Raw genomic sequence first — 56585 nt, 5'->3', positions numbered from 1 at the left:
TGGCCCTGCTGGCCATGGCGATCAAAAACCTGGGCCACAGCGCCCAGTCGTTCACCGGAAGCCAGGCAGGTGTCATCACCGACTCGGTCCACAACAAAGCCCGGATCATCGACGTCACGCCGGGCCGTATCCGGGACTCGCTGAACGAGGGCAACATCGCCATCGTCGCGGGCTTCCAGGGCGTCAGCCAGGACACCAAGGACATCACCACGCTGGGGCGCGGTGGCTCCGACACCACGGCCGTCGCGCTCGCTGCGGCGCTCGACGCCGAGGTGTGCGAGATCTACACCGACGTCGACGGCGTGTTCACCGCCGACCCGCGTGTGGTGAAGAAGGCCCGGAAGATCGACTGGATCTCCTTCGAGGACATGCTCGAGCTGGCCGCGTCCGGGTCCAAGGTGCTGCTCCACCGCTGTGTGGAGTACGCCCGCCGCTACAACATCCCGATCCACGTCCGGTCCAGCTTCAGCGGGCTTCAGGGCACGTGGGTCAGCAGTGAACCGATTGGGGACAAGCAGGTGGAGCAGGCCATCATCTCCGGTGTCGCGCACGACACCTCCGAGGCCAAGATCACGGTCGTCGGCGTGCCCGACAAGCCGGGCGAGGCGGCCTCCATCTTCCGCACGATCGCCGATGCCGAGATCAACATCGACATGGTCGTGCAGAACGTGTCTGCCGCGGCCACGGGCCTGACGGACATCTCCTTCACGCTGCCGAAGACCGAGGGCCGCAAGGCCATCGACGCCCTGGAGAAGAACCGCTCCGGCATCGGCTTCGACTCGCTGCGCTACGACGACCAGATCGGCAAGATCTCCCTGGTCGGCGCCGGTATGAAGACCAACCCGGGCGTCACCGCGGACTTCTTCACCGCGCTGTCCGACGCCGGCGTGAACATCGAGCTGATCTCGACCTCCGAGATCCGTATCTCGGTCGTCACCCGCGCCGACGACGTGCCGGAGGCCGTCCGCGCGGTGCACACCGCCTTCGGGCTCGACTCCGACAGCGACGAGGCCGTCGTCTACGGAGGCACCGGGCGATGACCGCCCGCGTCCGCACAGGCGTACGCCGATGAAGGACCGTCCGACGCTCGCGGTCGTGGGTGCGACCGGAGTCGTCGGCACGGTTCTGCTCCAGATCCTGTCCCAGCGCAAGGACGTCTGGGGCGAGATCCGCCTCATCGCCTCGCCGCGTTCGGCCGGCCGCAAGGTGGCCGTGCGCGGCGAGGAGACCGAGGTGCTCGCGCTGAGCGAGGAGGCCCTCGACGGGGTCGACATCGCGCTGTTCGACGTGCCCGACGAGATCGCCGCGCAGTGGGTGCCGATCGCCGCGGCCAAGGGCGCCGTCGTGATCGACAACTCCGCCGTGTTCCGGCTCGACGGCGACGTCCCGCTCGTCGTGCCCGAGGTCAACCCGCACGCCGTACGGCTGCGGCCGCGCGGGATCGTCGCCAACCCCAACTGCACCACCCTGTCGATGATCGTCGCCCTGGGCGCGCTGCACGCCGAGTTCGGGCTGCGCGAACTGGTGGTGTCGTCGTACCAGGCCGTGAGCGGTGCGGGACGGGCCGGCGTGGAGACGCTGCGGCGGCAGCTGTCCCTGGTCGCCGGTACGGAGCTGGGCACCGGCCCCGGCGACGTACGGCGGGCCGTCGGCGACGACACCGGGCCGTTCCCGGAGCCGGTCGCGCTGAACGTGGTCCCGTGGGCCGGGTCGCTGCGCGAGGACGGCTGGTCCTCGGAGGAGATGCAGGTGCGGGACGAGTCCCGCAAGATCCTCGGCCTGTCGTCGCTCCCGGTCGCCGTGACCTGTGTCCGCGTCCCCGTCGTCACCACGCACTCCCTCACCGTCCACGCGCGTTTCCAGGACGAGGTCACCGTCGAGCACGCCCGGGAGATCCTGGCGACCGCGCCGGGCGTGGTCCTGGTCGACAACCCGGCCGCGGGCGAGTTCCCGACGCCGGCCGACGCCGTGGGCACCGACCCGACCTGGGTCGGCCGGGTCCGCCGGGCGCTGGACGACCCGACGGCGCTGGAACTGTTCGTGTGCGGGGACAACCTGCGCAAGGGGGCCGCGCTGAACGTCGCGCAGCTCGCCGAGCTGGTGGCGGCCGAGCGGGGCTGAGCCGTACCCCCCGCTCCCCTGGTCGGAAAATCCGGTCGTTCTGTCAGTGGTCCTTTGTAGGATCTGTGGAAATTGTGTGATCAGGACGATGGTCCGGACCACTTGAATCGTGCCACCAGGCGTTCGAAGATTTTTCTCCCCGCCTCCGCAACCGCGCGGACGGCGGGGAGCGTCTTTGCGATCGCCCTTTTCCGGGCTGCGGGAGGCGCGTGGGTCAGGGCCTGGGGGCGGCCCGTGCCGGGCGGGACGCCCGGTCGCAAACGGACATAGGGGAAGAGCGGGGCTGATGACGGCACACGACTCAGTGTCGGGCGGCGCAAATCCGGCGCCGGGCGCGTACAACCCTCGCGGGGGGAAACGGGTCCAACTGGCGTGGCAGAGGTACTCGACTTTCCTGCGGCTGCGCGCGGCACGGCCCTTCGGCCCCGTCCGCCGGCCCTTCGACCGCGCATGGCCGGCCCGTCCCGTGGCATGCCGGTGATCGCGCCCATGCCCGCAGCGCGGCCCGCCCGCCTCCCCGGTCAGCGTGACGGCGCCGACCAGAGCGAGGCGGTGGCGGCGGGTACGACCGTCGACCACCTCACCGAGACCTACCGGGCGCACTACCGCTCCCTGCTCGGTCTCGCCGCTCTCCTCCTCGACGACACGGCCTCCTGCGAGGACGTCGTCCAGGAGGCGTTCATCCGCGTCCACTCCGCGCGCAAGCGCGTCCGTGACCCGGAGAAGACCCTCGCCTATCTGCGCCAGACCGTGGTCAACCTGTCCCGGTCCGCGCTGCGCCGCCGCATACTCGGCCTGAAGCTGCTGTCCAAGCCGATGCCGGACATGGCCAGCGCCGAGGAGGGGGCGTACGACCAGCTGGAGCGGGACGCCCTCATCCAGGCGATGAAGGGCCTGCAGCGCCGTCAGCGCGAGGTGCTGGTCCTGCGCTACTTCGCGGACATGACGGAGGCCCAGGTCGCCGAGACGCTCGGCATCTCGCTGGGCTCGGTGAAGGCCTACGGCTCGCGCGGCATCGCGGCCCTGCGCGGGGCGATGGGGGCACGGGCATGACCAAGCAAGCAGAGGGCGGCGACTCCCACGAACGCCATGAGCCGTACGCCTGGCACGAGCCGGGTTCGCCACGCGAGCAACACCCGAAGCCATCGCACGCTGGGAACGGAACTGTGAACCACGGCCCCGACGACCAGAGCCCAGAGGGGCTCGACTCGGACGAGCTGGCCCTGCGCCGGATGCTGCACCAGGCGGTCGAGGAGATCGAACCGCGCGAGGGCGGCCTCGACCTCCTGCGCCGTGCGGTCCCGGCCCGCCGGGCCCGTAAGCGGCAGGCCGCCGTGGGCATGGCGGCGGCGGCCCTGTTCGTGGGCACCGCCATCCCCGCCCTGGTGCACGTCTCGCAGGCGACCGGCACCGACGCCGACCCCTCCATCGCCGCCAACAGCTCCCAGGCCCAGGGCGGCACCGGGCAGGGCAAGGACCCGAGCGGCGGGCAGACCTCCGGCACCGGGGCCACCGGCCCCGCCCGTGACAAGGCCGAACCGGGCACGAAGGACCCAGGCAAGGGCAAGGCCGGCCCGGGCAGCGCCGCCGCCCCCGCCGGCACCGGGCCCTCCGCGTCCAGCCCGGCGAGCGTCCCGGAGTGCACCTCCGCGCAGCTCGGCGACGCCGCCGCCACGGCCGAGGCGCCCGACTCCGCGGGCATCGTCTACGGCACCTTCCGCATCACGAACGTCTCGGACGCCAAGTGCGCCGTCGTCGGCTCCGGCACGGTCGGCTTCACGGCGCAGGGGGCGGCCGAGGCGGCGAAGATCTCGGTCGTCGAGCACACCGCGGGCGACGCGGCGGCCTCGCTGCCCGACCCGTCGCTGTACGTGTCGCGCCTGGTCCTCGCGCCCGGCTCGGCCTACGACGTGAAGTTCGCCTGGGTGCCCTCGTCGACCTGTCCCACGGGCGGCGGCGGCACGAGCGGCGGCACGACGGGGGGCGGCGGTGCGGACGGCGGCTCCGGCAACCCGTCACCGGACCCGTCGCCCAGCCAGGACGCGGCCGCGGACCCGGGCACGTCCACCGGCGGGGAGACCGGCACCACCACCCAGCTGGTCACCGACGGCGGCACGGCCGACGGCAGCGTGGTCGTCACGCACACCGCGCAAGCCGGCTCGCCGTCGGCTTCGGTGACGGTGACGGGCGCGTGTGCGGGGACGGTCTACCGGACGGGGCTGCTGGCGGAGTCGTAGTCCGCGTCCCCGGTCGCGCCGGGGCCGGCGTCGGCTTCGGTGTCGGGGAGCAGGCCCAGGCTGGCGTCCTTCTGGAACTCCACCTCGCGGCGCAGCAGCCGGAACCACATGAAGACGACGAAGCCGGCGAAGACGAACCACTCGCCGGTGTAGCCGAGGTTCTGGAACGCCTTGAGGTCGAGGCCGGTGTCCGAGGGCGCGCTCGCGGGCACCGCCTTCATCCCGGCGTCGCCCTTGGCGAGGGTGACCCACGCGGGGTAGACGTCGTACGGCACCAGGTTGACCAGCGTCGCGGAGCTGATCGCGGCGGTCTGCCCGGCCGGGAGGCCGCCCTTGGCGCTGACGCCGTTGTCGCCGGGCGTCTCCGGAGCCTGGAGCGCGCCGGTGACGGTGACCCGCCCGGCCGGCGGGGCCGGGGCCTTCGCCGGGTCCGCGTTGCCGGGCAGCCAGCCGCGTACGACGGGCAGGGCCTCGCCGCCGTCGACGCGGAGCAGGGTCAGGACGTAGAAGCCGTGGCGGCCGTCCAGCTCCCGGTCGGGTACCAGCAGCTGACGGTCGTAGTGGCCGGTGGCGGTGGCCTGCCTGCCGGAGGTCGCCTTGTCCACCGGCAGCAGCTCGGCCAGCGGGCGCGGGGCCTCGGTGTGCGCGGCGGTGGCGGTGGCCTCGGCGTCGCGGTGCTCGTCGACGCGGGCCTCGAAGCGGCTCAGCTGCCAGGAGCCCATGAAGATGCAGAAGGGGATGGCCAACAGCACGAAGACGTTGATCCCCCACCAGCGGGGCGTCAGCAGAAACCGGTACACGCCTTCAACGGTACGGGTGCGCTGCGCCGGCTTGGGCGCGGGGGGCGGGTGGGGCGGGTGCGGGTTTTCGGGTGCGGGTCCGTCGTGGCCGGTCGCGCAGTTCCCCGCGCCCCTTCAGGCGGGTGCAGGCACCGGGTGCCTCAATCCGCGGGCATGCGTGCCTTCCCGAAGCTCTTCGAGCAGGGGGGAACCCCCAGGCGGCGCGGGCGGCAACCGGCCGGCGCCGGGCGAGCGCCGGGCTGGCGCACCCATCCCCGGCCGGCCACAGTGCCGGTGCAGGCAAAGGCCGGGCGCGCAGCCCGTCCGCAGTGCGGCGCAGGTTGTCCACAGGCTGAGGAGGGGCACGGCCAAACCGCCGGAGGACCAGGCACTATGGGCCCATGACTGAGAGCAACGGGTCCGTCTCGCAGGGACGGCAGCAGAGCCAGGAAATGCCGGACTGGGAGAAGCGCTTCCGCGCGCCCCGTGTGTCCCTGCCGGACTGGGCCGAGGACGCCCCGGACCGGTCGCTGTTCGTGTCGAACGCGACCGGGACGTACGAGCTGTACGCCTGGGACCGGGCGAGCGGCGAGCAGCGCCAGGTGACCGACCGGCCCAACGGCACCACGGACGGCGTGCTCTCCCCCGACGGCCGGTGGATCTGGTGGTTCGACGACAAGGACGGCGACGAGTTCGGCGTCTGGCGCCGCCAGCCCTTCACCGGCGGCGCGGACGAGCCGGGCGCCCCCGGCCTCGGCCCCTCTTACCCGGCGGGTCTCGCCCTGGGCAGAGACGGGCGTACGGCGGTGGTGGGCCGCTCCACCGACGAGGACGGTACGACGATCCATCTGGCGCGCGAGGGCCAGGAGCCGGTGGAGATCTACCGGCACCGGGAGTCGGCCGGCGTCGGCGACCTCTCGCACGACGGCACGCTGATCGCCCTGGAGCACACCGAGCACGGCGACGCCATGCACTCCGCGCTGCGCGTGGTCCGCCCCGACGGCACCACCGTCGCCGAACTGGACGACACCAAGGGCGGCACGGTCGAGCTGGGCCTGGAGGTCCTGGGATTCGCTCCCGTCGACGGCGACACCCGGCTGCTGATCGGGCACCAGCGCCGCGGCCGCTGGGAGCCGCTGGTGTGGGACGTGGCGACCGGCGAGGAGAGCGACCTGGCGCTCGAGCTGCCCGGTGATGTGAGCGCCGAGTGGTATCCGGACGGCAGCGCCCTGCTCATCGCGCACAGCTTCGAGGCGCGCAGCGAGCTGTTCCGCTACGACCTCGCGGCGCGCGAGCTGACGAGGATCCCGACCCCGCCGGGCACGGTGTCGGGGGCGACCGCCCGCCCGGACGGCGCGGTGGAGTACCTGTGGTCGTCGTCCGCCGAACCGTCCGCGGTGCGCTCGACGGTCGGCGGTGTGGTCCTGGACCCGCCCGGCCTGAAGTCCCCCGGCTCGGTGCCGGTGGAGGACGTGTGGGTGAAGGGGCCCGGTGGCCGTATCCACGCCCTGGTGCAGAAGCCGGCCGGGGTCAGCGGGCCGCTGCCCACCGTCTTCGACATCCACGGCGGTCCCACCTGGCACGACAGCGACTCCTTCGCCGCGGGCCCGGCCGCCTGGGTCGACCACGGGTACGCGGTCGTGCGGGTCAACTACCGCGGCTCCACCGGGTACGGCCGGGCGTGGACCGACGCCCTCAAGCACCGGGTCGGCCTGATCGAGCTGGAGGACATCGCCGCGGTGCGCGCCTGGGCCGTCGAGTCGGGCCTGGCGGATCCCCAGCGGCTGGTCCTCACCGGCGGTTCCTGGGGCGGTTACCTCACCCTGCTGGGGCTGGGCGTGCAGCCGGACCTGTGGACGCTGGGCATCGCCGCGGTGCCCGTCGCCGACTACGTCACCGCCTACCACGACGAGATGGAGGCGCTGAAGGCGATGGACCGCACCCTGCTCGGCGGCACCCCCGAGGAGGTCCCGGAGCGCTTCGAGGCGTCCTCGCCGATCACCTATGTCGACCAGGTCAAGGCCCCGGTCTACATCTCGGCCGGGGTGAACGACCCGCGCTGCCCGATCCGCCAGATCGAGAACTACGTCAAGCGGCTGCAGGCCCGCGAGGCCGTCCACGAGGTGTACCGCTACGACGCCGGGCACGGCTCGCTGGTCGTGGACGAGCGGATCAAGCAGGTTCGGCTGGAGCTGGACTTCGCGGAGCGGTACCTGCCGAAGCGGTAGGGGTCGTCCCTGCCGGTGCTCCGGTGGAACCAGCCGCCGGGTGGGGCAGTCTGTCCCCTCGTGGGAACGGTTCCGAGTCAGAGCGCCCCGGCCGACGCGGCCGCGCACATGGTGGTGTGCGGGGACGACGCGCTCGCGCACCGGCTGGCCGCCGAGCTGCGCGGTGTGTACGGAGAGCAGGTCACGCTCGTCGTGCCGTCCGCGCAGCGCACCGTCCGGCCGCCGGTCGTCGGCCGGGCCCGGGCGGTGTCGGCGGCGCTGCTGGACCGGGTGGTCGGCGCCGCCGTCAGCCTCGGCGCCGCGGGCGGTGCCAACGGCGGTGCCAACGGCGGTGGCAACGGTGGTGGTGACGCGGCCGGCCGGCAGGAGCGGCTCGTGGAGGCCGTCGAGCCGACCGAGGTGGTGCTCGCCGACGCGGGCGTGGAGCGGGCGGCCGCGCTGGCGCTCGTCTACGACGACGACGAGACCAACATCCGTGCCGCCCTCACCGCCCGCCGGCTCAACCCGCGCCTCCCGCTCGTCCTGCGGCTGTACAACCGGCGGTTGGGCCAGCACATCGAGGAACTCCTCGACCAGGCAGCCGCGTTGGCGACCGGCGAGGACACCGGCGACGCGTCGACGACCGTACTGTCCGACGCCGACACGGCCGCGCCCGCGCTGGCCGCGGCCGCCGTCGCCGGCACCACCAAGGTCGTACAGACCGAGGGGCTGTTGCTGCGCGCGGTCGAACAGCCGCCGGGGCGCGGACAGCAGACCACCCCCGGCCTGGCGACGCTGGCGCTGCTGTCACCGCCCGGGGGCGGCACGCCGGGTGCGGAGGGCGGTGACGAGCGGGGCCCCGAGCTGCTGCCCGACACGGCGGCGGTACGCCAGGCCGCCGGGCGGTGCGGCCGGGTGGTGCTGGAGCAGGTGGCGTACGCCGGTGACGGCACGTCGGCGCCGGTGGCCGGGGCGCGGCGCGGCATCGGGGGCGTCGTACCGCCGCTCGGGTCGCTGTTCTCGCGGCGGCTGCGCTGGTCGCTGGCCGGGCTCGCGGGCTGTGTGCTCGCCCTCGCGGTCGCCCTGTGGCTGGTGACCGGGGTGCATCCGCTCGGGGCGCTGTATCTGACGCTGCTGGACCTGTTCGCCATCAACGATCCGGCGGTCGGCGCCACCACCGGCCGGCAGATCCTCCAACTCCTGTCCGGGCTGGTCGGGTTGCTGCTGCTGCCGGTGCTGCTGGCCGCGGTGCTGGAGGGGCTCGGCACCTTCCGCAGCGCGTCCGCCCTGCGCAAGCCGCCGCGCGGACTGAGCGGGCATGTGGTGCTGCTCGGCCTCGGCAAGATCGGCACCCGGGTGCTGACGCGGCTGCGGGAGCTGGACGTGCCGGTGGTGTGCGTGGAGGCCGGTGCGGAGGCGCGGGGGCTGGCCACGGCGCGGCGGCTGCGGGTGCCGGTGGTGCTGGGGGACGTGACGCAGGAGGGCGTCCTGGAGTCCGCCAAGATCCATCGGGCGGCGGCGCTGCTGGCGGTGACCAGTTCCGACACCACGAACCTGGAGGCGGTGCTGTACGCCCGCGGCATCCGCCCCGACCTGCGGACCGTGCTGCGCCTGTACGACGACGACTTCGCGACCGCGGTGTACCGCACCCTGCGCGCCGCGCACCCGCACGCCCGGACCCGCAGCCGCAGTGTGTCCCACCTGTCGGCGCCCGCCTTCGCGGCGGCGATGCTCGGCCGGCAGATCCTCGGCGCGATCCCGGTGGAGCGGCGGGTGCTGCTCTTCGCGGCGGTGGACGTCGCCGGGCATCCGCAGCTGGAGGGCCGCACGGTGGGCGAGGCCTTCCGCGCCGGGTCGTGGCGTGTGCTGGCCCTCGACACGGCGGCGTCGGCCGAGCAGCCGGCCGAGCCGGACGCGGCGGAGCCCCGGCCGTCGGGTCTGGTGTGGGACCTGCCCGAGACGTATGTGCTGCGCCCGCAGGACCGGGTGATCCTGGCGGCGACCCGGCGAGGTCTTGCGGAACTGCTGGGCCGGCGCGGCCGGGCGGCCGCTCAGCGGACCTGATGCGGGACCCGTGCGGCGGACGGCCGGCCCGGACGCCGGGAGTCCCAGCCCAGTCCGGCGAGCGCCCGCGCCCGCGCCTCCACCACCGCCATGCGGGCCCGGCGCTCGACCGGGTCCACGTGGGAGGCCTGGCCGGTGACCTGGCCGTCCCACTTGCGGTAGTACAGGCCGACCTCCCGCGTGAACCAGCCCGGGCTGACCGCGTCCAGGGCGAGCAGCAGGCCCGTGTCCTCGGAGGCCGGCAGCGCCATCCAGCCGCCGAGGGCGAGCAGCAGGTCGCGGCGGACGAAGAGGGTGGCCGGGTGGACCTGGGCGCGGTAGTCGTTCGCCGCCCAGAAGCCGAGCACCGCGCCCCGCTCGAGCGGCCCCTCGTCCGGGTCGCCGGGGAAGCCCACGGTCGTGCCGTCCGGCAGCAGGTCCAGAGCGCGGGAGGTGGCCCACCCGAGTCCGGGGTCGGCCTCCAGTGCGGCCAGGTCACGGGCGAGCGTGCCCGGGGCGAGCCGGTCGTCGGCGTCGAAAACCTTCACATACTCACCGTCGGCGTGCGCGAGCGCGAGGGTGCGGGCGACACCGGGACCGCCGCGGCGCCCCTGCCGGAAGGTGATCCGGGGGTCGTCGGGGACGTACGGGCGTACGGCGTCGCTCTCACCGTCCTGCTGGATCACCCAGTGCCACGTCCAGCCGTCGGGCAGCACCTGCGCACACAGCGAGGCATGGGCGTCGGGCAGAAAGGGCGCCGAGGGAGCGTGGACCGCGGTGACGATGACGACGCGCCGGCACACGGGCGACCCCCACCTGCCTTTCCGTAACAGAGACGAAGCGCTCAGCAAGGAACCCGGTCGCTGATGACGGGGGAGACACCAGCGACCGGGCCGATTCCAGCGTAACAAGCCCTCCGTACACCGTGGAGGCACCGGTCACCCTCTTTTGCACGCTGTGGAAAGGTGACCTCTGTGCGAACCGTCCGGCCAGGTGAAAGATGCGCCGCATGACTCCCTCCGCGAGCCTGCTCGCCGTGTTCGCCCACCCGGACGACGAGTCGCTGTCCGCGGGTGGTCTGCTGGCCCGGCAGGCCGAAGCCGGGGCGCGCACCGCCGTCGTGACGGCGACGTGGGCCGAGGGCACGGGACGCACCGTCGAGCTGGCGCAGGCGCTGCGCGTCCTGGGCGCCGGTGAGCCACGGCTGCTCGGTTACGCCGACGCCCGCGTCCCCGACTCCGCGCCGGGCGCGGCCCGCCTCCTGGACGCACCGCTCCAGCAGGCGGTACGGCGGCTGGTGGCGCACATCCGCGAGATCCGCCCCGACGCCGTCGTCACCCACGACGCCCTCGGCGGGCTGACCGGCCACCCCGACCACGCCCGCACCCACCGCGTCACCGCGCTCGCGGTGGCCGAGGCCGGCCGGCCCGAGCTGCATCCCGGCACCGGCGCCCCATGGCGTCCGCGCGCCCTGTACCTGGCCACCCACCCCGACTCCGCCGCCCGCGCGCTGGGCCCGCGCCTGATGCGCCCCGGCCGCCCGACGCACAGTGTGCCCGACGCGGAGGTCACCACGACCCTGGACGTGCGCCCCTGGCTCCCGCGCAAACTCCGCGCGGTGCTCGCCCACCGCAGCGAGGTCGAGCGCGGCGCACTGCCGGGCCGCGTCGCCGCACTGCAACCAGCTGAACAGGAGCGGCTGATGGGGACGGAGTGGTACATCCGCCGGGACGGCGATGGTCTCGCCGAGGCCTAGGGCTCCGGGCACGGTGGGTCGTAGGACAGGCGGGGCAGGTATTCGTGCCATTTCTCTGCGGTCAGGACGCCCCGGGTGGTCGCGCAGATGTGGTGGATCGCCGTGTCGACGTCCAGGCTCCACAGGCGGACCGTGTCCGCGCCGCTGGAGACGCCGAGCATGCGGCCCGTCGGGGCGAACGACAGGAAGCTGCCCGTGCGGGCCCGGGCGCTCATCGCCGCGCCGATCGGCTCCGCCGAGGAGGGGTCGGCCACGTCCCACAGCCGTACGGTCGTGTCGTTGCCGCCGCTGGCCAGGGTGCGGCCGTCCGGGCTGAAGGTCAGGGAGACGACCGCCTCGGTGTGGCCGGTGAGCCGGTGGCCGAAGCCGGTGGCGCGGCGGGGGTCGGTGACGTTCCACAGCCGGACCGTGTCGTCGTCGCTGCCGCTGGCCAGCGTGTGGCCGTCGGGGCTGTAGGCGAGCACGTTGACCGGCCCGCGATGCCCGGTGAGGGGGCGGCCGCGCGGCACGGTGTGCGCGGGGTCGGTGACGTTCCACAGCCGGACCGTGGCGTCCGCGCTGCCGCTGGCCAGGGTGCGGCCGTCCGGGCTGAACGCGAGCGTGTAGACGTACCCCTGGTGTCCGGTGAGGGGTGTGCCGAGCGGGCGGGGGCGGGCCGGGTCGGTGACGTTCCACAGCTGGATGGTGCGGTCGTCGTAGGCGGACGCCAGGACCCGGCCGTCCGGGCTGAACGTCAGCGCGTCGCCCCCGGCGTAGCGGATGTGCAGCGCGAGCGGCGGGGCGTAGGCCACGGGGTGCGCGGGATCGGTGACGTTCCACAGCCGTATCTCACTGCTGGCCATGAGGACGGCCAGGGTGTGCCCGTTCGGGGAGAACACCATCCGCCGGATGTGGCCCTGCCCGGGGGGAAACGGTTGTCCCAGGCGCACCGGCCGCCCCGGCGCCGTGACGTTCCACAGCCGGACCAGGCCGTCTTCGGCGGCCGTCGCCAGGACGCGCCCGTCCGGACGGAAGGCACCGACATGCCCCGCCATGTCCGACGTCGGCACCGACCACAGCCGCACCCTCCCGTCCCCGCTGCCCGTCGCCAGCGTCCGCCCGTCCCGGCGGAAGCCGACGGTGTACATCTCCCCGCTGCCGCCCGCCAGCGGCTCTCCGACCTGCGAGGGATACGCCGGATTCGTCACGTTCCACAGGCTGGCCGTGGAGTCCGCGCTTCCGGCCGCGAGCAGGGTGCCCTGCGGATTGAACGCCACCGACCAGATCGGGCCCGCGTGCCCGGTCAGCGGTGCGCCGAGCCGCCGCGGCCGGCGCGGGTCTGCCACGTCCCACAGCTGCGCCGTGTCGTCGGCGCTGCCGCTGGCCAGGGTCCGCCCGTCGGGGCTGAACGCCACGGAGTGCACGGTCGCCCGGTGCCCGGTCAGCTCCGCCGGCAGCTGCCGCGGGCGGTGCCGGTCGGACAGGTCCCACAGCCGGATCGCCGCGTCGTCCCCGCCGGCCGCGAGAGTGCGCCCGTCCGGGCTGAACGCCACACAGCGCACGGCGGCCCCGTGCCCGGCCAGCGGTTCCCCGAGCGGCTTCGGGCGGGCCCGCTCGGCCAGGTCCCACAGCCGTACCGTGTGATCCTCGTCGGCGGAGGCCAGGGTGCGGCCGTCCGGGCTGAACGCCAGCAGGTAGATCGTGCCCGCGTGCCCCCGCACCGGAGCAGTGAGCGGACGCGGCCGGGCCGGGTCGGTGACGTCCCACAGCCGGATCGTGCCGTCGTCCGAGGCGCTGGCCAGGGTGCGGCCGTCGGGGCTGAACACGGCGCTGCTCACCCAGCTGGCGTGCCCGGTCAGCGGCCGGCCAAGTGGTTTCGGGCGCCGCGGGTCGGCCACGTCCCACAGCCGTACGGTGCGGTCGTAGCCGGCGCTCGCCAGCAGGCGGCCGTCCGGGCTGAACGAGGTCAGGTACACGGCACCGGTGTGTCCGGTGAGCGGGGTCGCCAGCGGCGCGTTCACGATCGACACCAGCCGGTTGCGGGTGCCCTCGTCACCCGGCCGCAGCCGGTGCGCCACCAGGTCGATCTGCGCGGACAGCGACGGGTCGGTGTCCTGCACCCGGTCCGCCTCGGCGACGACCTGCTCGAACACGGCGTCGTCGCGCTGCTGCCAGGCGACCACGGCCGCACCGGCCGCCACCACCGCGAGCGCCACCAGCGCCGACACCGCCGCCCGGCTGATCCACACCGTGCGCCGGCGCAGCCGTACCGAGGCGGCCAGGAACTCCACCGCGCCGCGCGTGAGCAGGGTGTCCCCGGCGCCGTGCGCCCAGTTGCGGGCCTGGTCCAGCCGGGAGCCCCGGTACAGCAGCGAGGAGTCGCGGTGCGAGGCCTCCCAGGCCCGGCCGTCCTCCTCCAGCCGCTGGCGCAGCAGGTTCCCGGAGCGGTCCTCGTCGATCCAGTCCCGCAGCCGCGGCCAGGCGTGCAGCAGCGCCTCGTGGGTGATCTCCACCGTGTCCGCGTCCAGCGTCACCAGCCGTGCCCGGACCAGCGCCTCCAGCGACTCCTGCGTCTTGTCCGGATCGGCGGCCTCCGCGGCCAGCTCCCGCCGGGTACCGCGCCGCCGGGTGGCCTGTGTGTCCTCGCCGAGGCGCACCAGCCGCAGCAGCAGCAGCCGCGCGGCCGTACGCGCCGCCGGGTCCAGGTCCGCCCAGGCCCGCTCGGCCGTCGCCGCGACCGCGCCCTGGATCCCGCCCGCCGCCCGGTAGCCGGCCAGCGTCAGCCGGCCGCCCTTGCGCCGCTGCCAGGTCGCCAGCAGGGCGTGCGACAGCAGCGGCAGCACCCCCGCGTCGTGCGCGCCGCGCGGGCCGTCCGCGCCGACCTCCCGCACGATCAGCTCGGCCAGCCCCGCCTCCAGCTCCAGGCCGACCGCCTTGGCCGGACCGGTCACCGCGTCGCGCAGCTCGGCGCCGGTCAGCGGACCGAGCACCATGTGCCGGTGCTGGAGGGCGTCGGCCAGCTCGGGATGCGCGAGACAGCGCTCGTAGAAGTCGGCACGAATGCCGAGGACGACGAGTACGGGGGGATCCTCGCCCGCGCAGACGGCGTGCAGCAGCCGGACGAAGGCGCGCCGCTCGTCCTCGTCGGCGCAGAGAGTGAACGTCTCTTCGAACTGGTCCACGATGACCACCGGCCGGGTCCCGTCCCCGGCCCAGGCGGCGACGGCGCCCCGCACGGCGTCGGGGTCGGGGCCCGTGGACGGTTCCTCCGGGGCCTCGGGCGGCCCGGGGGAGGCCGCCGGCAGCCCGGGGACACGGCGGCGCAGTTCGGCGAGGGGATGGGGGCCCGGCACCATCTGCACCACGGTCCGCTCCGGGCCGTCGTCGAGGACGCCCTCGCGCAGTGCGGGCACCAGACCGGCGCTCAGCAGGGACGACTTTCCCGCGCCCGAGGCGCCCACCAGCATCGCGAGGCCACCGGTGCGCTCGGCCGAGCGCAGCAGTTCCACCAGGCTGTCCGTGCTGCGCCGCCGGCCGAAGAACCAGCGCGCGTCCTGCTGCCGGTAGGAGGCCAGCCCGCGGTAGGGGCACACCCCGCCGGGCACGGACGCGTTCTCCTCGGGCTGCGGCGGGTCCTGTCCGGAGTGCGCGGGGCGCTCCACGACCGGGTCGGCCACGGCGCTCTCCCACAGCCGCTGCCACTCGCCGAGGTCGTACAGGCCGGGACTCACCGGGGTGGGCTGCGAGCGGCGGGCCTGAGGGATGAGCACCTGGAGCACCGCGGCGAGGGCGGGGAACTGCGCGGGTACGTTCCGCGCCCGCCGCCAGTCGCTGATCCGCTGCGCGGACACACGGACGGGTCGCCCCCGCTCGTCGACGCGCTGCAGCCGGACCACGGCCTCGGCCACGCGCTTGAGCGGCGGGTTACCGGCCTCGCCGTACAGCAGCGCGAGCCGTTCCGCGAAGGCCGTGCGTGCCCCTGAGTCGGAACTCAAGGTGTCCCACCCCTTACTTCCCCCGCGTCTTCCGTCCGGACCGGAAAACTCACCCTATACGGCTGACCTGCGCGGACGCCGCCGGACGAACGGATCGGCCTCCTCCGGACGGGCCCGCTCTGGCAGGATCCCAGATCCGCCGCTCTCGACCCGCGCCGACCGCCGATACGGCCCGGGTCGATACCGTCCGCACCGCTCGGTACCGGTCCGCACGAGGGGAGGGACCGGTGCCGGACGGTGCGACGGGCGGGGTCTCGCCTTGGGTGAGGGGAACGCCGGGTTACGGCTTGCCGGCCTGGGCGAGGGTGTGGGCGACGAGGGCGTTGGCGTGGCCGTGGCCCAGTCCGTGTTCCGTCTTGAGCAGGCGCACGAGGTCCATGTGCTTCGCGGGCAGCGCCGCCCGGATGACGTCCTGCCACTCGGCGATCGGACGGCCGTACTTCTTCTCGATGGAGGGGAAGTAGGAGGCGGGTCCCTTGACGGCGTCGGTCATCTCTGCGGCTCCCTCGTCGTGCTGTCGCTCTTTTCGTGTCACGTCTTATGACCGGTGACCGGGCGACGACTGATCGGCCGGTGGGAGTGGGCTGCGTCACATGCCGGTTTCCGGCCTCCCGCACGGGCCCTGCTACCCCGCTGTTGAGTCTTTCAAGCTTGCGCAATCCGCGGACCATTACACTCGCCAGTCCTCACCTTCCTCCGGGGGACGTATGACGTGTGGTGGACCGCCGGCGCCCGAGCTCGCCGTCGTTTTCGAGCGGGTGCTCGACCGGGCCCTGGAGTGCGGACCGGTCCGGGACGCCCTCGGCCGCGCGGCCGGCGCGGTCGACCGCGAACAGCTGCGCAACCGCGCGGTGCGCGAGCGTACGGCCATCGCCGCCGCGGCGGAGGCCGAGTACCGGGACTACGCCCGCCTGCTGCCCACGGCGTGCGGACCCGCTGCCGACGCCGCCGCGGGACCGGCCGGCGCACGCCGGGTCCTGCCTCCTCCGGCGGTGCTCCTGCCCGGCGTGTCCGCAGTGGTGGCGGCCGCCTTCCTGCTGACCGGGTACGGCCTGCGCTTCTTCGACGGTCGCCCCTACGTGGGCGACGGCTTGCTCACGGCGGGCCTGCTGATCGGTGCCCTGGCCGTGGGAGCGGCGGTCGCCGACGTGGTCTGGCTGTGGGCGACGGGGCCTCGGGAGGCGGATACGGCGGCCGACACGGTCGTAGACGCCGAACGGGCCAGGGAGCTGTGGGAACTCGCCCTGCTGGAGCGCGGGGTCGTGCCCTTCCTGCTCGACCGGGTGGGGGAAGCGCTGACGGGGGAGCAGGCGCCCAAGGGCTTGTCCTGATCCGCGCGGGTCGCAGGGGCGTCGCCGCCCGGAGCAGGCACAGCAGGATGACAGCCGAGTCGGCCGACAACAGCGCGGACAGCACGGCCCCGGTGGCCGCCGTCCACAGGGCCAGGCCCACGGCGGTGAAGAGGGACGGCCACGCCCGCACGGCGGGCGCCGGCCCGCGGAGAGCGGCGACCCGCCGGGGCGGGATCCGACCAGTCGTCCGGCAGGGGATTGCCCGGCAGTTGCGCGGTGCCGACCACCATCAGCAGCGCCAGGCACGCGGTGCTGCACAGGGCCATGACCGTGGACACGCCGGTCAGCAGCACCGTCGCCGTACGGGGATGCGGGCGCCCTTCGGCCAGGCGCTCCTCCGCCAGGCGCGCGACGGGTCAGGCGGTCAGCGGCAGCACCAGCGGAAGGAAGACGAAGATCCCCGTCCGCCGCTCCTCTCTCCTACCGCTCCTCGCCACCGGCCCGGTCCAGCAGTTCGCGCAGCAGTTGCTCGTCGCCCTCCGGCAGCCCGGTGACGAAGCTGGCGAGCACCGCCCGCCGGTCCTGTTCGCCGTCCAGGACCTTGCGCATCCGCAGCGCGGCGAGCCCGGCCGGGTCCGCGGCAGGCATCCACACGAACGACCGCCCCTCACGCCGGCGCGTGACGGCGTTCTTGGCCAGCAGGCGGGCGAGCACCGTCACCACGGTGGTGTACGCGAGGCCGGCGGCCAGACGCTCCTGCACCCAGCCCGCGGTCACCGGCCCGTCGGCCTCGTGCAGCGCGGCGAGCACCCGCGTCTCCAGCGTGCCGTTGGCCCTGCGCCGACGGTGCGACTGCGGCTCCGGTTCCCGCACGCCGCCTCCCTTCCGCCTCCGCTCGCCCGGTTCCCCGTGGGGTGAGCGTCACATCGTACAAAGGCGCGGTCGCTCGCAGCCGTACGAACGAAGGCGGTGGGGCACCCCTTCTACGATGGGTGGGCGCACAGGCGCCTGCTGGGAACAGGGTGGGACGGGAGAGGGCTGTGACGGAGAGCGCCGGGGGCTTCGAGGACCCGCCCGCCGAGGTGCTGGCGGAGGCGGCCGCCGCGTTCGGACTGCTCGCGTCGACGGCCCGGCTCCACCTGATGTGGGCCCTGTCGCAGGGCGAGAGCGACGTGACGCACCTCGCGAACCGGGTGGGCGGCGCGCTGCCCGCGGTCAGCCAGCACCTGGCCAAGCTGAAGCTCGCCGGGCTCGTGCGCTCCCGGCGCGAGGGGCGGCGGCAGATCTACTACATCGACGACCCCGATGTCGTCACGCTGGTCCGGGTCATGGTCGGCCAGATGACCGCCCGCGCCGACCAGCCCGCCGTTCCGGCCCACCGGTTGCGCCGGATCGGCGGCTGAGAGCGTTACGACCCCGAGGCGGTCACGGCATCGTGCTGTGACGGACGTCGCGGAACCGCACGTGGCTCACGTGCCTCCCCTGTATAGGGATGGTGGTGCCGGACAGGTGCCGTACTGCCACAGCTCGATGTTTGTTAGATTGCGCAATTACGCAAGCAAAGTGCCCGAGCGAGCGTTCAGGGGAGTGGCAGATGAGCGAGCCGTGGAACGGCCCGGGCGGCCGGACCACGCGCAACCGCGGCACCCGGGTGCCCGGCGGGCGCGGACCCGGGGCGGACGACGGGCACGGGCCCGGGCCCGGTCCGGACGGCGGGCGCCGTACAGCGCAGAGGCCGCCCCGTCAGCGGGACCGCCGAGGCGAAGGCGCCGGCCCACAGGGCGCCGGCCCGCAGGGACGCTCCCGCCCGAACGGCAGCGCACGCCGACGGCCCCGGCAGCTCGGGCGGGGCAGGCGCCTGCTGAGGGCCGCCGGAATCTGCCTCTCGCTCCTCGTCCTCGTCACGGCCGGCGCCGGCTGGTGGTTCTACGAGCACCTGAACGGCAACATCAACAGTGTCTCGCTGGACGGCAAGGGCGGCACGGAGACGGCGGACGCCTTCGGCCGTACCCCGATCAACATCCTGGTCATGGGCTCGGACGGCCGCACCAGCGAGGAGGACTGCAAACTCGGCGGCGGCTGCGCGAAGACCGGGGTGCAGAGCGGCAGGAACGCGGACGTGCAGATGGTGGTGCACATATCCGCCGACCGCTCCAACGCGACCGTGATGAGCATCCCGCGCGACACGATGACGCAGGTCCCGGCGTGCGAGAACGCGTCGACCGGCCGCTCGACCCGCGGCTACTACGGCCAGATCAACAGCGCGCTGGAGTACGGCCCGGCCTGCCAGGTGGCCACCGTCCACCAGCTCACCGGCATCCCCATCGACCACTTCGTGCAGCTGGACTTCTCCGGCGTGGTGAAGATGTCCGACGCGGTCGGCGGCGTCTCGGTCTGCGTCAGCGACGACGTCTACGACACGTACTCGCACCTGAAGCTTTCGCGGGGCCCCCACACGCTCAAGGGCGTGGCGGCCCTTCAGTTCGTCCGCTCCCGGCACGGCTTCGGCGACGGCAGCGACCTGGGCCGTACCGTCTCCCAGCACATCTTCCTCAGCGCGATGATCCGCAAGTTCAAGAGCGCGGGCACGCTCACCGACCCCACCGCGGTCTACGACCTCGCCGACGCCGCGACCAAGGCGCTGACCGTGGACGACGGCCTGGACAGCGTGCGCAAGCTGGTCGGGCTGGCGACGGACATCGACAAGGTCCCGACCAACGCCATGACGTTCACGACGATGCAGACCGCCCCCGACCCGCGCAACCGTGACCGTGTGGTGGTGGGCCCCGGCGCGAAGACGCTCTTCGCGACCATGGCGAACGATCAGTCGCTGTCGGCGGCGCAGGGCGCGAAGCCCTCGACGACGGCCTCGCCCACCGGGGAGGCCACCGCCGCGCAGTCCACGCCGCCCGTCCCGGCGTCGCAGATCGCGGTGACGGTGGAGAACGGCACGGCGATCACCGGCCGGGCCTCCGCGGTCGCGACGGCGCTGACGGAGCAGGGCTTCAGCCGGAGCACCAGCACCGCGAACGCCCCGAGCCGCACCGCGGCGACGACCCTCACCTACGGCGCGGGACAGAAGGCACAGGCCGAGACCCTGGCGAAGGCACTGAACCTGCCGGCCCCCCATCTCAAGGAAGGCACCGGCGCGGGCCTGACCCTGGTGATCGGCAGCGACTGGCCGTCCGGCATGAGCTACCCGGGCACCGCCTCAACCCCGGCCCCTGCCGACACCAAGGCGGCCACGACCGACGCCCACGCCCAGACGGCCGACCAGGCCAAGACGTGCGCCAAGGTCAGCCCGTACAAGACGGTCGAGCTGAACGGCGTACCGATGACACCGGCCCAGGCGTACACGGCAGCCCGGACCCGACCGGACTCGGACGCGTGAGCCCCTCACCGCTTGCGTAAAGCCGTCGGCGTGCCGACGAGCGGGAGGACGAAGGGGAGTTCCTCTTGCGAATCTGTATTCGATCAATTCCGGCAGCGAAGAGACCGATCAAGCCACATGCGGTTCAGTCCCCTTGCCGGAGCGCGGCGGGAAGGCAGCATGGTCGGGCGTGAACAGCGCGCCGAGCCGCACAGAGATCGCCGGGGGTGTTCGTGGATCAGGCATGGCCACCGTCCACCTTTCTCGGCCGGTTGCGCGACGCGACGCGCGTCGAACTTCTGCGGCAGGGGACGCCGATCACCTATCCGCCGCATCGCGCGCTGCTTCAGCAGGGCGACGACAGCAGGCACGTCCTGCTGCTGACGAGCGGGGTGGTCAAGGTCGTCGCCAGTACGGAGAGCGGCTACGACATGCTGCTCTCGGTGCGCATAGGGGGTGACCTGGTGGGCGAGATGGCGGCGTTCGAGGAACGGCCCAGGTCCGGCACGGTGATCGCGTGCGGTGACGTCACCGCACGGGTCATCCAGGTGGGAGCCCTGGAGACCTTTCTCACCCGTCATCCGGACGCCATGCGGGCCATCCTCCACATGCTGTGCGCCCGGCTGCGCTGGGCCAACCGGCGCCGGATCGACTTCCGGGCCTACGACTCGCTGACCCGGCTGGCCCGGGTGCTGGCCGAGTTGAGTCAGGCATACGGCCAGCCCCTGCCGGACGGCGACGGCAGGCGGTGCGACCTCGGCGTGACGCTCACCCAGGGGGAGCTGGCCTCTTTGGCCGGTCTGGCGCTCAACACGGCCGAGAAAAGCCTGGCTGCTCTGACCGCCAAGGGACTGGTGGAACGCAGTTACCGAACCATAACCATCTGTGACGTTCCGAAACTGCTGGAATTCGCCAAAGTCGTGGCTCACAACCCGTACTGATACGGGATCAGTTCCCGGCCCTTCTCCTAGCCTCTCGTGCACGCGCTACATAGGCGGTGTTCGCCTATGGCCGCCTGCCCAGAGAGGAATGATCGGGTGGTTGAGTGGCCCGGGTTCTACCCCTGCACATGCATAGCCGTGGACGCACAGGCCTACGGGGAGAGGAACGACCGCAGGCAGTCCGAAACCCAGCATGACCTGCCGCGCCTCCTCGACCGCGCCGCCAGGGGCGCCGGTTACGACCGCGCTCAGTGGCAGATCCAGCGCAAGGGCGACGAGCAGCTCGCGGTGCGTCCCGTGGACGGCACCGAGCCGCGTCTGGTCGACGACTACGTCCGCCATCTCGCCGCGGAACTGCGCGAGTACAACTCCGAGCGCGTCCCCCGGGCCCGGCTGCGGCTGCGGACCGTGGTGCACCAGGGACTCGTGGAACTGGCGGACAACGGCTTCGCCGGTAGGCCGTGGTGGCCACGGCGCGTCTGCTGAACGCACCCGCCCTCTACGACGCCCTCGCCGCGCACCCCGAGGCTGACCTGGCGGTGCTGCTGTCCGACGACGTGTTCCGGTCCCATGTGGCCGGTGGCCACACGACGTTGCGCACCGGGGACTTCACCCGCGTCGCCGTGCACGTGAAGGAGTACGAGGCTCCGGCCTGGCTGCGCGTGCTCGCACTCGACGCCGCCACCGCCTCACACGAGCACGGTTCCGCGGCCCCGGCGTCAGGGGAGCCCACGGCGGGGCGGCCCGCGCCTGCCGCCGCGGGCGGCGCGCCGGGGATCAGCAACGACTACCGTGCCGACAGCATCAATGTGACCAACATGAGCGGACCCGTGGACGCCCGGGGCGCGGTCTTCGGCTTCGGGAGCACCGGTGCCTGACGCCTCCGACCCGGACGGCGGGCCGGTCGCCACGGACCTCCCTTCTGCCGGGGAGTACGAAGCACCCGACACGTCACAGGAGGCACCCGCGGCACCGGACGACACGGGCCACGCGCCGGCCGGGGAGGCGGGCCCCGGCCGAAACGCGGCCCCCGAACGGCGCAAGGAGCCGGACGAGCGCGAGGAGGACGAGCGCGGCTACGACGATCTGAGCCGCGTCCACCAGCTCGTCAACAACAACTTCTACGGTGTCGTCGACGCCTCCTCAGCCGCGTTCGGTTTCGGTACCGCCTCGTCCCCAGGACTCGCCCCCGGCACCATCGACCCCGAGAAGGCCGACCGTGCCCTGCGCTTCTACGTCCCTCCGCAGCCCTGCTTCGACGAAGCACGTACCAAGCTGCGCGACCACGGGCTCGTCGTGCTGACCGGCGAGGACAACTGCGGGCGCAGTGCCGGCTCCCTCGCTCTCCTCAGGGCGGTCCTGGGTGAACAGGCCAGGCTCCGCTCCTTGTCACCCGCCAATGCTCTCGCCGACCTGGCCGGCTCACGGGACCTCAAGGCAGGACAGGGGTACGTCATCGTCGACTACGTCGGCGAACTGCACGTCGAGGCCGTGCAGGCGTACGGGATCGAGCGGTTGAGCGAGAAGCTGCGCCGCCAGGGTTCGTATCTGGTGATCACGGCGGGGGACACGGCCCATCGGCGGCTGGCGCTGCGGGACCACTGCGTTGCCTGGCAGGCCCCGGATCCCGTGGTGCTGTTCGAGCACTGCAGGAGCCGGTTGCCGCACGCCCCCCTCGAAGCGGACGCTGAGCGGGAACTGCTGCGGCGGATCGGCGAACAGCGACGGCCCGCGGACGTCGTCGCCGCGGCCGTGACCCTGTCCCGGGAAGGTGCGGAGTCGGCGCTGGACACCCTGAGGGACCGGTACCGGGAGCGGGTCCACGAGTGGTTCAGCCGAAGGCCGTCCGCGGGCGACCTGCTCCCCCTCGCGGCCCTGGCCTTCGTGGAGGGCATCCCCGAGCGGAAGTTCGAGAGGGACTGTGCCGCGCTCGCCGCTCATGTGCGCACGTTCGAACTGAGCGGTGAGCAGACGCTCGCGGAGCTGGGCGGCTCGACAGCGACACCGCTGAGCGGCGCCGTGGACGACCAGTCCCGCGTCCGGTGGCGGGAGCACGCGGTCGGGCTCGTGACGACCGAACACCGGCCCGGCCCGGGACGTGACGCCGGCCGTAGCGAGCGGCGCCTGGTGTTCACCTCGCCCCGCATCCGTGAACTGGTCATCGCCGAACTGCACGAGCTGTACGGCTACGCGCTCTGGTACCCGATGCGCCAGTGGCTGAGCGAACTGGCTCTGCTCGCTGACCTGGAGACCCGCACCGAAGTGGCCCGGGGTGTGGCACTGCTGGCCCGGTACGCGCTGGTCGAGGTCGACGAGAACCTGCTGAAGGTGTGGTCCGACGGCTTCACCAGCCAGCGGGTGACCGCCGCCCTGACCCTGCAGTTCATGTGTGAGTCCGAGCACCTCGCTCCGCAGGCCCTGAACACCGTGCTGAGCTGGACGGACAACAACGGCCCCGGCCGGGCGGTGACGGCGGCCATGGCGCTGACGGGCCGCCTGGGCTCGCTGTACCGCATGGAGGCGCTCAACTGGCTGTGGTTCCTGACGCACCGCGGCGAGCGCATCGCCTTTTCGGCCCGCCGTTCCCTGGTCCTGCTGCTGCAGAGCGCCGAACAGGACCCCGAGCGGGCCCTGCTCACGCTCCGGTACGCACGGACCGTCCTTCGCAACGCGGCGCCTGGTTCCCGGGAGCGGGTGATCGCGCTGCGCAACGCCGCGCAGCTTCTGGAAGCCGCCCGGCTGGACGCTCCCGAGCCCGTCGCCGCGGCCCTGCTGCGCGCGGTCCCGGACAGTGCCCGCCACCTCGGGGCGCTGTGGGCGGATGTCCTGCACAGCAGCAACCGCAGCAGGGCCGTCGGCGCGCTGTGCCGGACGCTGGTGCAGCTGCGCGACGACCCGTCCGTGACGGAAGCCGTGCGCGAACTCGGCGACGTCATGCGGGATGTCATGAGCCCGCGCCAATGGGCGGCGCTCTGCCGGCACCTGCCCATCGCCCTGAGACACCCCGACTACGCGATCCCCGGAACCCGGGAGCTGGCGCAGGTGCTCCTCGGCACACTGCGCGGCCGGCCGGGAGGCCGCAAGGGCCCCGCCACACCCTCCCTGTCCACCCCATCCTCCCCTTCCGCTGAAGGAGGCCGAGTCAAGTGAACTACCCCGTCATAACCGAGCACATCCTGGCCACGGTGCAGGGCGCCTGGTGGTCCCGGCGCCGCCGCCGGGAAGACGTGCCCCCGCTGCCGCCCGGCGCCGCCTACGTCTTCCGTACCGGCGGCAACTACCGCTTGTTCCCCGAGGGCATGGTGTTCGACCCGGCCCATCCCGATGTGCTGGACGCCTCCTCCGTCAGCCTGGTCGACACCCGGGCGCGTCTGGTCGACGTGGACCGCCCGCTGCCCTCGGTGAGCGAGGCGGACACCTTCACGATGCGGACGTCCTTCACCTGCCAGGTGATCGATCCGGCCGTCGTCGCCCGGCAGGGCATCATCGACGTCACCGTGCCCCTGCGCGCCTATCTGATGGGCGACGGCGAGCTGCCGAGAGTGAGTGCCGGACACCGTGTGGAGGAGATCAACGCGGTGCGCGCCGAGGTAGGCCACCGTATGACCGCCTACAGCGCGATCGTGCCGCCGCGGGTCGCCGGCATGAGCGTGGAGTTCGTCAGCGCCGAGGTGCACGCCGCCTCGGACGACCTGCGCAACTGGGAGCAGAAACTGCGTGACGAGCGGCGCGCCTGGGAACTGCAGCGCGGCCAGCGTGACTTCGAGACCGAGGACGCCCAGCGGATCGCGGAACTGTTCGCCCAGGGCTCGGATCACGTGGACGCCTTCGGTGTCGCCCGCAAGGAGATCGACGTCACCGAGGTCGCGGCGCGCATCCATCGGATCACCGAGGAGGAGTCGGTGCGCCGGCACAAGGCCGAGGTGGCGGACCGGACCCACGCGCACGCGCAGGAAACGGCGGAGGTGCAGCTGCGCCGCGAGCTGCTGCTGACGCTGCTGCGCCAGATGGGCGGCAGCGAGTACGTCGACTACCACCAGGTCCTGGACCAGGTCCTGCGGGAGACCGGCGGCCTGGCATCGCCCGTGGCCGGGTCCGCCGCCGACTCCGTCCGCATGGTCGAGTCGGGTCCGGCCGGCCGCGGTCGCGCGGCTGACGGCCGCGACGGCTCACGCGACCCGCAGGGTGGCTTCGTCAAGGACGAGGACGATCTCGTTGACTGACTTCGCGACGAACCACGTGACGGCTTCCCGCAACGCTTCCAGCAAGGCGAAGCGCCAGGCCGCTGAGGGCGGCACGGCCACCCGGGCGGCGCGCGGCACCGGTCAGGGCGCCGCGTCCCGTGCGGTGAACGGCCGGGCCACCGCCCGCACGACGGCGCGCGGCACTGGTCAGGGCGCCGCGTCCCGTGCGGTGAACGGCCGGGCCACCGCCCGCACGACGGGGGACGGCCCCCGGCCGGGCCCGTCCGGTGACGCGATGCCGGCGCCGGCTGCCGGCCGCCGCCCGATCGTCCTCGACGTGGCGGGGCGTCTGCGCACCCTGACCGGCGTCGACGAGGAGCTGCTGGCGCGGGTCCGGTACGAGCGGAGCAAGTACACCGCACTCGGCGGGGTGGTGTTGGGCACGTCCGTCATCGCGGCGTTCTCCATGTGGAACTTCGCGAGCGAGGCACTCGGTCGGCCCTCCCCCGTCGCGCTGGTACCCGCGGCCATCTGGATGCTGTTCGTGCTCAACCTCGACCGCTGGCTGGTCACGCCACAGCCGAACGCGCGGCGACGGGTCGGGCCCCTGGTGATGCGGCTGCTGATCGCCCTGTTCGTCGGCGTGGTGATCGCCGAACCGCTCGTGCTGCGCATCTTCCAGACGGCGATCGAGAAGCATGTCGCCGATGAACGCTCCGACGCCATCGACCAGTTGCGCACGAACCTGATCCGCTGCAACCCCGTACCGTCCACGACGCAGACCGCCACCCCGGCGGGCTGCGACACGGCGTACATCCTCTCCTTCGGCGCGGCGCCCGGCGAGCGGGCGGAGGAGCTGACCACCCTGCGCTCCGACGCAGCCGCGTTGCAGAAGCGTGTGGACGGGGAGACCAGCACACTGGACGCCATCGATTCCGAGGTGCGGGACGAATGCCGTCGGCTGATCTACGTGGTGGCAACGGGACGTCTTGAGCGGACGTCGGAGTGCCTGCGCCTGCGTGAGAAGGCACAGGACTACCGCAACACCCACCGCACCAAGGAGAACGAGCAGCGACTCGCCGCCATGAACAGCCGCATTTCGGTGATGGAGAGTGAGCTGACCTCGTCCCGGGGCGACTTCCGCAAGGCGCGGGCCGACGCCATCGACCGGCGGCTGGCCGAGGAGCGGGGCAAGCAGAAAGAGATCGGTGCCCTGGAGCGGATCCGGGCGCTCGACGAACTGGCGAGCGGAAACCCTTCGCTGGCCGCACGCATCTGGTTGGTACGGCTGTTGTTCGTGTTCCTCGACGTGCTCCCCGTGCTGGTGAAGTTCCAGAGCGGCGAGACGACGTACGACCGGATGCTGGCCGACGAGAGCAACAGCGCAGTGAAGATCCACGCCGAGGAGGTCCGGCTCACGGAGCGCCGGGCCCTGGCGAATCTGGAGATGGCCCAGGACAGCATCGAGCAGGAGGTGCGCCGCCACCGCGCCGAGCAGGAGGCGGCGTTCCGGGAACACACCGCGGCCATGAACATTCGGGTCCGGCAGGCGATCAACGCACTGGAGGACGAGATCCGCCGCTCGTCGGCCGTCTGACACCACTGCCTGCTCCGAACAACGACCCGCGGCCGCCTCGCACACGGGGCGGCCGCTTGCCGACAACGCGAAGGAGGAACAGCCATGACCACGCCCGGCGAAGACGCGGGTCCGAGCACCAGCACCCCTTCCGACGGGGGAGCGCAGCTCACGAGGATCATGCTGTCCGAAGTCCGTGAGGAACTCGTCAAGGCCGACAGCAGGGCCGGCATGATGCTGGGGCTGCTGGGCGCGGCCCTGACCGCACTGCTCGGCGCGATCGGCAGCGGCGCCGTCGAGCCGCGGCACTACCCGGTCGCCGCGCAGTTGCTCCTCTGGACGGGCTGCGCCTGTTGTGCCCCGGCGCTCGTCCTGCTGGGCCTGGCCGTGACCCCACGGCTCGGTCGTCCCCACCGCTCCCGAACCCACTACTTCGGCGACGTGAGGATGGCGTCGATCACGCACCTGGAGCAGACCATCCGCCAGACCGACCCCACGGTCCGCGACCTGAGCCAACTGGTGACCCTGTCCCAGATCGCCTGGACCAAATACCGGTGCATCCGCCACGCCCTGATCTGGGGAACCGCATTCTGCGCCCTCACCGTGCTGGGCGTGGTGACGGGAGCGACGGCGTAGCGCCGGCCCACGCGAGGCAACAGAAGACGGCCACGAACCACTCAGGGGCCCGACCCCTCCCAAAAGGGCTGCGCGGAATACCGAGACCGCTGTCCATCCAGGTCGCGGCCGCGCAGGAGGTCGCCGAGGAGAGCCGGCTGGGCAGCATGGTGCAGCAGCCCGTGTCCACGGGCCGGGTGATCGCGGTGACGTCGACTAGCTAGCCGTGACCCGTACTCCCTATCACTTTTGGAACACATTCAGGGAGCCGCGCTTCAACGGCCCCGAGGAGCTCAGTGTTCTGGGGTACTGGGCAAGCGACATCGGGGAATACCCGCTGAACGTTGTCGAAGTGATCGATGTCGTGAGGCGGGCGCGGTCCGAGGTCCCTTTCACTCCGCAGGACTGGAGCGGAAACGCCCGCGGCGCGACCATCAGTGCCCACGGCGTTGAGGTGGAGCACTACTTCGTGACTCACCTGCGGGGCGAGTTCACGCTGGACGAGGCGCTCATTGTCCTGCGGGACCTCTGGGACCACCACGTGCTGCGACGTCCCGAGGAGGCCGGGGACGCCTGGAGCCAGTACGCAGGAAGGACCGGGCGGAACCCGCTCGCCGGCCTTCGTGACCTCACGGTGTGGTCACCGCCGGCGCTCGTTTCAAGCCGTCGCGCTCGTTGAGAACAGAAAGCAAGCACATGTCCCAGGACGTCATCGCTCTGACACCGCGGATGCCCGACACCAAAAGCCTGCTGGCCGCATTGCACGCCGGCGGCCCGGACCTGCGCGTGAACCGGGCCGGTGGAGGAGCCGTCGCTCAGTTGTGCACGGACGATGGGCAGCTCCTGGTCTCCGTGGAAGCACCCCGGTACCTGCAAGTGCCCGGCGAGGCGGAGCGGTTGCTGGGGGCCGGCCTTCGGACAGAGGAACCGGTGTGGTGGACCGAGGTGCGGGCTTCCACCGCCATCGCAAAGGCCAGGCTGCTCGCTGGCTCGGTCGCGGGACGGCTGACGGCGCTGCTCGGCGGCACCACATGGCCGCCCGAAGTCGCCCAGACCGACGTCGTGACCGTGCCCCCCACGGGCGCGGAGACGGTCCCGCCCGCTGACGTGGACGTATTGACCGATGCGGATGTGCTGACCGACAAAAGCGTCATCGTCATCTACGACCGCCCCGTCGTTGCCGCTACAACATGGCTGACCGAAGTGGTGCGAACCGTGGCGCAGGACCGACGGGAGCTGTATCTCGTCACGTCCCCCAATACCCGGCTGAGCCTGCCCACCCGCACCGTGCTGGAGCGCATGCCCGCACGCTGGGTCGTACGCCACCCCGAGAACGGCTACTACGACGCCCTCTCCGGAGCCATACTGCGCTGGCACGACGGACGTTTCACCCCCGCTGCCGACAACGGCCTCCGGATCGCGGACGCCTTCCAGCCTCCCCTCGGCAAGGGCGGTGAACGGCAGTTGCTGCTGTCCATCCGTACCATCTACCCCGCCCACGAGCACCTGGTACTCGGTGGCGCTCTGGAGGATGCTTGGCAGACCCTCACCGGGTCGCCGCCGGCCGGATGGGCCACCGCCGAGCCCGTCAACGTCCCTTGGTCGCCAAGGCAACTGACCGACCTGGCCCGCAGCCGCGCCCGCCAGGCCCAGCCCACCTGGGCGGTCGCGGTAGGCACCGTCGACCGCCCTGCGATCGCCACCTTGCGCATCGCTCACACGCGAGAGGGCGTAGAGGAGCACATCACCCTGGCTCTCGGCTACGCCGCGGACGAGCGAGCCCCGATCGAGTTGCTGCCCCGGCTCGCCGGTTCCCTTGCGGCCCGGCACAACCTCGCCACCATGATCAGCGAACTACGTGTGGCGCGCGCGGACCTGACTATTCCGGCCCACTACGAACCGCCGTCGATACCGGTCTCTCTCACTCTCGGGCCGGATGCCGTGGCCGACCTCGACATCAGCCATGCCCGCAATGCCCTGCCGGACAACACCCCGACTCAGCTCGGCCCTGCCGCTCGCCCCGCCCTGCACTACCCGCTCGGCGACGGCACCGACCCCGCCGCCTGGAAACGCCTGCGACACATCGACGAACACCTGAAATGTGGAAGCGGGACAGGCGCCCGACCGTCCTGACGGACACCGTCCTCTCGGCTCCCGCTGCTGCCCAGGCGCGTGCCCCATCTTCCCCGGCAAGCGGTACCTGGACTGGCAGATCGACGACCCTGCTGGTGAGGGTGTCGAAGCCGTCCGACCGCTTCGGGACGCTGTCGAGCGACGCGTACGCGGCCTGCTCGCCGACCTTGGCATCTCGACGGCGACATGACGGCCGTCAGCCTCGCCAGTCAGCCACCGAACAGGCTCTCCTCGCCGTACTTGCGCAACTTGCGCGACTTGTGCCTGCTCGCGTGCGTACTTACCCTGCGGACCGACACACCAGCGGGCCCCAGCGCGATCGCGCCACCGACCCATGAACTCAGGACTCAGACCTTCATCCCGTTTTCCCTCGTGTGCTGCATCTGCCACGGGGGATCCGCGCAACGCCCTCACGCGAGGCGGGAGCCGTTTGGGAGCCGGACCCACAAGTCGGCTCCCAAACGGCTCCCAAAACGACCCCGGAAACCACTCAGGGGCCTGACCCGCTCTGCGGATCAGGCCCCTGACCTGGTACTACGGCGTCGGGGTGGCGGGATTTGAACCCACGACCTCTTCGTCCCGAACGAAGCGCGCTGCCAAGCTGCGCTACACCCCGATGTCGCTGCTTGTCGCGGCGACGTCGTTTACTTTAGCCCACCGGCGGCTGGAGACGAAATCCGGTTCCGGAGCGCGGGCGCGGGTGGCGGCGCAGTGGGTTGGGGCGGGCGTGGTCGAGGATCACGAGGGCGATCGCCAGGGCGTAGAAGGACAGGCCCAGGAGCAGTGCGTTCGCCAGCACGCTCTTGTAGCCGTGCTGCTCCACGTCGAGGAAGGGGTAGAGGTAGCGGGCCGGTGTGCCGGGCAGCAGGAACTCCGCGCGGACCAGGGAAAAGGCCAGGTAGGCCAGGGGGTACACGAGCCACGTCACCGCCTGGCGCAGGTGCAGGTGGCCGGGGGTGGTGAGCAGCAGCCAGTCCAGGACCGCGGCTGCCGGGGCCACCGTGTGCAGGAGCTGGTTGGCCACCGCCTGCCAGCCGGTCGGGGCGCCGGCGCCGGCCATGGCGAACGGGCTCGCCGTGTTCGCCAGGAGCAGGTGGTAGACGAGGGCCGTGATCACGACGTAGAGCAGCGTGGCGCCGGTCAGGGCCGAGGGGAGGGGGCGGCGGGCCGTCCAGGCGCGGCGGGCCGAGAAGAGGGAGACGACGGCAAGCAGGATGCCGCTCTGGATCGTGAAGTAGGACAGCACTCGCGCGGGGCTGCCCAGGAGGATGTAGAGCGTCACTCCCGCCGTGGCGAGGAGTGTGAGCAGCGCGCGGTACGCCGCTGTGAGCGGGCGGCGTCTCGGGGGGATCACTGCCGCGGCGGGGACCGGTGAGGGCAGTACGGCGGGGTGGGTTCCCGGTATCGCGGGCAGGTCCGGGATGTCCCTGGGTATGGGGGCGGTCATGCTCCCAAAGTTAGGTGGAAAGGGGCGAAGAGGGGCTTTTGGGATAGGCCGTCCGGGGTATTCCCCGGGCGGCCCGTCCACTCCGGGACTCTCCGTGCCACCTCACCCGGCAGTCGCCGTCAGTCCTTCCCCACCAACGTCAGCAGCGTCGCCTCCGGCGGGCAGGCGAAGCGGACCGGGGTGTAGCGGTTCGTGCCGCAGCCCGCGGAGACGTGGAGGTAGGCGGTGCGGCCCTCCGCCGTGTGCGTGGACAGGCCCTTCACGCGGTCCGTGTCCAGGTCGCAGTTGGTGACCAGCGCCCCGTAGAACGGGATGCACAGCTGCCCGCCGTGCGTGTGGCCGGCCAGGATCAGCGGGTAGTCGTCCGCCGCGAAGGAGTCCAGCACCCGCAGGTAGGGCGCATGGACCACGCCCATCGAGAAGTCGGCCGAGCCGGAGGGGCCGCCGGACACCCGGGCGTAGCGGTCCCGCTTGATGTGCGGGTCGTCCAGGCCCGTCATCTCCACCGAGACCCCGTCGATCTTCAGCGTCCCGCGCGTGTTGGTCAGGTTCAGCCAGCCGGCCGCGTCGAAGGCGTCACGGAGGTCCTCCCAGGGGTTGTGGACCACGCCGACGGCGGGCGGGTTGCCGTTCAGACCGTGCTTGCCGTGGACCTTCTCGACCAGGTAGCGGGCGGGGTTGCGCAGCCGCGGGCCGTAGTAGTCGTTGGAGCCGAAGACGTACGCCCCCGGGAACTCCATCAGCGGGCCCAGCGCGTCCAGGGCCTCGGGCACGCCCTCGGGATCGGAGAGGTTGTCGCCCGTGTTGATCACGAAGTCGGGGCGCAGGCCGGCCAGGGAGCGCAGCCAGCGCTGCTTCTTGCGCTGGCCGGAGACCATGTGGATGTCGGAGACCTGCAGCACGCGCAGGGGGCGCATCCCGGACGGCAGGACCGGGATCGTCACCCGTCGCAGACGGAAGGAGCGGGCCTCGAAGCCCGCCGCGTACACCAGACCGGCGGCGCCAGCCGCCGCGATCGACAGGGGGACCTTGTATCGCGCGCGCATGCGGACATCGTGTCAGATGCGCCCACCCCGCCGCGCCGGCCTGTGGACAACCTTCCGCCCGGGCAACCCGAACACCCCGCGGGAGCCGGGCTGGGGGCGCCGTTTTAATCAACGGGCGTCGCGCCTGCCGCACCTGCGACAATCACTCCCATGACCACGCTCAAGTCGAAGCTGCAGGAAGACCTCAACGCCGCGATCAAGGAGCGCGACGAGCTGCGCTCCTCGACGCTCCGGCTGACGCTCGCCGCGATCACCAAGGAGGAGGTCGCGGGCAAGGAGAAGCGCGAGCTCTCCGACGACGAGGTGCAGAAGGTGATCACCCGGGAGGCGAAGAAGCGCCGGGAGGCCGCCGAGGCCTTCGCCCAGGGCGGTCGCGCCGAGCAGGCGGAGCGGGAGAAGGCGGAGGGCGAGGTCCTCGCCGCCTACCTGCCCAAGCAGCTGTCCGACGACGAGCTGGAGGCGATCGTCTCCCAGGCCGTGACGGAGGCCAAGGCCGCCGGTGCCGAGGGCCCGCGGGCCATGGGCGCCGTCATGAAGATCGTGAACCCGAAGGTGGCCGGCCAGGCCGAGGGCGGCCGCGTCGCCGCCGCAGTGAAGAAGCACCTCGCGGGCTGACCCCGGCCTCTGCCACCTGCCCGCTTTTCCGCGTCACGACGACGGGGGCGCCCCTCGCGCAAGGGGCGCCCCCGTCGTCGTGTCAACCGACGCTCCGGTCGTATACCGGCTGACGGTCCCGTCTCCGTATCCCCCGCCGGTACCCCTCGCCGTTTCACCGCCGGCGGCGAGGGGGGACCGGTCACGGTCCGTTGCCGCCGTGGCCGCGGCCGTTGTTGCCGCCGTTGCCCTGGCCCTGGAACAAGCCGTCCGGGAGGGTGAAGGACGGCAGCGGGAAGGGGAGACCGTCGTTGCCGCCGTTGGTCTGGCCGCCGCCGTTGTTGCCGTCGTCACGGCCGTTGCCGTCACCCTTGTCGGTGGGCTTGTCGCCGCCCGGGATGTCGACGAGCGTGAAGTCGGGGGCGGGCCTGCCCTGCAGCGCCCCGGACATCATGTCCTTCCAGATCGGGCCCGGCACCTCGCCGCCGTAGACCTTGTCGTGCCAGACGCCGCCGATGGAGATCTGCTGCATCTTGCGCTTGTGCGCCGGGTCGCCGACCCACACCGCGCCCGCCATGTTCGGCGTGTAGCCCACGAACCAGGCCGCGAACCGCTCGTCCGTCGTACCGGTCTTGCCCGCGCTCGGTCGGCTGCCGAGGCCCGCCTGCTTGCCGGTGCCGTCCTCGACGACGCCGCGCAGCAGCGTGTTGACCGTGTCGGCGGTCTTCTCGGACATCGCCCGCGAGCAGGTCGACTTCGGCACCGGGAGCGACTTCGTCTGGTCGCCGACCCGCTGCGCGATCGACTCGATGGCGACCGGCGTGCAGTACATCCCGCGCGAGGCGAAGGTCGCGTAGGCGTTCGCCATGGTCAGCGGGGACACCTCCTGGGTGCCCAGCGCGATGGAGGGGCGCTCCTCCAGCTTCTTGCCGTCGGCCCGCTGGACGCCCATCCGCTGCGCCATCTCGGTGACCGGGCAGATGCCGATCTCGCTGATCATCTGCACGAAGTAGGTGTTGACGGACTTCGCCGTCGCCTCCTTCATCGCGTACGGGCCGGACTCCGACTCGTTCTCGTTGGTGAGTCGGACGTTGCTCTCGTCCCACTTCCTGCCGTCACAGGCCGCGACCGGGTGCGGGTAGTCCATCGAGTACGGCGAGGGGTACGTCTTCGTGGCGGGCATGCCGCCCTCCAGCGCCGCGGCCGCCACGATCGGCTTGAACGTCGAGCCGGACTGGTAGCCCGCGCCGCCGCCCATCCGCTGGTTGACCGAGAGGTTGATCTGCGTCTCGTTCTTCCCGAAGCCGTACGGCCGTGACTGGCCCATCGCGAGGATCTTGCCGGTGCCGGGCTGGACGACCGACGCCGCCGTCGCCACGTCGTCGCTCTTGTTCACATGCCGGCGCACCGAGTCCTGCAGCGACTCCTGGGCCTGCGGGTCGAGGGTGGTGTGGATGGTCAGGCCGCCCTGGTTCCAGAGCTTCGCCCGCTCCGCGCGCGTCTTGCCGAAGGTTCGGTCGGTCAGGAAGACCTCGCGGACGTAGTCGCAGAAGAAGCCGGCGCCCTTGGCCGCCGTGATGCAGCCGTTCTTGGGCCGGCTGACCTTCAGGCCGAGCGGGGCCGTCTTGGCGCGGTCCGCCTCGGCCTGCGAGACGTCGCCGACCTCGGCCATGCGCTGCAGCACGATGTTGCGCCGCTTGGTGGCCTCCGCCTCGTCGTTCACCGGGTCGTAGCGGCTCGGCGACTGGACGATGCCGGCCAGCAGGGCCGACTCCTGGAGGTTGAGGTCCTTGGCGGACTTGGAGAAGTACCGCTGGGAGGCCGCCTCGACGCCGTAGGCCTGCTCACCGAAGAACGTGATGTTCAGGTAGTTCTCGAGGATCTTCTTCTTGCCCAGCTCCTCCTCGACCTGGATCGCGAACTTCAGTTCCTTGATCTTGCGGCCGAGGGTCTGCTGGGTGGCCTCCGCGACCTTCGTCGGGTCGTCGCCGGCCTCCTCCACGAAGACGTTCTTCACGTACTGCTGGGTGAGCGTGGACGCGCCCTGGGCGACGCCGCCGCTCTGCGCGTTCTTGTTCAGCGCGCGCAGCACACCCTTCAGGTCGATCGCTCCGTGCTGGTAGAAGCGCGAGTCCTCGATCGCGACGATCGCCTTCTGCATGTACGGCGAGATGTCCTTCAGGGCCACCACCGTGCGGTCACGGGAGTAGACCGTGGCGATCTGGCCGCCGTCGGCGTCGAGGATGGCGGTGCGCTGGCTCAGCGGCGGGGTCTTCAGGCTGACCGGGAGCTCGTCGAAGCTCTCCACCGAGCCCTTGGCGGCCAGGCCGAGCGCGCCGACCGCGGGCAGCGCGATACCGGCCAGCACCGCTCCGGCGAGCACACTGACCCCGAGGAACTTGGCGGCCTGCTGCGTGGGCGACAGGCCACCGCCCGAGCGCTTCTTTGGCATGAGGGCAGCCTACGTTCTCATTCGCCGGACACGCGTATATGCCTTGGCCTAAGCTGCTCTCAACTGTCACAGCAGTGCGGCCATGTATCAATACGTCCGGCGGTCCCGCATCGTTCCGGAGGCTTCCTGTTCGCAGACGTTTTCTGCGGTGGCGGCGTGTCCGAATCCGCCTCGTGTGTCACGCTGCGCCCCATGTGGCGAGCCGGATCTGTCCCGCTTTGCCGGGAGAGCCGTGTATGTCGTCGGCTCACTCGCCCGGGTGATCTGCCGCTTCCCCATAGTCCGTTCGGGCCATTCAAGATTGGGCCCGCTGGGGGTGTTGCGCTGTGCCCACCTTCCGTAACGTCCTCAACTGGCGGCGGTGAATATGCCGCTGCCGCCGTGGGGGAGCCTCGATTCGGGAGAGGACGGCGCCGGTATGGGCTGGGTAACCGACTGGAGTGCGCAGGCGGCCTGCCGCACTACCGATCCGGATGAACTGTTCGTTCAGGGAGCAGCGCAGAACAGAGCCAAGGCGGTGTGCACCGGATGTCCGGTACGCACCGAATGTCTGGCCGACGCGCTCGACAACCGCGTCGAGTTCGGCGTGTGGGGAGGCATGACGGAACGGGAGCGCCGCGCGCTGCTGCGCCGGCGACCGACCGTCACCTCCTGGCGCCGGCTGCTGGAAACCGCGCGCACGGAGTACGAACGCGGCGCGGGCATCCTGCCACTCGACGACGAGCAGGTGTACGCGGCGGTGAGCTGACAGGCACCGCGCGCAGGCGCAGGGTACGGCGTCTTCGGCCGACGGTGAGCATGCTCTCGCCGTCCGCGCTGACGTGCTGGTACGCCGACGTGCTGATACGCCGACGTGTTGCCGGTTGTCGCGCTACGGCAGTTCCGGCCGGTTGGTCGCGAGTCGCGTTCCGATGTCCCGCAGCCCCGCGAGGTCGTGCACATCGCCGGGCAGCGCGGCCACTTCGGTCACCGCGACCTCGGGGTGGAGCGCGGTGAAGCGGTCGCGTGTGCGCTGCTCGCGGGAGAGCAGCTGCATCCGCTCGGCGTGCAGTCGCAACAGATCCGCGGTGAGTTGATCGACGTTCCGGATGCCGTCCTCGGCGGGCGGGGGAGCCTCGTCCTCGGTGCCGTCAGGGTTCTCGGTGACCTCGGCGTGTGTGGTGCCGTCGGAGTTCTCGGTGCCTTCGGCGCTTGTCGATACGGAACTTCCGTACGTGTCGGGAGAGTTACGAAGTCCAGCTTTCCCGTCCCCCTGATCCACAATGCCGGCTTCCTCAAGATTTTCCGCAGCGGCAAGCGCCCGCTCGGCCGAGAGCTGGGCGGCGCCGCTGCCGTGGACGCGGTTGAGCACCAGGCCGGCGAGCGGCATCTTCTCCGCCGCCAGCCGCTGCACGAAGTACGCGGCCTCGCGCAACGCGTCCCGCTCCGGGGCCGCCACCACCAGGAACGCCGTCCCCGGCGCCTGGAGCAGCTTGTACGTCGCGTCCGCGCGCGTGCGGAACCCGCCGAACGTCGTGTCCATGGCCGCCACGAACGTCTGGACGTCCTTGAGCAGCTGACCGCCGAGCAGCTTGCCGAGCGTGCCGGTCATCATCGACATGCCGACATTCAGGAACTTCATCCCGGCCCGGCCGCCCAGCTTCGCCGGCGCCGTCAGCAGCCGGATCAGCCGGCCGTCCAGGAACGAGCCCAGCCGCTTGGGCGCGTCCAGGAAGTCCAGCGCGGAGCGGGACGGCGGGGTGTCGACCACGATCAGGTCCCACTCGTCCCGGGCCCGCAGCTGGCCCAGCTTCTCCATCGCCATGTACTCCTGCGTGCCCGCGAAGCCCGCCGAGAGCGACTGGTAGAAGGGGTTGTTCAAGATCGCGGCCGCCCGGTCGCCGTCCGCGTGCGCCTCGACGATCTCGTCGAAGGTGCGCTTCATGTCGAGCATCATCGCGTGCAGCTCGCCGCCGGCGGACTCCTCGATGCCCTTGACCCGGCGAGGGACGTTGTCCAGCGAGTCGATGCCCATGGACTGCGCGAGCCGCTTGGCGGGGTCGATGGTGAGCACGACCACCTTGCGGCCGCGCTCGGCGGCGCGCAGGCCGAGCGCCGCCGCGGTCGTCGTCTTCCCGACGCCGCCGGAGCCGCAGCACACCACGATGCGCGTCTTCGGGTCGTCGAGGATCGGGTCCACGTCGAGCACACGCGCGGGCGAGAGCCCGCGGGCGCCCTCCGACGCGCGGGCCCCCTCCGAGGCGTGGGCCGGGTCCGGGCTCATGCGATCCCCTGCTTCCGCAGTTCGGTGGCGAGTTGGTACAGGCCCGCCAGGTCCATGCCCTCGGCGAGCAGCGGCAGCTCGTGCAGCGGCAGGCCGAGCTCGCCCAGCACGGCCCGCTGCTCCTGCTCCAGCGCGTGCCGCTCGGCGTACTCCTCGGCCTGCTCCAGCAGCGGGCCCACCAGCCGATCGGCGTGCCCGCCGCGGCGCGCCCCGCCGAGGCCGGCCGCGGACAGCGACTGCGCGAGGGCCGCGCGCGGCGTGGTCCGTACGAGGTCCAGCTCGGTCCCGTCCAGCAGCCCGGGCCGCACCATGTTCACGATGATCCGGCCCACCGGCAGCCTCGCCGACCGCAGCTCGGCGATGCCGTCCGCGGTCTCCTGGACCGGCATCTCCTCCAGCAGGGTGACCAGGTGCACGGCGGTCTCCGCCGACTTCAGCACGCGCATCACGGCCTGCGCCTGATTGTGTATCGGGCCGATCTTGGCGAGGCCGGCGACCTCGTCGTTGACGTTCAGGAACCGGGTGATGCGGCCGGTGGGCGGCGCGTCCATCACGACGTAGTCGTAGACGAACCGCCCCGACTTCTCCTTGCGGCGCACCGCCTCGCACGCCTTGCCGGTCAGGAGCACGTCCCTGAGGCCGGGCGCGATGGTGGTGGCGAAGTCGATCGCGCCGAGCTTCTTCAGGGCGCGGCCGGCACTGCCGAGCTTGTAGAACATCTGGAGGTAGTCCAGCAGCGCCAGTTCGGGGTCGATGGCCAGCGCGAACACCTCCCCGCCCCCGGGGGCTACGGCGATCTTGCGTTCCTCATAGGGCAACGCCTCCGTCTCGAAGAGTTGCGCGACGCCTTGCCGGCCCTCGACCTCGACGAGAAGCGTCCGCTTCCCCTCCGTCGCGAGGGCCAGCGCGAGGGCCGCGGCGACCGTCGTCTTTCCGGTCCCGCCCTTGCCGCTGACGACCTGGAGCCTGCTCACGTCTTCGAGCGTAACCAGTCCGCGTCCGCGTCAACCCGCAGGCTGTGGACAACGGGGTGGCGACGAGTGCGCCAGGTTGTGGAAAACCGGGGTCACGAGACGTCACGGGGGCAGGTCGAAGGGGCGGTGCGGCGCAGCGGCTACAGTCCCCCCATGACCAAGTGGGAATACGCAACCGTGCCGCTGCTCGTCCATGCCACGAAGCAGATTCTGGACACCTGGGGCGAGGACGGCTGGGAGCTCGTCCAGGTCGTGCCCGGCCCGAACAACCCCGAGCAGCTGGTGGCCTACCTGAAGCGGGAGAAGCAGGCATGAGCGCCGTCGAGGAGAAGCTCGCCGAGCTGGGGCTGACCCTGCCGGAGGTCGTGCCGCCGCTCGCCGCCTACCAGCCGGCCGTGCAGTCCGGCCCGTACGTGTACACCGCGGGTCAGCTGCCCATGGTCGAGGGCAAGCTGCCCGTCACCGGCAAGGTGGGCGCCGAGGTCACCGCCGAGGAGGCCAAGGACCTGGCCCGCACGTGCGCCCTCAACGCCCTGGCCGCCGTGAAGTCGGTCGCGGGCGACCTGGACCGCATCGCGCGCGTCGTGAAGGTCGTCGGCTTCGTCGCCTCGGCGTCCGACTTCACCGGCCAGCCGGGTGTGGTCAACGGCGCGAGCGAGCTGCTCGGCGAGGTCCTGGGTGACAAGGGCGTGCACGCGCGCAGCGCGGTCGGCGTGGCGGTGCTGCCGCTGGACGCACCGGTCGAGGTGGAGATCCAGGTCGAGCTGGCCCCCTGAGCCACCGCATCGGATCACCTCTCGAACATTCGCTCACCACGGGATAGCCTCCGGCCATGGCGAATGGGCAGTGGTTTCCCCCGGACTGGCCGGACCGCATCCGCGCACTCGCGGACGGCACCCTCACTCCGGTCGCGCCCAAGCGCGCGGCGACCGTCATGCTGCTGAGGGACGCCGACGGCGGCCCGGCCGTCCACATGCTGCGCAGACGCGCCTCCATGGCCTTCGCCGGAGGCGCGTACGCCTACCCCGGCGGCGGCGTCGACCCGCGCGACGACGACGCCCTGGTCCGCTGGGCGGGCCCCACGCGCGCGTGGTGGGCGAAGCGGCTCGGTGTGGACGACGAGCCGGCGGCCCAGGCGGTCGTCTGCGCCGCCGTGCGCGAGACGTACGAGGAGGCGGGCGTCCTGCTCGCGGGCCCCACGCCCGAGTCGGTCGTCGGCGACACCACGGGCGACGACTGGGAGGCCGACCGCGCCGCCCTGGTCGCCCGTGACCTGTCCTTCGCCGAGTTCCTCGACCGCCGCGGCCTGGTGCTGCGCTCGGATCTGCTGGGCGCCTGGACCCGCTGGATCACCCCCGCATTCGAACCCCGCCGCTACGACACCTGGTTCTTCGTCGCCGCCCTGCCGGCCGGCCAGCGCACCCGCAACGCCTCCACCGAGGCCGACCGGACGGTGTGGATCCGCCCGGCCGACGCGGCGGCGTCGTACGACAAGGGCGAGCTGCTGATGATGCCGCCCACCATCGCGACCCTGCGTCAGCTCGCGCCGTACGCGAGCGCCGCCGAGGCGCTGGCCGCGGCGCCCGGCCGTGACATGACGCCCGTGCTGGCCCAGGCCCGGCTGGAGGACGGCGAGGTGGTGCTGACCTGGCCGGGCCACGACGAATTCACCAAGCACGTACCGACGCATCCGAGCGGTGGAGCCTGAGCATGACCGACGCCAGCACCCTTCCCGGCCAGCCGCGCGGCGCGGTCCGCACCGGCCCGGCGACAGCGCGCGCGGTCAACGTCCTCGCGCCCAACGCCTCCGCGATGACCCTGGACGGCACCAACACCTGGATCGTCTCCGAGCCGGACTCCGATCTGGCCGTCGTGATCGACCCCGGCCCGCTGCACGAGGGTCACCTGCGGGCGGTCGTCGACACCGCCGAGCAGGTCGGCAAACGCGTCGCCCTCACCCTGCTCACGCACGGCCACCCGGACCACGCCGAGGGCGCCGCCCGCTTCGCCGAGATCACCGGCACGCGCGTGCGGGCCCTCGACCCGGCGCTGCGGCTCGGCGACGAGGGCCTGGCCGCCGGGAACGTGATCACGGTCGGCGGGCTGGAGCTGCGCGTCGTCCCCACGCCCGGGCACACGGCGGACTCCCTGTGCTTCCACCTGCCGGCCGACCGGGCGGTCCTCACCGGTGACACGATCCTCGGCCGCGGTACGACCGTCGTCGCGCACCCCGACGGGCGCCTCGGCGACTACCTCGACTCGCTGCGCCGGCTGCGCTCGCTGACCGTCGACGACGGCGTGCACACGGTTCTGCCCGGCCACGGGCCCGTCCTGGAGGACGCCCAGGGCGCCGTCGAGTACTACCTCGCCCACCGCGCCCACCGCCTCGCCCAGGTCGAGACGGCGGTCGAGGACGGCTACCGCAGCCCGGCGGAGGTCGTCGCGCACGTGTACGCCGACGTCGACCGCTCCCTGTGGCCGGCGGCGGAGCTGTCGGTACGGGCCCAGCTGGACTACCTCAGCGAGCACGGGCTGATCTAGGCCGACGCGCGCGTGCTCTTCGTGTCGTGCACGCGCGTGTACTCCTGCGCGAGCCGGGGCCCGAGGCCGTCGAAGTAACGCCGTGGAACGGCCCTGCCCGCCACCGGGTCGTGGCCGTACCGGGCGGCCTCGCGCAGCCGCCCGGCGCGCGCGGGGCAGTACCCGGCGCACACCTCGGCCATCTCGTGCAGGTCGCTGCGGCCAGACGCGTGCGGCGCCGCGCGGGAGCGACTCATAGACGTACGCGCCGTGCAGCCGTGGCCCGCACAGGGCGGGCAGCCGCTCTCGGGCGGCTGCCACGACCGGGCGGAACGGGGGCTCCGGCTGCCCTATGTCGCCGCGCCCGGGGTCAGCGCGAGCGCTTCGCGAGGCGCTCCACGTCCAGCAGGATCACGGCGCGCGCCTCCAGGCGCAGCCAGCCGCGCCCGGCGAAGTCGGCGAGCGCCTTGTTCACCGTCTCGCGGGACGCGCCCACGAGCTGTGCCAGCTCCTCCTGCGTGAGGTCGTGGACGACGTGGATGCCCTCCTCCGACTGCACGCCGAAGCGGCGGGACAGGTCAAGCAGGGCACGCGCGACACGGCCGGGCACGTCGGAGAAGACCAGGTCGGACATGGCGTCGTTGGTCTTGCGCAGGCGCCGGGCGACGGCGCGCAGCAGCGCGGAGGCCACCTCGGGGCGGGCGTTCAGCCAGGGCTGGAGGTCGCCGTGGCCCAGGCCCAGCAACTTGACCTCGGTCAGCGCGGTCGCCGTGGCCGTACGGGGGCCCGGGTCGAACAGGGACAGCTCACCGATCAGCTCGCCGGGGCCGACCACCGCGAGCATGTTCTCGCGCCCGTCGGGGGACGTGCGGTGCAGCTTCACCTTGCCCTCGGTGACGACGTACAGCCGGTCACCGGGGTCACCCTCGTGGAACAGGGAGTCGCCGCGTGCGAGGGTCACCTCCGTCATGGAGGCGCGGAGCTCCGCGGCCTGCTCGTCGTCGAGCGCCGCGAAGAGCGGGTTGCGCCGCAGAACGTCGTCCACGAGTTCTCTCCTATTCGACCTGCTCAGGGGATCTTGTTCCCCCGGTGTACCAGGGGTCCGTGGTGCCCATTTTGCCGGACGGTCCAAACAGTGTGATCTGTCACAAGGATGCCGTACACCTGTCCCGGGGTACGCGGCAGGGGGCCAATTGGAGGCCGATCTTCGCGGTCCGGGGCGGATGTCGGTGCCGGGCTCTAGGCTGGCCGAGTGTCCAAATCGCCGGTGAGAGCGCAGGCCAAGGGGGCTGGGCGGGTGGTTGTACGTCGCGATTCCGCTGTGGGCGAACAAAGCTCGGACGGTGCTGAAAATGCGACAAACGCCACACTCGGGGCGGTGGGGGAGAAGGCGGCGGACAGGAAGGGCGTGAGGAAGACGGCAGCGGCAAAGAAGGCGGCGAAGGAGTCGGCGACGGCGAAGGAGCCGACGGCGGCCAAGAAAGCGCCCGCGAAGAAGACGGCTGCCGCCAAGAAGGCAGCGCCCGCGAAGAAGACATCGGCGGCCAAGAAGGCTCCCGCCGCGAAGAAGGCCGCCGTCAAGAAGGCTCCCGCCCTGAAGAAGGCGATCGTCGCCCCCAAGAAGGCCACCGCCGCCGTCAAGGGCGTCCCTGCGGCGCAGCCGATCACGGAGACGACGCCGTCGGGCGAGTCCCGAACCGCCCTCGTCCGCCGCGCCCGCCGGATCAACCGCGAGCTCGCCGAGGTCTACCCCTACGCCCACCCCGAACTGGACTTCACCAACCCGTTCCAACTGCTGGTCGCGACCGTCCTGTCCGCCCAGACCACCGACCTGAGGGTCAATCAGACGACCCCGGCGCTCTTCGCCAAGTACCCCGCCCCCGAGGACCTCGCCGCGGCCAACCCCGAGGAGGTCGAGGAGATCCTGCGCCCCTGCGGCTTCTTCCGGGCCAAGACCAGGTCGGTGATAGGGCTGTCGCGGGCGCTGGCGGAGGAGTTCGGCGGTGAGGTCCCCGGCCGGCTGGAGGACCTCGTCAAGCTGCCCGGCGTCGGCCGCAAGACCGCGTTCGTCGTGCTGGGGAACGCGTTCGGCCGGCCCGGCATCACCGTGGACACCCACTTCCAGCGGCTGGTGCGGCGCTGGAAGTGGACCGAGGAGACCGACCCGGACAAGATCGAGGCCGCGGTCGGCGCGCTGTTCCCGAAGAGTGAGTGGACGGATCTGTCGCACCATGTGATCTGGCACGGCCGCCGCATCTGCCACGCCCGCAAGCCCGCGTGCGGCGCCTGCCCCATCGCCCCGCTGTGCCCGGCGTACGGCGAGGGCGAGACCGATCCGGAGAAGGCGAAGAAGCTGCTGAAGTACGAAAAAGGCGGCTTCCCCGGCCAGCGGCTCAACCCGCCGCAGGCCTATCTCGACGCGGGCGGCAAGCCGGCCCCGCCGCTGGGGGCCGGGGGCTGAGGTCCGATGACGGAACGGTCCCGGTGCCGGGCGGAACGATCTCGGTGTCGCCGGACGTTGGACTGGGCAGGACGACGGGGGTGGCGATGACGCGTGCGAGCAACACACAGGGCGGCCCGGTGACGCTGAGCAAGGACGGGCTGCCGGACTGGCTGGACCCGGTGGTGCGAGCCGCCGAGACGGTCAAGCCGCTGCAGCTCAGCCGCTTCCTGCCGCCCGAGGACGGCGCGGGACGCCAGTCGGCCGTGCTGATCCTGTTCGGCGAGGGCGAGCGCGGCCCCGAGCTGCTGCTGATGGAGCGCGCCGGTTCCCTGAGGTCGCATGCCGGTCAGCCGTCCTTCCCGGGCGGCGCCCTCGACCCCGAGGACGGTGACCCCGCCGGGGACGGTCCGCTGCGGGCGGCGCTGCGCGAGGCCGAGGAGGAGACCGGTCTCGACCCGCGCGGGGTGCAGCTCTTCGGCGTGCTGCCGAAGCTGTACATCCCGGTCAGCTCTTTCGTGGTCACGCCGGTGCTGGGCTGGTGGCGCGAGCCGAGCCCGGTCGGCGTGGTCGACCCGGCCGAGACCGCGCGGGTGTTCACGGTGCCCGTGGCGGATCTCACGAACCCCGCCAACCGCGCCACGACCGTCCACCCCAGCGGCCACCGAGGCCCGGCGTTCCTGGTGGAATCGGCGCTGGTGTGGGGGTTCACAGCCGGTGTGATCGACCGTCTGCTGCACTACTCCGGCTGGGAGATCCCCTGGGACCGCGACCGCCAGGTCCCGCTCGACTGGCGCGCATGACAGGGTGTCTGACGTGAACGTGCTGGACATCCTGTTGCTGGTCGCGGCCGTCTGGTTCGCGGTCGTCGGCTACCGCCAGGGCTTCGTCGTCGGCATCCTGTCGGTGATCGGCTTCCTCGGCGGCGGTCTCGTCGCCGTGTACACCCTGCCGGTCATCTGGGCCGCGCTGACCGACCACGCCGAGGTCAGCACCACGGCGGCGGTCGTCGCGATCGTCGTGGTGATCGTCTGCGCCTCGGTCGGGCAGGCCCTGACCACCCACCTCGGCAACAAGCTGCGCCGGTACATCACCTGGTCCCCGGCCCGCGCCCTGGACGCCACCGGCGGCGCGCTGGTCAACGTCGTGGCAATGCTCCTGGTGGCGTGGCTGATCGGCTCCGCGCTCGCGCAGACCACGCTGCCCACGCTGAGCCGGGAAGTGCGGGGCTCCAAGGTGCTGCTGGGCGTGTCGGAGGCGATGCCCGCGCAGGCCGACACCTGGTTCAAGGACTTCACCTCGGTCCTCGCGCAGAACGGCTTCCCGCAGGTCTTCAGCCCGTTCGCCAACGAGCCGATCAAGGAGGTCCAGCCGCCCGACCCCGCGCTCGTGAACAGCCCGGTCGCGGTGCGCGCCCAGAAGTCCATCGTGAAGGTGATGGGCACCGCGCAGGGCTGCGGCAAGGTCCTGGAGGGCACCGGCTTCGTGTTCGGCGAGCGCCGCGTGATGACCAACGCGCACGTCGTCGGCGGCGTCGACGAGCCCACCGTGCAGATAGGCGGCAAGGGCCGCAAGTACGACGCGACGGTCGTCCTCTACGACTGGCGGCGCGACATCGCCGTACTGGACGTGCCGGACCTGGACGCGCCCGCGCTGCGGTTCTCCTCGCAGGACGCCGCCAGCGGGGACGGCGCGATCGTCGCCGGCTTCCCGGAGAACGGCTCCTACGACGTGCGCGCCGCCCGGGTCCGCGGGCGGATCACGGCCAACGGCCCGGACATCTACCACCGTGGCACCGTCAGCCGTGACGTGTACTCGCTGTACGCGACCGTCCGCCAGGGCAACTCCGGCGGCCCGCTGCTGACGCCCGACGGCAAGGTCTACGGCGTGGTGTTCGCGAAGTCCCTGGACGACGCCGAGACCGGTTACGCGCTCAGCATGGACGAGATCAAGGACGACATCGCCAAGGGGCGTCAGGCGAAGCAGCAGGTCGACAGCGACAGTTGCGCGCTCTGAGGGACACGTGCGCGGGGTTGCGGTCCCGGCGGCCCCCGGGCTGCTCAGTCGCGCGTGTGACGCAGGCGCACGGAGACCCAGCGGGCGCGGCGGCGCAGGATGAGCGAAATGCCCACCCGGGGGTCGTTCCCCGTGAGTTGCGGAGTGCCGCCTCGCTGGTGGGAGCTCAGGGTGCTGCCCGAGCGGCGGTTGCGTGCCACGTCACTGTAGTCGTGCGTCCAGCCCATACCCGGACGTCTGCCCTCTCCCAAGGTCGATAACCGCCCCGCAGGCCCCCAATTGGCCTATGCGGGGGGCAATTGGCCGTTCGAAGCACAGGAGTTCGGAACCCGATACCGGGCGCGGTCATTCCGTCACCGATCGGGTTCGGGGTCCTTCAGCCAATTGACCAGTTCGGTGGAGAATGCGACCGGGTCCTCCTCGTGCGGGAAGTGCCCGAGGCCGTCGAACAGACGCCAGCGGTACGGTGCTTCGACGTACTCGCCGGAGCCGGCCGCGCTGCGGGTGCGCATCACCGGGTCGAGCGAGCCGTGCAGATGCAGCGTCGGCACGCGCACGGGCCGCTTCATCCGCCGGTAGAACTGGACGCCGTCCGGCCGGCCCAGCGAGCGCACCAGCCAGCGGTAGGGCTCCACCGAGCAGTGCGCCGTGGAGGGGATGCACATCGCGCGCTGATACGTCTGCACCGCGTCGTCCTCAGGCAGGCGCGGTCCGGACCAGTCCCGGATCAGGCGCCCGACCAGCGCGCCGCCGTCGGCGGTGAGCTGCCGTTCGGGGATCCATGGCCGCTGGAAGCCCCAGATGTGCGAGCCGGCCCGGGACTGCCGGACGTCGGCGAGCATGGCCGAGCGCCAGCGTCGCGGATGCGGCATGGAGGCCACCACGAGCCGGCGGACCAGCTTGGGGCGCATCACGGCCGCCGTCCAGGCGAGATAGCCGCCCAGGTCGTGGCCGACCAGCGCGGCGTCCGGCTCGCCCAGAGAGCGGATCACGCCGGTGATGTCGAGGGCGAGGTTGGCCGGGTCGTAACCGCGGGGCGTGCGGTCGCTGCCGCCGACGCCTCGCAGGTCCATCGCGACGGCCCGGTACCCGGCGTCGGCCAGCGCGGTCAGCTGGTGCCGCCAGGTCCACCAGAACTGCGGGAAGCCGTGCACCAGCATGACCAGTGGGCCGTCACCGAGTTCCGCGATGTGGAAGCGGGCGCCGTTGGCGGCGACGTCCCGGTGCTTCACTCGTCTGCCGCCGGGGATGTCGATGCGTACGTCCGAGGCGGCCGGCTGCGGCTGGGCCGAGGGGGTGGCGGGGTCCGTCATGAGGATGAGCGTGCCACAGCCTCGATGGCCTCGGGCTTGCGGTCCTCAAGCGCCAGCACCTCGGGACGCGGGTGCGGCTTGGCGTTCTGCAGCACGCCCGCCGTCTCCTTCATGGACGCGGCGACCTTCTGCGGGCCCTTGCTCTTCTTGGCCTTCTTGGCGAAGACGACGCCGATCAGCGCGAGCAGGCCCGCGATCAGGACGTTCGCGGCGAAGGACAGCAGGAAGCACCAGCCGAGGTTCCAGCCGTCCTGGCCGTTGTGGCCGCCGGTCCAGGCGTGGATGCCGTAGGCGAGGGCGAAGTTCAGCATCGGCAGTGAGAACACCAGGACCGCGCCGGCCACGCTGAACGCGCCACCGCTCATCGCGCCCTTCTTGACGTCCTGCTTGAGCTGCGCCTTCGCCAGCGCGATCTCGTCGTGCACCAGCGCCGACATCTCGGTCGTCGCGGAGGCGAACAGCTGGCCGATGCTGCGTTCGGCGCCGACCGGGCTGCCGTCGGGTGCGCTCATCGCGGTCTCCCTCTCTCGCGTTCGGGTCCGTATCCGCCTGACGTGTCCGCGTACGGCGTCGGGTCCCGTCTTTTGTACCGTCCCGTCAGATCATGCCGGACGGTCGTCCTCCTCGCCTTCCCCGCCCGCCACTTCGGCTACCGTGTGCCGCGCCTCATGCCGTACGGCGGTCCTCGGCGGCGTCCTCCTCGCCGGTACGGCGTTGCCCGGCGCTCCCGCTCTCGGCAGCGGCGGCATCGCGTTGCGCGGCCTTCTCCTCGGCGGTCCGCCGGTGTTCCGCGGCCTTGCGCTCGTAGAGGGCGGCCATGCGCAGGTGGTACTCCGGGTCGTCCTCCTCGTAGATGTCCGGGATGCCGTCGAGGTCCTCGTCGCGCTCCTCCACCTCGACCAGACGGCGGTACCTGGCGTTGCGGATCTTCAGCAGCACCGTCGCCGCGGCCGCCGCGATCACCGACCCGGTCAGTACGGCGGCCTTCACCTCTTCCATGAGAAGCGCGTCGCGTGCGAAGGCCAGCTCCCCGATCAGCAGCGAGACCGTGAAGCCGATCCCGGCCAGCGACGCCACCGCGAAGACGTCCGCCCAGGCCAGGTCCTCGTTGAGGGTGGCCCGCGTGAACCGGGCGGTCAGCCAGGTCCCGCCGAAGATGCCGATCGTCTTGCCGATGACCAGGCCGAGGACGACGCCGAGGGTCTCCGGCTTGGTGAAGACGTCACCGAGCGCGTGTGGCGTGAGTGACACGCCGACGCTGAACAGCGCGAACAGCGGCACGGCGAGCCCCGCCGACAGCGGCCGCACCCGATGCTCGATGTGCTCGCCGGGGGAGTGCTGCTCGCCCTCACGGGTGGTGCAGCGCAGCATCAGCCCCATCGCGACGCCGGCGATGGTGGCGTGGATGCCGCTGTTGTACATCAGCCCCCAGATCACCACCGCGAGCGGCACGTACACGTACCAGCCGCGCACCCCCCGCCGCAGCAGCAGCCAGAAGACGACGAGGCCGACGGCCGCGCCGCCGAGCGCGGCGAGGTTGATCCGGTCGGTGAAGAAGACCGCGATGATCAGGATCGCGAAGAGGTCGTCGACGACGGCGAGGGTGAGCAGGAAGGCGCGCAGCGCGCTCGGCAGCGAGGTGCCGATGACGGCGAGCACGGCCAGCGCGAACGCGATGTCGGTGGCGGTCGGCACGGCCCAGCCGCCGAGCGAGCCGCCACCGGTGAGGTTGGTGATCGCGTAGACGAGCGCGGGCACGGCCATGCCGCACAGCGCCGCCACGACGGGCAGTGCGGCGGCTCTCGGATCGCGCAGGTCGCCGGCGACCAGCTCGCGCTTGAGCTCGATCCCGGCGACGAAGAAGAAGACCGCCAGCAGCCCGTCGGCGGCCCAGTGCGCCACGGAGAGGTCGAGTCCGAGCGCCGACGGGCCGAAGTGGAAGTCGCTGACGCTGTGATAGCTGTCCCGCAGCGCCGGGATGTTCGCCCACACCAGGGCCGCGACCGCGGCGAGAAGCAGCAGCACACCGCCGACGGTCTCGGCGCGCAGCGCGTCCGCGACGAAGGTCCGCTCCGGCAGCGACAGCCGGTCGAGGACCTTGCGGGCGGTGGTGGGGCGGGGCGCGGTCACGGTGGGACCTCCGGTCGGTGGGCAGGGCTGAACGCTTGCCGACCAGACTTCCCGGCGCACCTGTGATCCTGACGAGGATCCTCGCGTCGTCGACGCTTTGCTTAGTTTACCTAAGCGGCGAGCCGGAGGCACCGGGAGACCGGGCCGGGATACGGCACGGGCACCCGGCGCGCTGCGCTCCGGGTGCCCGTGACCTCGACCGGTCAGTCCTTGGATCCTGCGTTCCTGTGGTCCTTCATGCTGTGCCCCTGTGCCCCTGTGCCCCTGTGCCCCTGTGGCCCTGTGGCCCTGTGGCCCTGCGGTCCCTTGGGACTGTGGTCAGTCCTCGCTCGGCGCCTTCGGCAGCTTGTCCTGGATGAGGTCCATGACGGTGGAGTCGGTGAGCGTGGTGACGTCACCGAGCTGCCGGTTCTCGGCCACGTCGCGCAGCAGCCGGCGCATGATCTTGCCGGAGCGGGTCTTGGGCAGCTCCGCCACCGGCAGGATGCGCTTGGGCTTGGCGATCGGGCCCAGGGTGGCGCCCACGTGAGCCCGCAGCTCGTCGATCAGCTTCTCGGTCTCGGACGCCGTGCCGCGCAGGATCACGAAGGCGACGATCGCCTGCCCGGTCGTCTCGTCGGCGGCGCCGACGACGGCCGCCTCGGCCACCGACGGGTGCGAGACCAGCGCGGACTCGACCTCGGTGGTGGAGATGTTGTGCCCGGAGACCAGCATGACGTCGTCGACGCGGCCCAGGAGCCAGATGTCGCCGTCGTCATCCTTCTTCGCGCCGTCACCGGCGAAGTACTTGCCCTCGAAACGCGACCAGTAGGTGTCGATGAACCGCTGGTCGTCGCCCCAGATGGTGCGCAGCATCGACGGCCACGGCTCGGTGAGCACCAGGTAACCGCCGCCGCCGTTGGGCACCTCGTTCGCCTCGTCGTCGACCACGGTCGCGCTGATGCCGGGCAGAGGGGTCTGCGCGGAACCGGGCTTGGCGGCCGTGACCCCGGGCAGCGGCGAGATCATCATCGCGCCGGTCTCGGTCTGCCACCAGGTGTCCACGACCGGCGTGGTGTCGGCGCCGATGTTCTTGCGGTACCAGATCCACGCCTCGGGGTTGATCGGTTCACCCACCGAGCCCAGCACGCGCAGGCTGGACAGGTCGAACTTGGCGGGGATGTCGTCGCCCCACTTCATGAACGTCCGGATCGCCGTGGGGGCCGTGTAGAGGATCGTGACCTTGTACTTCTGGACGATCTCCCAGAACCGGCCCTGGTGCGGGGTGTCCGGCGTGCCCTCGTACATCACCTGGGTCGCGCCGTTGGCCAGCGGGCCGTAGACGATGTAGGAGTGGCCGGTGACCCAGCCGACGTCGGCGGTGCACCAGTAGACGTCCGTCTCCGGCTTCAGGTCGAAGACCGCCCAGTGCGTGTACGCGGTCTGGGTGAGGTAGCCGCCGGAGGTGTGCAGGATGCCCTTCGGCTTCCCGGTCGTACCGGACGTGTACAGGATGAACAGCGGGTGCTCGGCGTCGAACGCCTCCGGTGTGTGCTCGGTGCTCTGCCGCTCCACCAGTTCGTGCCACCACACGTCCCGGCCCTCGGTCCAGGCGACGTCCTGGCCCGTGCGGCGTACGACGAGCACGTGGTCGACGTTGTCCACGCGGCCGACCGCCTCGTCCACGGCCGGCTTGAGCGCGGACGGCTTGCCGCGCCGGTAGCCGCCGTCGGAGGTGATGACCACGCGCGCGTCGGCGTCCTGGATGCGGGTGGCGAGGGCGTCGGCGGAGAAGCCGCCGAAGACCACCGAGTGCGCGGCGCCGATGCGGGCGCAGGCGAGCATGGCGATCGCCGTCTCCGGGATCATCGGCATGTAGATCGCGACCCGGTCGCCCTTGCGCACACCCAGCTCCAGCAGGGCGTTGGCGGCCTGGGAGACCTCGTCCTTGAGCTGGGCGTAGGTGATCGCGCGGCTGTCGCCGGGCTCGCCCTCGAAGTGGATGGCGACCCGGTCGCCGTGGCCGGCCTCGACGTGGCGGTCGACGCAGTTGTACGCGACGTTGAGCTGCCCGTCCTTGAACCACTTCGCGAACGGCGGGTTCGACCAGTCCAGCGTCTCGGTCGGCTCCTCGGCCCAGCTCAGCCGGCGGGCCTGCTCGGCCCAGAAGCCGAGCCGGTCGGCCTTGGCCTGCTCATACGCCTCGGCCGTGACGTTGGCGTGCGCGGCGAGCTCGGCAGGCGGCGAGAAGCGACGCTCCTCCTTGAGGAGGTTCGAGAGGGAAGGACCTTCGTTGGTTGCCATCCGAACACCGTCCAAAGTGGTTTAGACCAATCAACGCCCTTGATTCTCCGAGGGGTCGACGGGGCTGGTCAACCCCCTCCCGCATCCTGTCACCCGTTCACGCCCGGGTCACGGCCCCCCACGGCCCTCGGAGGTTCTCCCCCTCGAGGGCCGCGCCTACCCAACGCATTCGGCTCGCAACCGAGCGCGGCCAGGCCGTTGACGCATGCGATCCATGAGCCGATGCGCTCCTGCACCAGGCTTTCGGACCTGCCTCAGCGGCGGCGGCCGGCGCCGGCCACCTGGGCCGGGGTCACTGCGAATGCCTCGCCCGGGACCGCCTCAGCCCGGCACTCCGGCCGCCCGCACCCGGTCGAATCGCTGCCCTGCCACCTCCTCTCCGTCTTCCGTCCCGGTGAGCAGGTACGCCTGTGCCTCGCTCACGTCGAAGTACATCCCGTGCAGCTCCAGTTCCCCGTCCCGCAGTGCCCGGGCGACCGACGCGTGGGAGCGCAGATGCTCCAGCTGCTGTACGACGTTGGCCAGGCACAGCTGCTCCACCTGGTCGGCGGGCAGCCGCCCGGCCAGCCGCGGCCGGGGCCGGCCGGTGTCGGCCATGCGCTCCAGACTCGGCAGCCCGTGCCGCAGCCACCGCTTCAGCGGCGTCCGCGCACCCCCCGGCTCGGTGCCGAGCAGCGCCTGCATGGCGCCACAGCCGGAGTGCCCGCACACGGTCACGGACCGGACCTTCAGCACGTCCACCGCGTACTCGATCGCCGCTGCCACCGAGTCGTCTCCGCCCTCCGCGCCCGGCGGCGGCACGAGGTTGCCGACGTTGCGCACGACGAACAGGTCGCCCGGACCACTGGAGGTGATCATCGACGTGACCAGCCGTGAGTCGGCGCAGGTGAGGAAGAGCTGCGAGGGCCGCTGCCCCTCCCGCGCCAGCCGCGCCAGCTCCTCCCGGACCAGCGGGGCGGTGTTGCGCTGGAAGGCACTGATCCCGTGGGTGAGCTGATAGGCGTCGGCCGGCCGGGAGGCGCAGGGCCCATCCGCGGGCGCGGTGATCGGTGCGTCGCCCGCCTGCTTCGCCGAAGGCGGATCGCTCGGCGGTGCGGTGAGAGGCACCGCGCACTGGTGGTTGCGCCATGGTGTCCAGGGGAGGCAGCGGCAGCCCGTGGCGGTGGATGCCGGACCGCCGTGCGCCGGTCTCGTGCCGGACGCCGTGGTGGTGGGGGTATCGGCAGGGCCGGCCGGGTGGGTGCCGGGGCGGCGGCCGGTCAGCTCGACGGTGCCGCCTTGGGCGGTGTGCGTCTTCTGCCAGTCCTGCAGGGCCTCGTACGCCGCGTGGTCCATGAAGGAGCCGTCCAACTCGACGACGATGTCGGCGCCTTGCGGCACGAGATGCAGGGCCCGGCTGAGCCGTGGCACCGCGAGGAAGGTCAACTGTCCCCGGACGCGTACGTGATGAACTCCCTTCTCCTGGTGGTGCGTGATGCGGGTGTGCGCGAGGCGGTTCAGGGCGACGGCGACGGCCACGGCGATCCCCAGCGCCACCCCCTGCAGGACGCCGAGGGCCACCACGCCGAGGGTGGTGACGGTGTACGCCACCGCTTCCCGGTGCCGGGTCACCGTCCGGATGTGGTGAAGGGACACCATCTGGATGCCGACGGCCATCACCAGGGCGGCGAGCGAGGCGAGCGGGATGAGCTCCAGGAGCGGGACCATCAGCAGCGCGGCGACCACTACGAGAGCGCCGTGCAGCATCGTGGAGTTCCGGCTCACGGCACCCGCGCGCACATTCGCGGTGCTGCGCACGGCCACCCCCGCGACGGGCAGCCCGCCGAGCGCCCCGGAGACGATGTTCGCGGCTCCCTGCCCGAGCAGTTCGCGGTCCAGGTCCGAGCGGTGGACGCGGGGGCCGGGCCCGGGGCGCGAGGAAACCAGTTTGTCCACGGCGACCGCGCCGAGCAGCGACTGCACGCTGCACACCAGGGTGATGGTGAGCACGGCGGCGATCAGGCCGGGCACCGGGCCCTCGGGCAGTGCCGGCAGGGCGTGACTGCGCCAGGAGGGCAGATCGACTCTGGGCAGCGTGAGCCCGGCGAGAGCGGCGGCCGCGGTGCCGGCGGCGACCGCGACCAGGGGCGCGGGGAGCGTGCGCAGCAGGCGTCCGGCCCGGCCGGGCAGGCGCGGCCACAGCAGCAGCACCGCCAGGGTCAGCGTGCTGACGGCCACGGCGGCCGGCTGGAGCCCGGCCAACTGCGCGGGGAGCGCCCGGAGGTTGGCGAGAACAGAGCTCTGCGGGTTGCCGCCGAGGACGATGTGCAGCTGGGCGACGGCGATGGTGACGCCGATGCCGGCGAGCATGCCGTGCACGATGGCGGGGCTCACGGCGAGCGCGGAGCGGGCCACGCGCAGGAAGCCGAGGCCGAGTTGAGCCACTCCGGCGAGGACGGTGATGGCGCAGGTCGCCCGCCAGCCGTAGCGGTGGATGAGGTCGGCGGTGACGACGGTGAGGCCGGCGGCGGGGCCGCTTACCTGAAGTGGGGAGCCGCCCAGGCGGCCGGCGACCAGGCCACCCACCGCGGCGGCGACGAGACCGGCCTGCAGGGGCGCGCCGGTGGCGAGGGCGATGCCGAGGGACAGAGGCAGCGCGATGAGGAACACCGCGATCGAAGCGGACACATCCGCCCCCGCGAGCGGGAAGCGGCGGTGCGGTGCGGGTGGCGGGCTGTGCGGCGGGTGGACGCGCTCGGTGCGCGTCGCGTGGTCCGCGCGGGCTGGGGTGCAGGCTGACATGTTCCCGTCTCCTTCGGGGCAGCGCGGTCGCGGATCCGGCTCCCGGTCGAGCGTGGGGCCGGTCGCGGCCGTGGGTCACGAGTGCAGCGGCGGGATGTACCAATAACGAGTAAATGGATCGTAATGCAGAGTAAAGGGCAAGCAAGGGCATTCCGCGCAAACGGGGTAACTAATCACTCGCTAGGGGGAAGTGAGCATTTCATCGGCTTGTCGTACTAATTCCTTCTCGGCCCCGTGCGACCTTGACGGCGATGTCGGCTGAGCCCGGCCCGGGCCCCGGCCGCGCACCGTCAAGACGCCCTCATCGGCGTTGGCCTGAGAGAAGGAAGAAGGTGGGCGGAAGATGGCCGCCACCCAGAGGATCGCCGCAGGCGCCGTGGCCGCCGCGGCCGTTGCCGCATCGCTGGCCGGTTGCACGATGGGAACCGGCGGATCCGGCGGAGAGCGGGAAGGGGCCTCCGGTCCCCAGAAGCACAAGCCCGCGGCCGCCCCCAAGAGTGCGGTCCGGCTCATCGGCGACGGCTCCACCGCCTACACCGGGGCGCAGCCGCATCTGCCCAGGCCCGAGCGGCTGAAGCCGGGGCAGAAGCCCCCGCAGTTCGTGGTGTTCTCCTGGGACGGTGCGGGCGAGGACAGCCAGAAGCTCTTCTCCCACTTCCGTGAGGTCGCCAAGGCCAACCACGCCACGATGACCTTCTTCCTCAGCGGCGTGTACATGCTGCCGGAGGACAAGCGCGACCTGTACCGGCCGCCTCAGCACTCGCCGGGCCGCTCAGACATCGGCTTCAACGACAACCAGGGCATCGCCGACACCGTCAAGCAACTGCGCCTGGCCTGGCTGGAGGGGAACGAGATCGGCACCCACTTCAACGGCCACTTCTGCGGCAAGAACGGCGGCGTGGGCGAGTGGTCGGTCGACGAGTGGAAGGACGAGATCGCCCAGGCCAAGCAGTTCGTGAAGTCCTGGAAGACCAACACGGGGATGGCGAAGGCGGCACCGCTGCCCTTCGACTACGACAAGGAGCTGATCGGCGCCCGCACCCCGTGCCTGGAGGGCCAGAAGAACTTCATGAAGGCTGCCCGTGAACTGGGCTTCCGCTACGACACCAGCGGCGTGAACAACCAGGTGTGGCCCGGCAAGAAGGAGGGCCTGTGGGACCTGTCCATGCAGCTGGTGCCCTTCCCCGGCCACTCCTACGAGCAGCTGACCATGGACTACAACTTCATGGTCAACCAGTCCGGCACCAAGACCCAGGGCGATCCCAGCATGTACGACCGGTGGGGCGACCAGATGCGCGACGGCCTGCTCAAGGGCTTCCAGCGCGCCTACGACGGCAACCGCGCGCCCCTGGTCATCGGCAACCACTTCGAGTCCTGGAACGGCGGCACCTACATGCGCGCCGTCGGGGACGTCGTCAAGGAGGTCTGCAACAAGCCCGACGTGCGCTGCGTGTCCTTCCGGCAGCTCGCCGACTGGCTGGACGCCCAGGACCCGCAGACCCTGGCCAAGCTGCGCAGCCTGGAGGTCGGCGAGGCCCCGAAGGAGGGCTGGGCGTCCTTCCTCGGCGGCCGTCCGGCACCGGCGCCCAAGGGTGTCCCCGGGGCGCCGGCCGCCAAGCCGTAGCCGTATGCCACTCGCTCACACGGCAGCGGCGATCTCCTCGCCGAGCACGAAGTCGGGGTCGACCTGCGCCGCCAGGTCGGCCCCGGTGCGCGCGTTGCCCCAGGACTGGGCGTTCTTCAGATGGAAGTGCACCATCTGCCGGGTGTAGCGCGTCCAGTCGCGTCGTGCGTACGTCGCGTCGGCGGCCGCGTGCAACTCCCGCAGCGCGAGACGGTTGGTGTCCTCCAGGAGGTCGAACCGGGGCGGGCGGCCCTTCTCCATGGCGCGCACCCAGTCGGAGTGCCCCACCGTCACCAGCAGGTCGTCGCCGGCCTGGGCGCGGAGGAAGTCGACGTCGTCCTGGCCCTGGACCTTGTTGCCGACGACTTTCAGCGCGACGCCGAAGTCGCGGGCGTACTCCTTGTACTGGCGGTAGACGGAGACCCCCTTCCTGGTGGGCTCGGCGACGAGGAACGTCATGTCGAAGCGGGTGAACATGCCTGAGGCGAAGGAGTCCGAGCCCGCCGTCATGTCCACCACGACGTACTCGCCGGGCCCGTCCACCAGGTGGTTCAGACACAGCTCCACCGCTCCCGTCTTGGAGTGGTAGCAGGCGACCCCCAGGTCTGCGTCCGTGAAGGGGCCGGTGACCATCAAACGGACGGCGCCGCCGTCGAGTTCCACCGGCCGGGCGCAGGCGTCGTAGACCGGGTTGTCCTCTCGGACCCGCAGCAGCCGGGAGCCCTCGCCCGGCGGCGTCGTCTTGATCATCTTTTCGGCGGAGACGATCCGCGGATTGCTGCCGCGCAGGTAGTCCTTGATGAGCGGCAGGTGCTCGCCCATCGCCGGCAGGGCGGCGGCCTCCGTCTCGTCGAGGCCGAGGGCGGCTCCCAGATGCTGGTTGATGTCGGCGTCGACGGCGACGACCGGCGCGCCCGCGGCCGCGAGATGCCGCATGAACAGGGAGGAGAGGGTGGTCTTGCCGCTGCCGCCCTTCCCGACGAAAGCAATTTTCATGTTCACCAAGCGTAGTCGAGAGATTGCGGTGCGTGGCCGGTCTGCGTGAAGAAGACCACTCCTTCGTGGGCCGGAGGGCCCGGGTGCGTACTGTCGTACCCATGAGTACGACAGGCGCGACCGCCGATCCTCTCGCCGCCCTGGGCGACCTCCCCGGTGTTGCCGAGTCCGTGGAGTCCGTACGCAAGGCCGTGGACCGGGTGTACGGGCACCGGATCATGCGTCGCCGCAGTCCCGCGATCACCTCCGAGGCGGCGCTGCGCGGCGCCCGCGGCTCCGCCGCACTGTCCGGCGCCGACTGGGCGCTGGAGGAAGTGCGCCGACGCACCGACTTCGGCGGTGACGACGAGGCGCGCATGGTGGGCGCGGCGCTCCGGCTGACCGCCGAGGCGGGGCAGCTGCTGTCCATCTGGCGGCAGTCGCCGCTGCGGGTGCTGGCGCGGCTGCACCTGGTGGCGGCCGCCAGTGACGACGACCG

At 71.9% G+C, this 56585-nt stretch carries 49 protein-coding genes, 1 tRNA gene and 2 pseudogenes (2 of these 52 running past the window's edge); 31 read left to right on the top strand and 21 right to left on the bottom strand.

Annotated features, from left to right (window positions below; genetic code table 11):
- The 4 genes from ACF1GV_RS12910 to ACF1GV_RS12895 all read left to right on the top strand — a co-directional run.
- A protein-coding gene (locus ACF1GV_RS12910; protein WP_363266351.1) for an aspartate kinase crosses the window boundary here: on the top strand, positions 1-1040 show its 3' portion. Its footprint begins 232 nt before the window's first position; only the last 1040 of its 1272 coding nucleotides appear in the window; its start codon lies off the left edge, out of view; its stop codon occupies positions 1038-1040.
- Positions 1041-1068: 28 nt separating this feature from the next.
- Positions 1069-2121: an aspartate-semialdehyde dehydrogenase gene (locus tag ACF1GV_RS12905; protein ID WP_391679867.1), complete on the top strand. Its 1053-nt coding sequence runs from the start codon at positions 1069-1071 to the stop codon at positions 2119-2121.
- Positions 2122-2571: 450 nt separating this feature from the next.
- Positions 2572-3174 carry a SigE family RNA polymerase sigma factor gene (locus tag ACF1GV_RS12900; RefSeq protein ID WP_363266353.1) on the top strand — a complete coding sequence of 201 codons (603 nt, stop codon included), beginning with the start codon at positions 2572-2574 and terminating at the stop codon, positions 3172-3174.
- 113 nt (positions 3175-3287) lie between these two features.
- The gene (locus ACF1GV_RS12895) at positions 3288-4358 is read left to right on the top strand and encodes a hypothetical protein (protein WP_391679865.1); all 1071 of its coding nucleotides are present in this window, start codon (positions 3288-3290) and stop codon (positions 4356-4358) included.
- Here ACF1GV_RS12895 and ACF1GV_RS12890 read toward each other — a convergent pair.
- On the bottom strand, positions 4328-5158 hold the full coding sequence (locus ACF1GV_RS12890; RefSeq protein ID WP_391679864.1) for an SURF1 family protein: 831 nt from the start codon (positions 5156-5158) through the stop codon (positions 4328-4330). The two genes, ACF1GV_RS12895 and ACF1GV_RS12890, sit on opposite strands and share 31 nt — an antisense overlap.
- A 380-nt stretch (positions 5159-5538) precedes the next feature.
- On the opposite strand from ACF1GV_RS12890, the gene ACF1GV_RS12885 reads away from it, so the two are divergent.
- Positions 5539-7365 carry a prolyl oligopeptidase family serine peptidase gene (locus ACF1GV_RS12885; RefSeq protein ID WP_391679863.1) on the top strand — a complete coding sequence of 609 codons (1827 nt, stop codon included), beginning with the start codon at positions 5539-5541 and terminating at the stop codon, positions 7363-7365.
- 108 nt (positions 7366-7473) lie between these two features.
- Positions 7474-9408, top strand: a complete 1935-nt coding sequence (locus ACF1GV_RS12880) for an NAD-binding protein (protein ID WP_391680421.1) — start codon at positions 7474-7476, stop codon at positions 9406-9408.
- On the opposite strand, the gene ACF1GV_RS12875 is transcribed toward ACF1GV_RS12880, so the two are convergent.
- Positions 9396-10190: a glycosyltransferase family 2 protein gene (locus ACF1GV_RS12875; protein WP_391679862.1), complete on the bottom strand. Its 795-nt coding sequence runs from the start codon at positions 10188-10190 to the stop codon at positions 9396-9398. The two genes, ACF1GV_RS12880 and ACF1GV_RS12875, sit on opposite strands and share 13 nt — an antisense overlap.
- Positions 10191-10396: 206 nt before the next feature.
- On the opposite strand from ACF1GV_RS12875, the gene ACF1GV_RS12870 reads away from it, so the two are divergent.
- A complete protein-coding gene (locus tag ACF1GV_RS12870; protein WP_391679860.1) occupies positions 10397-11143 on the top strand; it encodes a PIG-L deacetylase family protein in 747 nt (248 codons plus the stop codon).
- Here ACF1GV_RS12870 and ACF1GV_RS12865 read toward each other — a convergent pair.
- Together ACF1GV_RS12865 and ACF1GV_RS12860 are read right to left on the bottom strand one after the other, a co-directional pair.
- The gene (locus tag ACF1GV_RS12865; RefSeq protein WP_391679858.1) at positions 11140-15117 is read right to left on the bottom strand and encodes a hypothetical protein; all 3978 of its coding nucleotides are present in this window, start codon (positions 15115-15117) and stop codon (positions 11140-11142) included. The two genes, ACF1GV_RS12870 and ACF1GV_RS12865, sit on opposite strands and share 4 nt — an antisense overlap.
- Positions 15118-15397: 280 nt before the next feature.
- Entirely contained in the window at positions 15398-15610 is a 213-nt protein-coding gene (locus ACF1GV_RS12860) for a DUF4287 domain-containing protein (protein ID WP_363266360.1), read from the bottom strand.
- Between the two features lie 214 nt (positions 15611-15824).
- On the opposite strand from ACF1GV_RS12860, the gene ACF1GV_RS12855 reads away from it, so the two are divergent.
- Positions 15825-16448, top strand: coding sequence for a hypothetical protein (locus ACF1GV_RS12855; protein WP_391679856.1), 624 nt, complete (start codon positions 15825-15827; stop codon positions 16446-16448).
- Between the two features lie 191 nt (positions 16449-16639).
- Here ACF1GV_RS12855 and ACF1GV_RS12850 read toward each other — a convergent pair.
- Together ACF1GV_RS12850 and ACF1GV_RS12845 are read right to left on the bottom strand one after the other, a co-directional pair.
- Positions 16640-16813, bottom strand: a pseudogene (locus tag ACF1GV_RS12850) (M56 family peptidase); the annotation flags it as partial.
- 76 nt (positions 16814-16889) lie between these two features.
- Positions 16890-17282, bottom strand: a complete 393-nt coding sequence (locus tag ACF1GV_RS12845) for a BlaI/MecI/CopY family transcriptional regulator (protein ID WP_391679854.1) — start codon at positions 17280-17282, stop codon at positions 16890-16892.
- A gap of 167 nt (positions 17283-17449) precedes the next feature.
- Here ACF1GV_RS12845 and ACF1GV_RS12840 point away from each other — a divergent pair, with 167 nt between their 5' ends.
- The 12 genes and pseudogenes from ACF1GV_RS12840 to ACF1GV_RS12785 form a co-directional block, all read left to right on the top strand.
- A complete protein-coding gene (locus tag ACF1GV_RS12840) occupies positions 17450-17812 on the top strand; it encodes an ArsR/SmtB family transcription factor (protein WP_391679852.1) in 363 nt (120 codons plus the stop codon).
- A gap of 191 nt (positions 17813-18003) precedes the next feature.
- Complete coding sequence (locus ACF1GV_RS12835; protein WP_391679850.1) at positions 18004-19800, top strand: LCP family protein; 1797 nt, start codon at positions 18004-18006, stop codon at positions 19798-19800.
- A gap of 212 nt (positions 19801-20012) precedes the next feature.
- Positions 20013-20720, top strand: coding sequence for a Crp/Fnr family transcriptional regulator (locus ACF1GV_RS12830; RefSeq protein ID WP_391679849.1), 708 nt, complete (start codon positions 20013-20015; stop codon positions 20718-20720).
- Positions 20721-20816: 96 nt separating this feature from the next.
- Positions 20817-21206, top strand: a complete 390-nt coding sequence (locus ACF1GV_RS12825) for a hypothetical protein (RefSeq protein ID WP_391679847.1) — start codon at positions 20817-20819, stop codon at positions 21204-21206.
- Complete coding sequence (locus ACF1GV_RS12820; RefSeq protein WP_391679845.1) at positions 21185-21598, top strand: hypothetical protein; 414 nt, start codon at positions 21185-21187, stop codon at positions 21596-21598. The genes ACF1GV_RS12825 and ACF1GV_RS12820 overlap by 22 nt, the downstream gene beginning before the upstream one ends.
- Positions 21591-23870 (top strand): hypothetical protein, encoded by a 2280-nt coding sequence (locus ACF1GV_RS12815; protein WP_391679844.1) that lies wholly within the window; start codon positions 21591-21593, stop codon positions 23868-23870. The genes ACF1GV_RS12820 and ACF1GV_RS12815 overlap by 8 nt, the downstream gene beginning before the upstream one ends.
- On the top strand, positions 23867-24943 hold the full coding sequence (locus ACF1GV_RS12810; protein ID WP_391679843.1) for a hypothetical protein: 1077 nt from the start codon (positions 23867-23869) through the stop codon (positions 24941-24943). The genes ACF1GV_RS12815 and ACF1GV_RS12810 overlap by 4 nt, the downstream gene beginning before the upstream one ends.
- Positions 24936-26501 (top strand): DUF4407 domain-containing protein, encoded by a 1566-nt coding sequence (locus ACF1GV_RS12805; RefSeq protein WP_391679841.1) that lies wholly within the window; start codon positions 24936-24938, stop codon positions 26499-26501. Before ACF1GV_RS12810 ends, ACF1GV_RS12805 begins: the two co-directional genes overlap by 8 nt.
- Positions 26502-26585: 84 nt before the next feature.
- Positions 26586-27116 (top strand): Pycsar system effector family protein, encoded by a 531-nt coding sequence (locus ACF1GV_RS12800; RefSeq protein WP_391679840.1) that lies wholly within the window; start codon positions 26586-26588, stop codon positions 27114-27116.
- Between the two features lie 205 nt (positions 27117-27321).
- Positions 27322-27774 (top strand): hypothetical protein, encoded by a 453-nt coding sequence (locus tag ACF1GV_RS12795; RefSeq protein WP_391679838.1) that lies wholly within the window; start codon positions 27322-27324, stop codon positions 27772-27774.
- Complete coding sequence (locus ACF1GV_RS12790; protein WP_391679837.1) at positions 27732-29228, top strand: DUF6177 family protein; 1497 nt, start codon at positions 27732-27734, stop codon at positions 29226-29228. Before ACF1GV_RS12795 ends, ACF1GV_RS12790 begins: the two co-directional genes overlap by 43 nt.
- Before the next feature lie 28 nt (positions 29229-29256).
- Positions 29257-29418: pseudogene (locus ACF1GV_RS12785) on the top strand (phosphotyrosine protein phosphatase); the annotation flags it as partial.
- 352 nt (positions 29419-29770) lie between these two features.
- Here ACF1GV_RS12785 and ACF1GV_RS12780 read toward each other — a convergent pair.
- From ACF1GV_RS12780 to ACF1GV_RS12770, 3 genes are all read right to left on the bottom strand, one after another.
- A tRNA-Pro gene (locus tag ACF1GV_RS12780) sits at positions 29771-29844 on the bottom strand.
- Between the two features lie 33 nt (positions 29845-29877).
- Positions 29878-30675 carry a Pr6Pr family membrane protein gene (locus ACF1GV_RS12775; RefSeq protein WP_391679835.1) on the bottom strand — a complete coding sequence of 266 codons (798 nt, stop codon included), beginning with the start codon at positions 30673-30675 and terminating at the stop codon, positions 29878-29880.
- Between the two features lie 119 nt (positions 30676-30794).
- Entirely contained in the window at positions 30795-31721 is a 927-nt protein-coding gene (locus tag ACF1GV_RS12770; RefSeq protein ID WP_363266371.1) for a metallophosphoesterase, read from the bottom strand.
- A 150-nt stretch (positions 31722-31871) separates the two neighbouring features.
- On the opposite strand from ACF1GV_RS12770, the gene ACF1GV_RS12765 reads away from it, so the two are divergent.
- Positions 31872-32336, top strand: coding sequence for a GatB/YqeY domain-containing protein (locus tag ACF1GV_RS12765; protein WP_391679833.1), 465 nt, complete (start codon positions 31872-31874; stop codon positions 32334-32336).
- A gap of 181 nt (positions 32337-32517) precedes the next feature.
- Here ACF1GV_RS12765 and ACF1GV_RS12760 read toward each other — a convergent pair whose 3' ends face one another.
- Positions 32518-34767, bottom strand: a complete 2250-nt coding sequence (locus ACF1GV_RS12760) for a transglycosylase domain-containing protein (RefSeq protein WP_391679831.1) — start codon at positions 34765-34767, stop codon at positions 32518-32520.
- A 418-nt stretch (positions 34768-35185) separates the two neighbouring features.
- Between ACF1GV_RS12760 and wblA the strand changes: the two genes are divergently transcribed.
- Complete coding sequence (gene wblA, locus ACF1GV_RS12755) at positions 35186-35515, top strand: transcriptional regulator WblA (RefSeq protein ID WP_361634194.1); 330 nt, start codon at positions 35186-35188, stop codon at positions 35513-35515.
- Positions 35516-35638: 123 nt separating this feature from the next.
- Here the strand turns inward: wblA and ACF1GV_RS12750 are convergent, their stop codons facing one another.
- Positions 35639-37030 (bottom strand): ArsA family ATPase, encoded by a 1392-nt coding sequence (locus ACF1GV_RS12750; RefSeq protein WP_391679830.1) that lies wholly within the window; start codon positions 37028-37030, stop codon positions 35639-35641.
- On the bottom strand, positions 37027-38004 hold the full coding sequence (locus tag ACF1GV_RS12745; protein WP_391679829.1) for an ArsA family ATPase: 978 nt from the start codon (positions 38002-38004) through the stop codon (positions 37027-37029). Before ACF1GV_RS12745 ends, ACF1GV_RS12750 begins: the two co-directional genes overlap by 4 nt.
- A 153-nt stretch (positions 38005-38157) precedes the next feature.
- On the opposite strand from ACF1GV_RS12745, the gene ACF1GV_RS12740 reads away from it, so the two are divergent.
- From ACF1GV_RS12740 to ACF1GV_RS12725, 4 genes are read left to right on the top strand one after another with little or no spacing between them, the layout of a single operon-like run.
- Positions 38158-38319, top strand: a complete 162-nt coding sequence (locus tag ACF1GV_RS12740) for a DUF4177 domain-containing protein (RefSeq protein ID WP_003975360.1) — start codon at positions 38158-38160, stop codon at positions 38317-38319.
- Positions 38316-38780 (top strand): RidA family protein, encoded by a 465-nt coding sequence (locus tag ACF1GV_RS12735; RefSeq protein WP_391679827.1) that lies wholly within the window; start codon positions 38316-38318, stop codon positions 38778-38780. Before ACF1GV_RS12740 ends, ACF1GV_RS12735 begins: the two co-directional genes overlap by 4 nt.
- A 56-nt stretch (positions 38781-38836) precedes the next feature.
- Entirely contained in the window at positions 38837-39712 is an 876-nt protein-coding gene (locus ACF1GV_RS12730) for an NUDIX hydrolase (protein ID WP_363266377.1), read from the top strand.
- A gap of 2 nt (positions 39713-39714) precedes the next feature.
- On the top strand, positions 39715-40545 hold the full coding sequence (locus ACF1GV_RS12725; RefSeq protein ID WP_391679826.1) for an MBL fold metallo-hydrolase: 831 nt from the start codon (positions 39715-39717) through the stop codon (positions 40543-40545).
- Here ACF1GV_RS12725 and ACF1GV_RS12720 read toward each other — a convergent pair.
- Complete coding sequence (locus tag ACF1GV_RS12720; RefSeq protein ID WP_391679824.1) at positions 40542-40781, bottom strand: hypothetical protein; 240 nt, start codon at positions 40779-40781, stop codon at positions 40542-40544. The genes ACF1GV_RS12725 and ACF1GV_RS12720 overlap by 4 nt on opposite strands.
- 113 nt (positions 40782-40894) lie before the next feature.
- Positions 40895-41569, bottom strand: a complete 675-nt coding sequence (locus ACF1GV_RS12715) for a Crp/Fnr family transcriptional regulator (RefSeq protein WP_363266380.1) — start codon at positions 41567-41569, stop codon at positions 40895-40897.
- Positions 41570-41932: 363 nt separating this feature from the next.
- On the opposite strand from ACF1GV_RS12715, the gene nth reads away from it, so the two are divergent.
- From nth to ACF1GV_RS12700, 3 genes are all read left to right on the top strand, one after another.
- Positions 41933-42985, top strand: a complete 1053-nt coding sequence (gene nth / locus ACF1GV_RS12710) for an endonuclease III (protein WP_391679822.1) — start codon at positions 41933-41935, stop codon at positions 42983-42985.
- Between the two features lie 86 nt (positions 42986-43071).
- The gene (locus ACF1GV_RS12705) at positions 43072-43767 is read left to right on the top strand and encodes an NUDIX hydrolase (RefSeq protein WP_391679820.1); all 696 of its coding nucleotides are present in this window, start codon (positions 43072-43074) and stop codon (positions 43765-43767) included.
- Positions 43768-43780: 13 nt separating this feature from the next.
- Complete coding sequence (locus ACF1GV_RS12700) at positions 43781-44980, top strand: MarP family serine protease (protein ID WP_391679818.1); 1200 nt, start codon at positions 43781-43783, stop codon at positions 44978-44980.
- A gap of 44 nt (positions 44981-45024) precedes the next feature.
- Here ACF1GV_RS12700 and ACF1GV_RS12695 read toward each other — a convergent pair whose 3' ends face one another.
- The 6 genes from ACF1GV_RS12695 to ACF1GV_RS12670 all read right to left on the bottom strand — a co-directional run bounded on the left by ACF1GV_RS12695 (position 45025) and on the right by ACF1GV_RS12670 (position 53487).
- The gene (locus ACF1GV_RS12695) at positions 45025-45207 is read right to left on the bottom strand and encodes a hypothetical protein (protein WP_363266384.1); all 183 of its coding nucleotides are present in this window, start codon (positions 45205-45207) and stop codon (positions 45025-45027) included.
- A gap of 126 nt (positions 45208-45333) precedes the next feature.
- Positions 45334-46293: an alpha/beta fold hydrolase gene (locus ACF1GV_RS12690; protein ID WP_391679816.1), complete on the bottom strand. Its 960-nt coding sequence runs from the start codon at positions 46291-46293 to the stop codon at positions 45334-45336.
- Positions 46290-46805, bottom strand: coding sequence for a phage holin family protein (locus tag ACF1GV_RS12685; protein ID WP_391679814.1), 516 nt, complete (start codon positions 46803-46805; stop codon positions 46290-46292). Before ACF1GV_RS12685 ends, ACF1GV_RS12690 begins: the two co-directional genes overlap by 4 nt.
- A 154-nt stretch (positions 46806-46959) precedes the next feature.
- The gene (nhaA, locus tag ACF1GV_RS12680) at positions 46960-48423 is read right to left on the bottom strand and encodes a Na+/H+ antiporter NhaA (RefSeq protein WP_391679813.1); all 1464 of its coding nucleotides are present in this window, start codon (positions 48421-48423) and stop codon (positions 46960-46962) included.
- A 318-nt stretch (positions 48424-48741) separates the two neighbouring features.
- Positions 48742-50706 (bottom strand): acetate--CoA ligase, encoded by a 1965-nt coding sequence (gene acs, locus ACF1GV_RS12675; RefSeq protein ID WP_391679812.1) that lies wholly within the window; start codon positions 50704-50706, stop codon positions 48742-48744.
- Between the two features lie 321 nt (positions 50707-51027).
- Positions 51028-53487, bottom strand: a complete 2460-nt coding sequence (locus ACF1GV_RS12670) for a bifunctional SulP family inorganic anion transporter/carbonic anhydrase (protein ID WP_391679810.1) — start codon at positions 53485-53487, stop codon at positions 51028-51030.
- Positions 53488-53830: 343 nt separating this feature from the next.
- Here ACF1GV_RS12670 and ACF1GV_RS12665 point away from each other — a divergent pair, with 343 nt between their 5' ends.
- Positions 53831-55111 carry a hypothetical protein gene (locus ACF1GV_RS12665; protein WP_391679809.1) on the top strand — a complete coding sequence of 427 codons (1281 nt, stop codon included), beginning with the start codon at positions 53831-53833 and terminating at the stop codon, positions 55109-55111.
- A gap of 15 nt (positions 55112-55126) precedes the next feature.
- On the opposite strand, the gene ACF1GV_RS12660 is transcribed toward ACF1GV_RS12665, so the two are convergent.
- Positions 55127-56107, bottom strand: a complete 981-nt coding sequence (locus ACF1GV_RS12660) for an ATP-binding protein (RefSeq protein WP_391679808.1) — start codon at positions 56105-56107, stop codon at positions 55127-55129.
- Positions 56108-56208: 101 nt separating this feature from the next.
- Between ACF1GV_RS12660 and ACF1GV_RS12655 the strand changes: the two genes are divergently transcribed.
- Positions 56209-56585, top strand: the start of a protein-coding gene (locus tag ACF1GV_RS12655; RefSeq protein WP_391679806.1) for an oxidoreductase. Its footprint extends 448 nt past the window's final position; 377 of the gene's 825 nt are visible here — the first part of the coding sequence; the start codon lies at positions 56209-56211; the stop codon falls past the right edge of the window.

Source organism: Streptomyces sp. NPDC014006 (assembly GCF_043088925.1).
GTDB lineage: Bacteria > Actinomycetota > Actinomycetes > Streptomycetales > Streptomycetaceae > Streptomyces.
This window is presented reverse-complemented; position numbering and strand designations above follow the sequence as displayed.

Bases quoted from the DNA above. Each gene is read 5' to 3' on its own strand.
- ACF1GV_RS12905 (WP_391679867.1), top strand. From the start codon at position 1,069: ATGAAGGACCGTCCGACGCTCGCGGTCGTGGGTGCGACCGGAGTCGTC.
- ACF1GV_RS12900 (WP_363266353.1), top strand. From the start codon at position 2,572: ATGGCCGGCCCGTCCCGTGGCATGCCGGTGATCGCGCCCATGCCCGCA.
- ACF1GV_RS12885 (WP_391679863.1), top strand. From the start codon at position 5,539: ATGACTGAGAGCAACGGGTCCGTCTCGCAGGGACGGCAGCAGAGCCAG.
- ACF1GV_RS12880 (WP_391680421.1), top strand. From the start codon at position 7,474: ATGGTGGTGTGCGGGGACGACGCGCTCGCGCACCGGCTGGCCGCCGAG.
- ACF1GV_RS12870 (WP_391679860.1), top strand. From the start codon at position 10,397: ATGACTCCCTCCGCGAGCCTGCTCGCCGTGTTCGCCCACCCGGACGAC.
- ACF1GV_RS12860 (WP_363266360.1), bottom strand. From the start codon at position 15,610: ATGACCGACGCCGTCAAGGGACCCGCCTCCTACTTCCCCTCCATCGAG.
- ACF1GV_RS12855 (WP_391679856.1), top strand. From the start codon at position 15,825: ATGACGTGTGGTGGACCGCCGGCGCCCGAGCTCGCCGTCGTTTTCGAG.
- ACF1GV_RS12835 (WP_391679850.1), top strand. From the start codon at position 18,004: ATGAGCGAGCCGTGGAACGGCCCGGGCGGCCGGACCACGCGCAACCGC.
- ACF1GV_RS12800 (WP_391679840.1), top strand. From the start codon at position 26,586: ATGACCACGCCCGGCGAAGACGCGGGTCCGAGCACCAGCACCCCTTCC.
- ACF1GV_RS12775 (WP_391679835.1), bottom strand. From the start codon at position 30,675: ATGACCGCCCCCATACCCAGGGACATCCCGGACCTGCCCGCGATACCG.
- ACF1GV_RS12770 (WP_363266371.1), bottom strand. From the start codon at position 31,721: ATGCGCGCGCGATACAAGGTCCCCCTGTCGATCGCGGCGGCTGGCGCC.
- ACF1GV_RS12765 (WP_391679833.1), top strand. From the start codon at position 31,872: ATGACCACGCTCAAGTCGAAGCTGCAGGAAGACCTCAACGCCGCGATC.
- ACF1GV_RS12760 (WP_391679831.1), bottom strand. From the start codon at position 34,767: ATGCCAAAGAAGCGCTCGGGCGGTGGCCTGTCGCCCACGCAGCAGGCC.
- wblA (WP_361634194.1), top strand. From the start codon at position 35,186: ATGGGCTGGGTAACCGACTGGAGTGCGCAGGCGGCCTGCCGCACTACC.
- ACF1GV_RS12750 (WP_391679830.1), bottom strand. From the start codon at position 37,030: ATGAGCCCGGACCCGGCCCACGCCTCGGAGGGGGCCCGCGCGTCGGAG.
- ACF1GV_RS12740 (WP_003975360.1), top strand. From the start codon at position 38,158: ATGACCAAGTGGGAATACGCAACCGTGCCGCTGCTCGTCCATGCCACG.
- ACF1GV_RS12735 (WP_391679827.1), top strand. From the start codon at position 38,316: ATGAGCGCCGTCGAGGAGAAGCTCGCCGAGCTGGGGCTGACCCTGCCG.
- ACF1GV_RS12730 (WP_363266377.1), top strand. From the start codon at position 38,837: ATGGCGAATGGGCAGTGGTTTCCCCCGGACTGGCCGGACCGCATCCGC.
- ACF1GV_RS12725 (WP_391679826.1), top strand. From the start codon at position 39,715: ATGACCGACGCCAGCACCCTTCCCGGCCAGCCGCGCGGCGCGGTCCGC.
- ACF1GV_RS12720 (WP_391679824.1), bottom strand. From the start codon at position 40,781: ATGAGTCGCTCCCGCGCGGCGCCGCACGCGTCTGGCCGCAGCGACCTG.
- ACF1GV_RS12705 (WP_391679820.1), top strand. From the start codon at position 43,072: ATGACGCGTGCGAGCAACACACAGGGCGGCCCGGTGACGCTGAGCAAG.
- ACF1GV_RS12695 (WP_363266384.1), bottom strand. From the start codon at position 45,207: ATGGGCTGGACGCACGACTACAGTGACGTGGCACGCAACCGCCGCTCG.
- ACF1GV_RS12690 (WP_391679816.1), bottom strand. From the start codon at position 46,293: ATGACGGACCCCGCCACCCCCTCGGCCCAGCCGCAGCCGGCCGCCTCG.
- ACF1GV_RS12685 (WP_391679814.1), bottom strand. From the start codon at position 46,805: ATGAGCGCACCCGACGGCAGCCCGGTCGGCGCCGAACGCAGCATCGGC.
- acs (WP_391679812.1), bottom strand. From the start codon at position 50,706: ATGGCAACCAACGAAGGTCCTTCCCTCTCGAACCTCCTCAAGGAGGAG.
- ACF1GV_RS12670 (WP_391679810.1), bottom strand. From the start codon at position 53,487: ATGTCAGCCTGCACCCCAGCCCGCGCGGACCACGCGACGCGCACCGAG.
- ACF1GV_RS12665 (WP_391679809.1), top strand. From the start codon at position 53,831: ATGGCCGCCACCCAGAGGATCGCCGCAGGCGCCGTGGCCGCCGCGGCC.
- ACF1GV_RS12660 (WP_391679808.1), bottom strand. From the start codon at position 56,107: ATGAAAATTGCTTTCGTCGGGAAGGGCGGCAGCGGCAAGACCACCCTC.